Here is a 56,796-nt window from a genome sequence, read left to right on the forward strand (position 1 = left end):
CGACGAACTCGGGCCACTCGGTGAGCACGACGGTCACGTCCGCGCCGGTCACCGCCTCCTCGACCGAGTCGGCGTAACCGAGGGTCGGGAACATGCGCTGGGCGGTGGAACGCGCCTCCGGGTCGTAGACGACGACCTGCGCCCCGCGGAGGTGCAGGGCGGCGGCGACGTTGAGGGCCGGCGAGTCGCGCACGTCGTCCGTGTGCGGTTTGAAAGCGGCCCCGAGCACGCCGATCCTGCGGTTGAGCACCGACCCGCCGCAGGCGGCGATGGCGAGGTCGATGACCCGCTGGCGGCGGCCCATGTTGATCTCGTCCACCTGCTGCAGCAGCCCGACAGCCGCGTGCGCACCGAGCTCGCTCGACCGGTGCATCAGCGCTCGGATGTCCTTGGGCAGGCAGCCTCCGCCGAAGCCGAGACCGGCGTTCAGGAACTGGCGACCGATCCGCACATCGTGACCGAGCGCATCCGCCAGCAGCGAGACATCGGCGCCGGCAGCGTCGCACACCTCGGAGATGGCGTTGATGAACGAGATCTTGGTGGCGAGGAACGCGTTCGCGCTCACCTTCACCAGCTCGGCGGTCGGCAGGTCGGCCACGAGGACGGGTGTTCCTGCCGCGATCGGGGTGGCGTAGATGCGGCGCAGAACGGCCTCTGAGCGCTCCGACGTCCCTCCGAAGACGAGCCGGTCGGGAGACAGCGTGTCGTCGACAGCCTTGCCCTCGCGCAGGAACTCGGGGTTCCAGACCAGCTCGGCGCAGACCCCGTCCGGGAGCTCGGCAGCGACGATGGCGCGCAGCCTGGCGGCGGTGCCGACCGGGACGGTCGACTTGCCGACGATGACGCCGTCGTGCGTCATGTTCTGCGCGATCGACCGCGCCGCCGCCTCCACGTAGCTCAGGTTGGCGGCGAAGCTGCCGGACTGCTGCGGCGTGCCGACGCAGATGAAGTGCACGTCGGCGAGCGCTGTCGCCTCGGCGATGTCGGTGGTGAAGCTCAGCCGACCGGATGCGACGTGCTGGGTGATGAGCTCGGGCAGGCCCGGCTCGAAGAACGGCACGCGGCCGTCGCGGAGGGCGTCGACCTTGCTCTGGTCGGTGTCGACGCCGATCACGTCGAATCCGAGTTCGGCCATCGCCGCCGCGTGGGTGGCTCCGAGATATCCGGTGCCGATCACACTGATGCGCGGGGCCGGCTGTTCCTTGGTGGTCTTCTTGGTGGTCATGTCGCGTGGTCCTTTCGCTGGGATGTTCGCTGAGGTCATTGCGCCGGGGTGAGCGTGAAGTGGTCCTCCGGGCGGGTGATCCCGGAGATGAACGCCGAGAGCGTGTCGGCGCGGGAGTCGATGCGCCAGTCGTTCGTGGCTCTGACCCCCTCGACGTAGCTCGTCACAGCGAGGTTGAACCAGGAGAAGCCGATGATGTCGTCGTTCTCCGGTTTCGAGAAGGCGTTGAAGAAGTCGGTGACCCAGGCCGTCTTGTGACCGGCCGTCTCCGAGGCTCCCACCTCCGCCAGGACGATCGGCTTCTTCGTGATGGCCCTGAGCTGGTTCAGGCTCGGGGTGAACGTGTAATCGAACGTGAAGCTCTGGTCGGCCTTGTACGGCGGACGCAGGTAGCCGGACAGTCCCACCCAGTCGACGTAGTCGTCGCCGGGGTAGAGCGACGGAAGGTAGCCGTCGACCTTGTGCTGCGCCGGCAGGTTGTTGACGATGTTCGGCGCCCACACCCAGATCACCAGGTCGTTCGCGCCTTCCTGCTGGAAGACGTCGTGCACGTGCTTCCACATCTTCACGTAGTCGCCAGGGCTGTTCCCGTTGATCGAGTTGCCCTTGCCGTCCGTCTCCGCCCACGGGTACCAGACGCCGTTCATCTCGTGGTCGAGACGGATGGCCAGCGGCAGGCCGGTGGCGACGATGTCCTTGGCGTACTGGTGCAGGTAGGCGTCGAAGTCGCCTCCGATGATCTTCGGGAGCGAGTACTCCGGCGCATCCACCGAGTCGTTGCCCGCCGAGATGGGCCTGGACTCCCAGGTCATCATCGGCAGCCTGCCCTGCTGCCAGGCGCGGGTGACGGCGTTGGCGCGGAACGTCTCGTCCCAGCCGCTGAAATAGCCGACGAGGTTCGGCTGCACGCCGACCTTCGCGCTCGTCGCGTCGAACGTCGCCCAGTTGAACGGGGCCTGCTCGGTGTACATGCCGTAGTAGCGGCTGGCCGGCTGCAGCAGCTCGGCCTTGCTCGGCGCGGTGATCGGGGTCGGCTCCGGCGCGATGTTCCCACCGTTGCCGTTACCGCCGTTGCCGGTTCCTCCGGTGCTCGTGCCTCCTCCGGTGCCGGTCTTCCCTCCGGATGCGCCGCTCTTGGCTGCTGCGTTCGCCGAAAGGGCGCCGTTCGCGCTGGCGAGCTGCGCCTTCGCCTGGGCGAGCGCCCTCTCCGCCGTGACAGCGCGCTGCTGCGCGGCGGCGAGCTGCTTGGCGGTCGACGCCTGGGCGGCGAGCGACTGCTGCTGCAGCGAGGAGAGCTTGCCGTTCTGCGTCGCGATGGTCTTCTTGGCGCTGCTCAGGTTCTTCTGCAGGCTCGCGTTCTGCGCGGCGAGCGGGTTGACGGCGGTGGCCGCGGCGTCGACCACGGTGCGGACCGTGCTCGTCGGGGACGACCAGACGTAGTAGGAGATGCCGCCGAGCACGAGGCTCAGCACGACGAAGGCGGCGGTGGTCATGAGGGAGCGCGACTTGGTCTGCGCCCACCAGTGGGCTGCTTGGCTAGACAAGGAAGAGGGCCTCCAGGGTCAGGATCGCGATACCGATCAGGTACGGGATGGCGGCGTACGGGTTGAGCCGACGCCGCTCGGCGCGAGCGGTCTTGGGCTGGGTCTTGGATGTGGTCTTGGTGGCCGCGCGGGTCTCGGCGCGGGTGGCGAGGGCGGTGGTGGTGGTCAGGCCGCCGACGGAGTCGGGGAGCTGGTCGGTCCGGGTCTGCGGATCCAGTGCCTGGGCATCCAGCGCCTGGGCGTCCCTCGCCTGTGCCAGCGCGATCTCGTCGTCGCTGCTGATCTCGTTCGGTCCGCCCGAGTACGCGCCAGAGCGAGTGCCCCACCCGCTGGCGTGCGCCATGCGGAAGAACCCGAGGAGCCGGATCGGCATGAGGAAGAACGTGGAGACGATGATGAACACCGGCAGGCGGAAGAAGTCGGACGGCTTCTCGGAGAGGTGCCGGATCTGGCGGATCGACATGCTGATCACGGAGGACGCGACCATCAGCGCGACGACCGTCAGCACTCCGCCCTGCACGCCGTACGCCTTGAGGAACCCGGCGTAGAAGTTGTAGCCCTCACCCGTGATCGAGCGGTAGACCCAGCCGCCGAGGACTCCGGCGAGCACGAACGGCAGGATGATGTCGGTGATGAAGAAGAACGCCAGCAGCGGGGCGTGGCCGAGCATCCACGGCAGCATCCTGAGCGTGTTGTACTGGCTGCCGCGAGCCCAGCGGAGCTGCTGCTTGAAGAGCTTCTTCACCTTGAGCGGCGCATCCGTGTAGACCAGGCTGGTGTGCTGGTACACGGTGCGGTAACCCTCCTTGAGGGTGAGGTTCGTGAGCGTGCGGTCGTCCGAGACCTCGAGGAAGACGCCGAGGAACTTCTCGTTCATGAACTTGTCCATGACGCGCATCAGGATCGACCGGCGGAACGCGATGGTGCGGCCGGGAAGGCATCCGATCTGCCCGACGACGCTCTGCGCCGGCATCGAGTACAGCGCGCGCGAGTTCTCCAGCCAGTCCGCCCACCGGGTGATCCAACTGCGCTCCGGCTCCAGGATGCGCTGCTTGGTGGTGACGCCGCCGACGCGCTCGTCCTTGAACGGCTTCACCAGCTCGGAGAGCGTGTTGTCCGTCCAGACGGTGTCGGAGTCGACCAGCACGGTGATGTCGCCCGTGGACATCCTGGTGCCGATCATCACAGCGTTGCGCTTGCCGGGGATCGGCGTGTGCACCCAGCGCACCAGCGGTGCGAACTCCTCGCAGACCTCGACGAGGCCGGGGTTCGGGGCGCCGTTGATGACGACGATGATCTCGCCGGGCTTCTGCTCGACCATGCGGCCGATGACGTCGCGGAACAGATCGAGCGGCTCGTCCACCACGGGGACGACGACGCTGGTCGACGCCTGGAAGTCCTCGGTGTACGGCCGATAGCGGCGGGAGACGGCCACCTTGATGATCCAGATGACCCAGATGAAGGCGGAGTAGACGGCGAACAGATAGAACTCGGGATGCCCCTCCAGCATGTGCCGGATTTGCAGGATGAAGATGAACATGGACGGGACCTCGCAGAGATACAGGGGGGTGTCATCCACGTCACTGGGGATCTGGGCGGTCGGGTTGATCAAGTTCTAGCGGGGACGTTTCACGCGCCGCAAGTGACGTTTCCGGGCAGCGGACGACGGGGGACGGTGTGCCCCATCCGACCCCTGTCCGCCGACACGCGGACACGATCCGGCTGTCGGCAGAATGGCGGACACACCCCCGTTCGGGGGCGGCGGAATGGCAGGTCAACTGAGGAATCGTTCAGACAAGGGTCGCGCATCCCGAACGTGGGGGTGCGGAGGGGCGCCAGGGCCGCTTGTACCCCGGATGCGGGTAGAAAACGGGCGGGTTGAGGCTGGGGAGAATTAACACACCTGTAACAAACGGTTCATTTTGCGGGGCACGGAATACTCCCACGCTGAATGTGTTTGCATGTTTATAGCTTGGCAATGGAGCCATGCGCTTCCATGTCGTACGAACCATCAGGAGAGCCATGTCCATCGCCGAGCTGAACTCGCGCGCCGCCGTCACCGCTGCGCCCCTCATCCCCGCCCTCGCCGAGCGCTGGAGCCCCCGCGCATTCGACCCGAGCGCCGTCGTTCCCGAGACAGCGCTGACCGCGGCGCTTGAGGCAGCCCGCTGGTCGCCGTCCGCGAGCAACACGCAGCCGTGGCGCTTCGTCGTCGCCCGCCGTGGAACCACCGAGTTCGACGCCATCGCCTCCGCCCTGATGGGCTTCAACCAGGCGTGGGCAGGATCGGCGAGCGCGCTCATCGTGGCTTTCGCCGAGGTGAAGGACGCCGAGGGCAACGACCGCCGCTGGGCGACATACGACCTCGGTCAGGCAGTCGCCCACCTCAGCGTCCAGGCGCACCACGACGGCCTGCACGTGCACCAGATGGGCGGCTTCGACGGGGATGCGCTCCGCACCGCCTTCGGCATCGAGGACCGCTTCGTGCCCACCTCCGTCAGCGCCATCGGCGTGCTCGGCGACCCTGAGGCTCTGCCGGACCCGCTGCGCGAGCGCGAGCTGGCACCGCGCACCAGGGCCGCGCTGAACGACATCGTCGTCGTCAACGCCTAACGAGCAACGCCTAACGAGTAGGCAGGAGCGCGCAACGCGCTCCTTCTCCCGGCAGAGCGGGCGCGGTCGATCCTGCCCTGGATCGGCCGCGCCCGTCTCCGAGTTTGCCGCGCGCAGAATCTGTGGGAACATAGCCGAACTCAGACGGCCATAGCAGCGTCGCGGGTCGTTGCAGAGGCGCAGCGTCACCCGCCGAAGGAGAGACAGTGACGACTCCCATCGCCCCATCGATCGCATCCAGCGGCAAGCTCAAGCGGAACCTCGGCCTGTGGGCGATCGTGGGTCTCGGCCTCGGCTACATGACGCCGACCGTCGTGTTCGACACCTTCGGCATGGTCGCTCGCGACACGGACAACGTGGTGCCATCCGCCTATCTCGTGGCGCTCGTCGTCATGATGTTCACGGCGATCAGCTACGGCAAGATGGCGGGCGCCATCCCGAGCGCGGGTTCGGCGTACACCTACGTGCGCGAGTCCATCCACCCGAACGTCGGCTTCCTGGTGGGCTGGACGTCGCTGATCGACTATGTGCTGCTGCCGATGGTGAACTGCCTCATCATCCGCAGCTACCTCGAAGCGCTGTTCCCCGGCGTGCCCGGCTGGATCTGGGTGGTCATCTACTGCGCGGCCGTCACCTCGATCATCTACCTGACGATGCGCGGCACCTCCAACATCAACATGCTGCTGCTGGTGTTCTCGATCGTGGTCATGGTGGTGTTCGTGGTCATGGTGATCGCGCAGCTCGCACAGGGTCAGGGCGCAGGGACCATCGCATCCGTCCAGCCGTTCCTGCACGACGGCGTGACACTCGGCGCGGTGCTGACCGGCGCCACGATCGTCTGCTTCTCGTTCATCGGGTTCGACGCGGTCACGATGTACGCCGAAGAGGCCAAGACGCCCAAGATCATGCCGAAGGCGATCCTGTTCACGGTGGTCATCGGCGGCGCGATCTTCCTCATCACCTCCTACTTCACCCAGCTCCGCTTCCCGTCGTCCGAGGTCTTCCCCACCGCCGCGATCGAGGACAGCACACTGCCGGAGATCGGCCTCCAGGTCGGCGGTCAGACCCTGCAAGCCGTGCTCACCGCCGCGGGATTCTGCGCGACCCTGGCCTCCGGGCTCGCCTCGCACGCATCCGTCTCCCGGATGCTCCTGGTGATGGGCCGCAACAATGTGCTGCCGAACCGGTTCTTCGGTCACATCAACGCGAAGACGCACACCCCGACGTTCAACATCGTGCTGGTCGGCGTCATCAGCCTGCTGGCCGCGGCCTTCACGCTGGAGACGATCGCGGCATTCATCAACTTCGGCGCGCTCATCGCGTTCACCTTCGTGAACATCTCCGTGATCGCCTGGTTCGCCATCCGGAAGGGCCGCCGCCGCACGCCGCGCGACATCGTCACCTTCATCGTGCTCCCGGCCATCGGAATGCTGCTCACCGGCGTGCTCTGGGCCAACCTCCACGTGGATGCGCTGATCGGCGGCAGCATCTGGATGGGCCTCGGCATCGTCTACCTGCTGGTGCTCACCCGCGGGTTCCGCCGCAGCGTCCCCGGCTTCGACGAAGGCCAGCCGGTGACGGGGTTCAACAAGGCGGTGAAGTAGCGGTAGCGAGCCGACGCCCTGAAGAGCCGATTTCCTCTGGACCCAGGTGCCCGGCCACTGCGCTTAGTCATTGCTTAGAAAGGCCCGCCTAGCGTCGGCTCCGACCGAATACACCGATCGTCCGGAGAATCCTGCATGAGCGACGCGAACGCTACCCTGACCAGCCGCAGCCGCAACAAAGTCCCAGAGCCCACGGCCACGTTCTGGATCATCAAGATCCTCGCGACCACCGTCGGCGAGACGGCGGCCGACTTCCTCAACACGAACCTGGGCCTGGGCCTCGGAGGCACGACCGCCGTCATGACGGCGGTGTTCGCGATCGCGTTCATCGCCCAGTTCCGAAGCCGCGGCTACCGGCCATCGCTGTACTGGCTCACCGTGGTCCTGATCAGCGTGGTCGGAACACTCATCACCGACAATCTCACCGACAACCTTGGCATCAGCCTGGTGGTCACGACCACCGTCTTCGCCGTCGCACTCGGTGTCGTCTTCGCGGTCTGGTACGGCACAGAACGGACCCTGTCCATCCACCAGATCGACACCCGACGCCGCGAGGCGTTCTACTGGCTGGCGATTCTCTTCACGTTCGCCCTCGGAACTGCCGCAGGGGACCTCATCGCCGAACAGTTGAACCTCGGATACCTGCCGTCTGCCGCGATCTTCGCCGCCGCCATCGGACTGACCGCGTTCGCGCACTTCGTGCTGAAGCTCAACGCCGTGGTCGCATTCTGGATCGCATACGTCCTCACACGTCCGCTCGGCGCCTCGCTCGGTGATTTCCTCTCCCAGCCGCGAACCGACGGCGGTCTCGGGATGGGCACGGTCGGAACGAGCGCTCTCTTCCTTGCGCTCATCCTCGCGTTGGTCGTGTACCTGGCCGTTCGCGAACGACGGGAGGCTGCTGACGCGTACCTGCTCACGGTCGCTCAGGAGAAGCTGCACGACGACGACCGAATCGGTCGCTCAGCGGAATGAGGGTAGAGGCAGGTGTCAGATTGGACAGTCTTCCGCTGCTGAGCGTGAGCGAGGACGGGCACTTCGAGGCGGGCCAGCAGCTTGACGGCGCGATCGAATCGCTCGAAGACGACCTGTTCGATCCAAAACCCGGATGTGCCGTGGCTGTACCTGGCCTTCAAGGCGAAGGACAGGCTCTAGAGTCGCCGGAGGGCCGCCGTGCAGCAAGCGGGCCAGAGGTCGGGAGTGGAGGATTCAGGAAATCGAACCTGACAAGGCACCCCAATAGGCGCATCCCCCGGATGCTCACAACATAGCAGTTGCTCCGGGGAAGCATCCGAGCCGCTGGGAGGTTTCTTGGGATCGGCGCGCGACACTCTGGTATGCGAACAATCGTCGCGGTGCTGCTGGCCGGACTGGCCGCAGTCGTCGCGCTCGTGGCCTTCGAGTTGATCATCCAGGCGATCGACGTCCAAGCCGAACGCGACGGCGCCCCGGACGCGCGCAATGGATGTGCCAGCCCACGGGAGTCGTACGCCGCGGTCAGCGGGCGAACCCGCTGACCGCCTGTCACCGTGCGGATTCTCCGACCCTCCTATCATGGCGCTGTGAGCACAGCACAGGAATCGGGGCCGTTCTACCACGGCACCACCGCCGATCTCCGGGCCGAGGATCTCCTCTCCCCAGGGTTCCCGTCCAACTACCGGCCCGACGTCATCATGAACCACATCTACTTCACCGCGCTGCTGGACGGCGCCGGCCTTGCGGCAGAACTCGCATCAGAGCTCGCGCCCGACCATCGCGAGCCACGGGTCTACGCCGTCGAGCCGACGGGCGGCTTCGAGGACGACCCGAACGTCACGGACAAGAAGTTCCCGGGCAACCCCACGCGTTCGTACCGCAGCGACGAACCCATTCGGGTGGTCGCCGAGGTCGCCGAGTGGACCAGACTCACGCCCGAAGCGTTGCAGCAGTGGCGTGACCGGCTCACCGGACTCACACCGGAAGCTCGCGGAGAGATTCTCAACTGACCCGCGAACCGGGCGGGGCGCCGTGCGCTACGGGCGCAGGAGCACCTTGATCGCGCGGCGCTCATCCATCGCGGCGTACGCCTCCGCCGCCTCGGACAGCGGGAGCTCCAGGTCGAAGACGCGGCCGGGGTCGATGGCGCCAGACCAGACGTCCTGCAGCAGCTCCTCCACGTAGTTGCGCACGGGCGCGACGCCGCCGTTGACGCCGACATTGTTGTTGAACAGCGGACGCACGGGCAGCTCGGGGCCGCCGTTGGGCACGCCGACGTAGCCGACCATGCCGCCCGGGCGGGCCGAGCGGATCGCCTGGTCCATCGACTCCTTGGTGCCGACAGCCTCGAGCACGCAGTCGGCGCCGATCCCGTCGAGGAGTTCCTTCACGGCGGCGACGCCGGCGTCGCCGCGCTCGGCGACGATGTCGGTCGCACCGAATGCACGCGCCAGCTCCTGACGGGACTCGTGCCGCGACATGGCCACGATGCGCGACGCCCCGAGCCGGGCGGACGCGAGCACCGCGCACAGCCCGACCGCGCCGTCGCCGACGACGACGACCGTGCTGCCTTCCGTCACCCCGGCCGAGACGGCTGCGTGGTGACCGGTGCCCATCACATCCGACAGTGTCAGCAGGCTCGGGATGAGCTCGTCGCGCGGGTACTCGGGCGTCGCGACGAGCGAGCCGTCGGCGTGCGGCACGCGCACCTTCTGGCCCTGGCCGCCGTCGGCGAAGCCGCCGAGCTTGTCGTCGGAGCCCCACCATCCGCCGTGCAGGCAGGAGGTGCTGACCCCGTTCTTGCAGTTGACGCAGGTCATGTCGCAGTCGTAGAACGGCGCGATGACGAAGTCGCCGGGGGCGATCGTCGTCACCTCCGGCCCGACCTCCTCGACCACGCCGACGAACTCGTGGCCGATGCGGTGGGCGGCGTGCGTGGGGGTGACACCGCGGTACGGCCACAGGTCGGACCCGCAGACGCAGGCCGCGACGACGCGCACGATGGCGTCGCCGCCCGTCGACAGGACAGGGTCGGGGACCTCTTCGACGCGGACGTCCTTCTCACCGTGGATGACTGTTGCAAGCATGGAGGAAAGCCTACGCCGCGCCCACGGGCGCCGAGCACACGCGTCCCCCGTACGGGGCACGGGCGGTGACGGCCTGGTGAACAACGGGTGAAGCACGATCCAGGGGATGCGCGACCCTCCTAACATCGCTCCTGCCGGACTGCTCCGGCGCAGCCGTCCCCGCCATCACCATCCGCCAGGAGGCCGTGAGTCCATGTCGAAGCGCTCCCGACTCGCAGTGTTCTTCGCTGCGCTCGGTGCGCTGGTGGTGATCGCAGTCGTGGTCACGGTCGCGGTGAGGTCGCAGAGTGCTCAGGCCGGCGTGCATCCCGGGTCGTACGCGGTGGCGGCGGACGCCGACACCTGCGGCGCCGGCTGGGGCGGGCAGGACGCGCAGACGGACGCATCCGTCCCCGGCGGCGAGCAGACCTTCACGGTGACGAACCACACGGTCGCGGGGATCGAGGTGTACCTGCAGGCCGTCGACTCGAAGAAGGTCTTCCTCGACCTCGAGGGGCTCGGCGCGGGTGCGCACGCGACGGCGCGCGTGACGATCGGTGCTGGACGCTACCGGTTCGTCTGCCTCCCCGCCGACGCCGACCCCGTGCACGGGCCCACCGTCGCGGTCGGGCCGGCTCCGCCCTCCGCGCAGCTCACCCCCGGCATCGTCCCCGTGACCAGGAACGACCTCATCCCGGTGGCGAAGACGTACACGACGTGGGTGGCGTCGCGCATCCCCGTGCTTCAGCGTCAGGTGGCCGAACTCGGCGCCGACACAGCGGAGGGCGACTTAGCGGCGGCACGCCGCGACTGGCTCAGCGCCCACCTCACCTATGAGACGCTCGGCGCCGCGTACGACGCGTTCGGCGACACCGGCGACGCCATCGACGGCCTGCCTGCCCTTGGCACGACCGCGCTCACCGACGAGCACCTCACCGGGTTCCACCGCGTCGAGGCACTGCTGTGGTCCGGCGCTCCTGCCGCACAGACGACGGATGCGGTCTCCGCCCTGTCCGCGTCGGTCGCCGCGCTCGCATCCACGATCGCCGACGCCGAGATCGACCCGGGCGCCATCGGCCTGCGGGCTCACGAGATCGTCGAGAACGCGCTGCAGTTCGAGCTGACCGGCGACGCAGACGCCGCCTCCGGGACCGAGCTGGCGACGGTCGACGCCAACCTCAGCGGGGCGTCGGCGGCGCTGACACCGCTCACGAGCATCCTGAGCAGCCGCTACGACGGGCTGGCGGAGACGACAGCATCCCTCGCCGGGACGCAGAAGCTGATCGAGTCGTTCCGCGCGGGCGACGGCACCTGGCGTCCGCTCTCCTCGCTCAGCCGCGCGGAGCGGGAGCGGGTGGACGGCGCGGTGGACGGGACGCTCGAACTGCTCGCACCCGTCGCGGCGATCTGCGACATCCGGAGGGAAGCATGAGCGGGATCGGACGGCGGGATTTCCTTCAGGCCGCTGCGGGGGCTGCGGTGGGCGCGGGCACGGTCGCAGGGGTCGGCGCGGTCGGCGCAGCGCACGGCCACCCGCGCGCAGCCGAGGGTGCGCCGCTGAACGCGAACGCGGCACCCCGCACCGGCTACCCGTTCCACGGCGCGCACCAGCAGGGCATCCTCACCCCTCCGCAGCGGGCGGCGGCGTTCGTCGCACTCGACGCGACGGCCGCCAACCGGGCGGAACTCGCCGACCTGCTGAAGACGGTCACCGAGCGAGCCCGCTTCCTCACCACAGGAGGCACCCCGCCGGACCCTGGACTCACAGCGCCGCCGCGCGACTCCGGCATCCTCGGCCCGACCGTCGTGCCGGACAGCCTCACCGTGACCCTCTCTGTCGGGGCATCGCTCTTCGACGAGCGCTTCGGGCTGGCTCTCTCCAAACCGGCGCGCCTGCGCACGATGGAGGACTTCGCGAACGACGCACTCCGCCGCGAGGTCTGCGACGGCGACCTCCTGCTCCAGGTCTGCGCAGACGACCGGGATGCGGTCACCCACGCTGTGCGCGAGATCACGCGAGCAACCAGGGGCGGGATGCAGGTGCGCTGGCGACAGGACGGGTTCACCTCCCCTCCCCGTCCGTCCGGAACGCCGCGCAACCTCATGGGCTTCAAGGACGGCACGAGCAATCCGGCCACGACGGACGCGAAAAGCATGGCCGACCTCGTCTGGGCACGCGCCGGCGACTCGGAGCCCGGCTGGGTCGCGGGCGGCAGTTACCACGTCGTGCGACTCATCCGGATGCTCGTCGAGTTCTGGGACAGGGTCAACCTCCACGAGCAGGAGAACATGATCGGCCGACGCCGCGACACCGGGGCGCCGCTCACCGGGTCGTACGAGCACGACGACCCGCACTACGAACTCGACCCGACCGGCGACGTGATCCAGATGGATGCGCACATCCGCCTCGCCAACCCGCACACGCAGAGCACCGCGAATCAGCGCATGCTCCGCAGAGCATACAACTATGACGCCGGGCTCGACGCCAACGGCGACCTCGACATGGGACTCATCTTCACGGCGTTCAACCAGGACCTCGAACGCCAGTTCGTCACGGTGCAGAAGCGGCTCGCCGACGAGCCGCTGACCGACTACATCTCGCCGTTCGGCGGCGGCTACTACTTCGCGTTACCCGGCGCGCGGAACTCCGGCGACTGGCTGGGCAGCGGAATGCTCGCCTGACACCGGTGACAGGGCTCGGCGCATCCCGTGCCGACGATCAACACACAAAGGAAGAAGGAATCGTGTTCAGACCATCACGTCTGCACCGCTCCAGGACGGTGGGCCGCGCCGGTCTCGCCGTTGTCGGCGCCGTCGCTCTCGTCGGCGCCGGGCTCTTGACGATCGCGCCGGCGACCGCTGACACCTCGCACTCGTCGTTCACGCTCACGCCGATCAAGCACCTCGTCGTCATCTTCGACGAGAACGTGTCGTTCGACCACTACTTCGGCACGTACCCGTCCGCGGCCAACACCGACGGGACCACGTTCACCGCCGCGAAGGGAACGCCGAAGGTGAACAACCTCGTCACCTCTGGCACGCTCACCGACAACCCCAACCTCTACCCGCCGAAGCGTCTCGCCTCCACCCAGGCCGTGACCTGCGACCAGAACCACAGCTACGCGGCCGAGCAGCAGGCGGTCGACGCAGGGAAGATGGACCTCTTCGTGCAGAAGACGTCCACCGACACCTGCACCGGACAGTTCGGCGCGCCCGGTCTGGCGATGGACTACTACGACGGCAACACCGTCACCGGCCTGTGGAACTACGCCCAGAACTACGCCATGAGCGACAACAGCTGGGACACCACGTTCGGCCCGTCGACCCCCGGCGCGCTCAACCTCATCTCGGGCCAGACCCACGGCGGCACGGCGTACGACCCGAAGACCGGGGCGACGCTGACCGGATCCACCGCGGTGCAGTCGCCGAACGCATCCGGGGTCGGCACGGTGATCGGCGACCCCGACCCCGCATACGACGACTGCTCGGACAACGACCACGCGTCGACGTCGGCCGTGGTCGGGATGGCGGGCAAGAACATCGGCGACCTGCTCAACAACCGCGGGGTGACCTGGGGCTGGTTCCAGGGCGGCTTCACGCCCACGACGGCCTGGGACGGCACGGCCGGCCACTACGCGAAGTGCGACGCCGTGACCGCGAACATCGCCGGAGCGACGCCGAAGGACTACTCGCCCCACCACTCGCCGTTCCAGTACTACAAGTCCACGTCCAACCCGCACCACCTCCCGCCGACCTCGACGAAGGCGATCGGTCACACCGACCAGGCCAACCACCAGTACGACCTCACGTCGTTCAGCGCGGCGCTGACGTCGAACAACCTGCCGTCGGTGTCGTTCCTGAAGGCGCCGGAGGCGCAGGACGGGCACGCGTCGTACTCCGACCCGATCGACGAGCAGAAGTTCATCGTCAACGAGGTCAACGCCATCCAGAAGTCGAGCTCCTGGTCGAGCACGGCGGTCGTGCTCGCCTACGACGACTCGGACGGCTGGTACGACCATGTCGCGCCGAGAGTCACCAACGGCTCCGCTGATGCGGCGGTCGACTCCGCCGTGTGCACCTCGGTCTCGCACGAGGCCGGCGGCTACGCCGACCGCTGCGGCCCGAGCCAGCGCCTTCCGCTCGTCGTGATCTCGCCGTACGCGGCGCAGAACAAGGTCGACCACACGCCGACCGACCAGACCTCGGTGCTGCGCTTCATCGAGAACAACTGGCTCACCGGCCGGATCGGTGACGCGTCGTTCGACGCTCGCGCCGGATCGCTCGGCGGCCTGTTCGACTGGTTCCGGCCGCAGCAGCGCGAGGTGCTGCTCTCGCCGACGACCGGAGCCGTGACCGCCGTCGTGCCGACGCGCGGCCACTGGCCGACGCCGCCGCGGAACGGGTGGTCGACGCAGCCGTAAACCGAGCCGACCGCAGCAATCGAGCCCAGGCTTTTTCACCCGACACGCCGGAGCGTGCGGTGAGAAAGGCTGGGCTCGATTGCGGCGCGGGGGCCGTGCGTTCAGCGGGTGCCTGGGCGACGACGGCGGAGGGCGACGGCGGCCCCGGCTGCGAGCAGCAGCACGGCGAGGACCGCGAGGCCGGAGGCGTCGAGCCCTGTCGCGGCGAGGCCGGAGCCGGCACCCGTGCCGGTGCCGGGCGCTGCGGGAGTGGACGGGGTGCCGGGCGTTCCGGGTGTGCCAGGGGTGCCAGGGGTGCCGGGGTCGACAGGTGCGGCGGGGAGCACGATGTCGGTGCGCAGGTAGCGCACCGCTCCGTCCGGTCCGATGCCGCTCGCGACGAGCGAGTGGGCGCCGGTGAGACCCGCAGGGATGGTCACAGTCGCCGTCGCCGTTCCTGTCGCGTCCGCATTCACCACCGCGAGCACCTGCGGGCTGGAGTAGATGCCGAACGTCACGGGCGCATCCAGGGCGAACCCTGCGGCGGTGAGCGTGAGCTGCTGACCGGGCGTCACACTGCCGGGCACGCCGGCGACCGGGCCGCTCGCATTCGGCGGCAGCATGGGCAGCGGCACCGTGGATGCGTCGCTCACGACGAAGGCCAGGGTCTGCGTCACGTCCGGCTCGCCAGTGGCGGAAGCGGTGACGACGATCGACGCCGTGCCGGAGGCATCCGTGGTCGTGCCCCGGATGCTCGCGGTGCCGTCGCCGTTGTCGGTGAAGGTCAGCCCGCCGGGCAGCGCACCCGTGGCGGTCAGCGCTGCGACGGCCGGGTACGCCCTCCCCGTGGTGACGGTGGCGTCGACGGTCACACCGCGCGTGACGGCCAGGGTCGCGGAACTCGTGAAGACGGTCGCCTCTGTCACCGTGAGGGTGAGAGCCTGCACGGCGGTCGCCCCGTTCGACGCCGTCAGCCCGAGCGGGTACACACCGCCGCTTCCGGCCGCAGGGGTGCCGGAGATGGTCGCCGTGCCGTCGCCGTTGTCGATGAACGCGACACCGGCGGGGAGAGCGCCGGTCTGCGCGATCGTGGTCGTCGCCGGGGTGCCAGGCGCCGTCGTCACCGTGAACGACCCGGCGCTCCCTGCGCGCAGCCCCGCGGCGGTCGCCGAGGTGAACGCGGGCGGCTCGGTCACCGTGAGCACGAACGCCTGGCTCGCGTTCGGCGTGAAGCCGTTGGCCGCGGTGATCGTGAACGGGTACAGCCCACCGGATGCGGTCGGCGGGTCGGCGACGATGGTCGCGGTGCCGTCCCCGTTGTCGGTGAAGGTCAGCCACGACGGGATGGTGCCGGTCGCGGTCAGGGTCGCAGCGGGGAAACCGGACGTGGTCACCGCGATGGTGCGCGGTCCGCCCGCCGCAGCGACGGATGCGGCGGCTGGGCTGGAGATGCTGGGCGCGTCGCCGACCGTGAGTCGCGCATCCGTGTGGACGCTGCCTGCGCTGCTGGTGAAGACCGCTCGGAAGACGCTGCCGTCGTCGATGGTCCTCGCCGTGATGGACAGCGTGGTCGAAGTCGCTCCCTGGATCGGGGTGAACGACGCTCCGCCGTCACGGGAGACCTGCCACTGCACGGTCGGTGCGGGGAAGCCGCTCGCCCCCGCCGTGAAACTCGCGGTCGCGCCGACGTTCACCGTCTGGTCTGTCGCCGCGAGCGTGATGAACGGCGACTCGAGAACGACGATCCGGAGCGCCTGCGTCGCGTTCGGCAGCACCCCGTTGGATGCGGTGATCGTGGTGTTCGCGCTGCCGCCTGCTCCGGTCGGGGTGCCGGAGATCGTCGCGGTTCCGTCGCCGTTGTCGGCGAACAGGAGCCCCGCCGGCACTGCCGTGCTGCTGAGTGCCGGGTTCGCCGGATACGCGTCCGCGGTGGTGACGGTGAACGACGCAGGAACGCCGAGTGTGGCCGTCATCGTCGCCGCGCTGGTGATGCTGGGGGCCGCGTTCACCGTGATCGTGAACGACTGCGTCGCCGCGGTGCCGACGCCGTTGGCCGCCTGCAGCGTGACGGAGTAGACGCCTCCCGCCGCGGCGCTCGGCTTTCCGGCGATGGTGGCCGTTCCGTTGTGGTTGTCGGTGAAGGTCACACCGGACGGCAGCGTTCCCGCCAGCGTGATGGGGTCCGGCGCCGGGCGGCCGGTGGCGGTCACCGTGAACGACCCTGTGGTCCCCGCCAGGAACGCGGTGGCTCCCGCGCTGGTGAACGCGGGCGCCTGCTGAACGGAGACGGTCAGCGCCTGGGTGACCCCCGACGGTGCCGCCGAGTTGGCAGCCGTGACGGTGAGCGGGTAGTCGCCGCCCGTCCCCGCGCCCGGCGTGCCGGAGATGGTCGCCGTCCCGTTCCCGTTGTCGACGAAGCTCAGCCCAGCGGGCAGGGCTCCGGTGCGTGCGAGCGACGGGACCGGGTAGCCGGTGCTGCGGACGGTGAACGACAGCGCGGTGCCGACGACCGCTCCGACCGTGGCGGGCGACGTGAAGGCGGGCGGCGTGTACACGGAGACCGTCGCTGACACGGTGGCGTTGTCGAACAGTGCCGTCGCTCCGCCTGTGCCGCCCGACGAACTGGCGGCGAACGTGGTGTTCGCGGTGCCGGTGGAGAGTGCGCTCTGCGTCGGAGAGACGGTGGCACCAGCCGGCTGCGCTCCCGCCCAGGTGACAGGGAGCCCGGCGAAGGCGCCGAGGTCGGCGGGGTCGACGGCGGCGCCGACTGAGTTCTTCAGCAGGCTCGCGGTCAGGGTCGACGTGGTCGCAGGGGCGACGATCGTGTCCGGGCTCGCCGTCACCCCGAGCGTGAGGTACGGAGCGACCGCCTGGGTGGCGACGCCCGCCACAGTGTCGCAGCCCGTCCCGCCTGGGCCGGTCGCGCATCCCCACCAGTTCTCTGTCGCGGCCGCGCTCCCGCCCGTGACCACGAGCGCGGGAGAGGCGTTGCTCGCGATGCGGTTGAAGTGTGCGGTGAGCGTTCCGCCCGTCACGGCGAACGCCGACCCTGCCGGAGCCGTGTTGCCCGTGAAGGTGGAGCCTGTGACGGTCAGCGCGCCGCCGTTCAGCAGCACGGCCGCGCCGCGGAACGGCCCGCTCGTCGCGGTTCCCGTGTTGCCGGAGAACCTGCTGCCGGTGACGGTCATAGTCGCGGCTCCTGACAGGTCGGAGACGGCGATGGCGCCGCCGCCGTTGCCGCTGGCCGATGTCGCGGTGGCGCCGTTTCCGCTGAACGCGCTGCCGGTGATCGAAAGCGACTCCCCTCCCGCCACGCCCTGCGCCTGGTAGGCGATCGCGCCGCCGGCGCTGCCACCGGAGGTGTTTCCGGTGAAGGTCGAGTCGGCCACTGTGAGGCTGCCGCCGACGAACTGGACCGCGCCTCCCGGGTTCGAGGTCGCGCCGGTCGTGGTGTTCGCCGTGTTGCCGGAGAACGTCGAGTTGCGGATGGTCAGTGTGTCCGCTGTCGAGGCGCTCCCCGAGCCTCCGATGATCGCGCCGCCGCCGTAGACGTTGTCGACCCCTCCGCTCACGGTCAGGCCGTCGATGGTGACGTCGATGCCGCCGACAGGGCCGGAGCCGTCCGAGGGGCCGGGGTCGATCGTGAACACCTGGTGCTGGCCGTCGCCGAGCACCTTCGGCGACGCTCCAGGAGCGGCGGACACCGCGATGCTGGTTCCGGATGCGGTCCCCACGACCAGCGATCCGAGCGTCGAGGTGAGCTGGTATGTGCCGTCGGCCACCACGATGTCGCTGTGGCCGCCGCGGTTGTTGGCGACGCAGAGCGCGTTGCGGAGGGTGACAGGGGCGGCGAGCGTCGTCCCTCCTGCACAGGCGCCTGTCGCATCCGTGTCCGCCGTGCTCGTCACGGTGATCGTCGATGGAAGGGCCTCAGCGGGAAGGGATGCGGTGAGGACTCCGGCCGAAGCGAGAAGAGCGGCGGCGGCGATCGCGACAGCGCGCACGTGCACAGACGTCATGGGTGGTCGGGACTCCCTCTGCCAACCCGGGTCGCTGGCCGTGTACTGCAAGCTTGGCGTGGCGCGCGCTCCCCCGGCAACAGCTCACTGGCCCCTCTTCACGGGTCAGAACGCGACGGCGGCGATGGAATAGGCTCGCTGACGTATCCCGCTGGTGACCCGACTCCCGCGGTGCGCCCGCAGGAAGGACCCCCGTGAGCACAGGCGTGTCACGACGGACCGTCATGGTCTCAGCCCTGAGCGGCGTCGGCGTGGTGGCCGCGGCCGTCGCCGCCCCGGGCATCCCCGCGTTCGCGAGTGGCGCATCCCTGGCCGGCGTTGCCACGGCCGATGCCGCGCCCGCCGCAGCCGCCGCTGCCCTCACGCGCTCTCTGTTCCTGCCCGCCGTCGGCCGTCGCTTCATCGCGACCTCCGACGCCCGCAGCATCCACCTGAGCCTGACAGCGATCGAGGACCTCGCCGGAGACGCGACGGCGGACGACGAGCACCGGTTCAGCCTGCTCTTCTCCGCTGGCGGCTACGCCGCGAAGGACGACATCTACACGCTGAGCTGCGACGGCGTGCCGACCACGACACTGTTCCTCACCACGATCGGACCGCGCGCCCTCACCAGGTCGATGCAGGCGATCGTCAACCGGAACGCGTGATGCTGGCCGGAACGATCGAACTCCGCCCGGTCACGGACGCCGACACCGCCTTCCTCCGCACCGTGTTCGCCGACGCGCGCCGCGACGACTTCCCCGGCCTCGACGGTCCGGCCCTCGACCACCTGCTCGACCTGCAGTTCCGGGCACGAGCGACCGACCGGGCTGCGCACCACCCGGGCGCTGTCACCTCGGTCGTGCTGCTCGACGGAGCGGCAGCCGGAACGATCACGGTCGACCACTCCACCCCGGATGCGGTCGTTCACCTCGTCGACATCGCCATCCTCTCCGCGCATCGCGGACAGGGGATCGGCTCCCAGCTCCTCCACGGCCTGCTCGACTCCGCCGCACGCGTCACCCTCAGCGTGTGGTCGCTGAACGCCGGTGCCATCCGGCTCTACGAGCGCCATGGCTTCCTGGTCGTCTCCGAACGCTCCGGCTACCTCTGGATGAGCGCGGAGGGAAACGTATGACGCAGACGGCATATGCGCGATGGAGCGCGCTCGACGGAGCCGAGCTGGTGGCCGCCGACGCCCTCGGGACGCGGTACCGCATCCACCTTGCGGAGGTCGGGCCGTTGTCGGTGAGCGGAGAGTGGGCGTCGTTCGTGCTGCGCTTCCGGGCCGGTCTCGACCTGCCCGCCGAGCAGAACACCTACGAGATCATCGGGGACGGCATCGCCGAGCCTGTGTTCCTGGTCCCGGTGCGACGGGATGCGGACGGGCTCGACCTCGAAGCGGCATTCACCATCGGCAAGGAGAGCGAATGAGCCAGCCATACGTCGGCGAGATCAGGATGTTCGGCGGCAACTTCGCGCCGTACGGCTGGGCGTACTGCGACGGGTCCAGCCTCGCGATCTCGGAGTACGACACGCTGTTCCAGCTCATCGGCACGACCTACGGCGGGGACGGGCAGACGACGTTCGCCCTGCCGAACCTCGGCAGCCGCATCCCGCTGCACAGGAACTCGGCGCCGGGGGCGGCGCGGGCAGCGGTCGTCGGCGAGACCGGAGGCTCGGAGACCGTCACGCTCACGTCGCAGCAGCTCCCGCAGCACACGCATCCGATCTCCGCTGCCGCGTCGGCCACGACCACGGCCGCCGCTGGCAACGTGGTGGCCGGATGGGCGGATGCGCCATACAGCAGCGCCACCCCGACGGCCCAGCTCGCCCCGATGCTCGGCGCCGTCGGCGGTTCCCAGCCTCACGACAACCTCCAGCCATACCTGGCGGTCACCTTCATCATCTCCCTCTTCGGCGTCTTCCCGAGCCAGAACTGATCCCCTCCCTCCCGGGCCCGAACCAGAGACAAGGACACACACATGGGGACACCCTTCATGGGCGAGATCAGGCTCAGCTCGTTCAACTTCGCCCCGAAGAACTGGGCGTTCTGCGACGGTCAACTGCTTCCGATCAACCAGAACCAGGCGCTGTTCTCGCTGCTCGGCACCACGTACGGAGGCGACGGGGTCACCACGTTCGCACTCCCCGACCTGCGTGGCCGGGCGGCCATCAGCAGCGGGTCGGGCAACGGCGGGAACTACAACCTCGGCCAGAGGGGCGGCGAGTACTCGCACGCGCTGACCACCCAGGAAATGCCGGCGCACACCCACGGAGCATCCATCGGCGGCGCCGCGAACGTCGTGTCGCCAGCAGGGGCACGGCTGGCTCAGCCAGGCAAGGCGGCGTTCGCTCCTGCCGCGGACAGCACGATGGCCCCGATCGGCGTCACCCCGGTCGGCGGCGGCCAGCCGCACGAGAACACGGCGCCGTACCTCACCCTCACGTACATCATCGCCCTGCAGGGCATCTTCCCATCCCGAAACTGAGGCAACGATGACTGACCAGTTCCTCGGCGAGATCCGGCTCGTCCCATACAACTTCGCCCCGTCCGGCTGGGCGTTCTGCGCGGGGCAGCTCCTGCCCATCTCCCAGAACACCGCGCTGTTCTCGCTGCTCGGCACGACGTACGGCGGCGACGGCAGGTCGACGTTCGCCCTCCCCGACCTGCAGGGTCGTGTCGCGGTCGGCTGGGCAGGATCGGGCGTCGGCGGCCTGTCCCAGTACTTCCAGGGCGAAAGCGGCGGATCGCCGGAGGTCGCCATCCTGGCCTCGGAGATGCCGAACCACACCCACAACGTGCTCGCGGTCAACGGACCTGGCACGACGAGCGTTCCGGCCAACGCCTCCCTCGCTATCCCGCGCATCGGGCGGGTCACCGAGGCCGCGTACACCGGCGGGCAGGCGGCCGCGGACCTCAATCCGGCCGCGTTCGCCGTCACCGGCGGATCGACGCCGCACAACAACCTGCAGCCATACCTGACGCTGAACTACATCATCGCGATGCAGGGCATCTTCCCGCCCCGAAGCTGACCGCAGCAATCGAGCCCAGGCTTTTTCACCCGACACGCCGGAGCGTGCGGTGAGAAAGGCTGGGCTCGATTGCGGCGCGGCGCTAGTCGCGGACGGGGGCGACGGTGAGGTGGTCGCCGGCGGGGGCGATGTCGACCCGCACGAGGTCACCATCGCGGATCTCGCCGGAGAGCAGCTCGGTGGCCAGGCGGTCGTCGATCTCGCGCTGCATCAGCCGACGCAGCGGCCGGGCGCCGTAGATCGGGTCGTAGCCGCGCTCGGCGAGCCAGCGCCGCGCATCCGGGGTCACCGCCAGTTCGAGGCGGCGCTCCTGGAGCCTGCGCATGAGCCGGTCGATGTTGAGCTCCACGATCTCGCCGAGCTCCTCCTTGTCGAGCGCCGAGAACACCACGATGTCGTCGAGGCGGTTCACGAACTCGGGCTTGAAGGCCTGGCGGACCATCTGCAGCACCGCCTCCTCCTTCTCGGTGTCGTTCAGGGTCGGGTCGACCAGGAACTGGCTGCCGAGGTTGGAGGTGAGGATGAGGATGGCGTTGCGGAAGTCGACCGTTCGGCCCTGGCCGTCGGTGAGCCGGCCGTCGTCGAGCACCTGCAGCAGCACGTCGAAGACCTCGGGATGCGCCTTCTCCACCTCGTCCAGCAGGATCACCGAGTACGGGCGACGGCGCACGGCCTCCGTCAACTGGCCGCCCTGCTCGTAGCCGACGTAGCCGGGAGGTGCGCCGACGAGCCTGGACACGGAGAACTTCTCCCCGTACTCGCTCATGTCGATGCGCACCATCGACTTCTCGTCGTCGAACAGGAACGCAGCGAGTGCCTTGGCCAGCTCCGTCTTGCCGACGCCGGTCGGCCCGAGGAACAGGAACGAGCCGGTGGGCCGGTCAGGGTCGGAGATCCCCGCCCTGGTGCGACGGACAGCATCCGCCACAGCCGCGACGGCCTTCTTCTGACCGATGATGCGGCGGCCGAGCTCCCCTTCGAGGTGCAGCAGCTTCTCCGTCTCGCCCTGGGTGAGCCTGTCGACGGGGATGCCCGTCCACGCGGCCACCACGGCGGCGATGTCGTCGGCCGTGACCTGCTCGTTGACCATGCGCGGCTGGTCGGGGTGCTGCTCGGCGCTCTCCGCCTCCGCCAGCTCCCGCTCGATGCCGGGGATGGTCTCGTACTCGATCCGCGACGCCTCCTGGTATCGGCCGTCCCGCAGCGCGAGGTCGCGCTTGGTCTTGGCCTCCTCCAACTGGGAGCGCAGTTCGCCGACGCGGTTCAGTGACGCCTTCTCGGCGCGCCACCGCTCCTGCAGCGCCGCCAGCTCGGACTCCTGCTGCCGCAGCCGCTCGCGCAACTGCTCCAGCCGCTCCTTGCTCGCTTCGTCCTTCTCCTTCTTGAGCGCGAACTCTTCGAGCTTCATCCGCTCGACCACGCGCTGGAGGGTGTCGATCTCGACGGGAGCGGAGTCGATCTCCATCTTGAGCCTGCTCGCAGCCTCGTCGATGAGGTCGATCGCCTTGTCGGGCAACTGCCTGGCGGTGATGTACCTGTTCGAAAGGGATGCGGCCGCGACCAGCGCGGAGTCCTCGATCGTGACCCCGTGGTGCGCCTCGTAGCGCCCCTTGAGCCCGCGGAGGATCGCGATGGTGTCTTCGACGCTCGGCTCGCCGACGTAGACCTGCTGGAAGCGGCGCTCCAGCGCGGCGTCCTTCTCGATGAACTCGCGGTACTCGTTGAGCGTCGTGGCGCCGATCAGGCGCAGCTCACCGCGGGCGAGCATCGGCTTGAGCATGTTGGAGGCGGCGACGGAGCCCTCTCCGCCGCCGGCGCCCATCAGGATGTGCAGCTCGTCGACGAAGGTGATGATCTCGCCGTCGGCGTCGTTGATCTCCTTGAGCACGGCCTTCAGCCGCTCCTCGAACTGCCCGCGATACATGGCGCCGGCCACGAGCGCGGAGAGGTCGAGCGAGACGAGCTGCTTGCCCTTGAGCGAGTCGGCGACGTCGCCCGCGACGATGCGCTGGGCCAGTCCTTCGACCACGGCCGTCTTGCCGACGCCGGGCTCGCCGATGAGCACAGGGTTGTTCTTGGTGCGCCGCGTGAGCACCTGGCTGACGCGACGAATCTCGGCGTCGCGCCCGATGACCGGGTCGAGCTTGCCGCTCTTGGCGATCTCCGTGAGGTTGACGCCGTACTGTTCGAGCGCGCTCTTCTGCTCCTCCTGAGTGGAGGGCGCGCCTTGCATGTTCGCCATTCGTGTCCTTTCCTCGGTCGGGCAAACTTGAGTCTACTAGGCTCAACTTTGTTTCGCACCCCTGTATTCCGGAAAGTGCGTGACTTTCAAGGAGCGCCCGGGGCGAGTTCGGCCAGCGGATGCGCTCCTACCGCCCGTTCATTCGCAGCACGGACACCGCGTTCGCCGTGACGTAGCCGCGCCAGTCGAGCGCAGCGGCAGGCGAGTAGCTTGCATAGTCGACGTCCCATCCGCCGTCCGCCGATTGAGCGCCCTCCAGCCGGTCCAGGTCGCGGGAGACCGCATCCGGGTCGAGCAGGTCGCGGACCGGACGACCTGGCTCCGGCGCATAGTCGAGCAGGTGCAGCGTCTCGCCTTCCGATCCGCCGTCGACAGGCACGGCGCCGTCGCCAGGAACGAACCGGGCGAGGTGGGCGAGCAGGTCGCGCGCCTCCGGCCGGGAGTCCGAGGCCGCATCCAGGAGTTGCAGCGAGAACGAGAGCACATACGCGAACGGCGCGGAGTCGATGCGCCCGATCGCGTCGAAGCAGTAGCGCGTCGCGGCCAGAAGCCACGGATGGTCGAGCACGGTCGCGTCCTGTCTGGCCACCCGGTGCGCCCGCGCCGCGATGGCGGCGGTGAGCTGCAGTGACGATTCCCCAGGGTCCGCCTGCACCCAGAACGGCGCGCAGGCGGTGGGGTCCTCGATCGGCAGCGCGAACGGGAGCCCGCCGTCCGGCAGGGTCACCGCATCCAGCCAGTCGAGGAGGCTCCCGAGCTGCGCCGTCGCGACCGGCGCGGCGTCCGCGATCACCTCGAGCGCGTGCTGTGCGCCTCCCGGCTGGCTCTCCGCCGCCCGCAGATCGGGCTCCAGCCCCCAGCCGAATCCGCCGTCGGCGTTGCGATACCCATCGAGGGCCGCGGCGAGCGCGCGCTTGGCGGCGTCGCCGCCACCTGCCGCCACCTCGAAACGCCGGCGGTCGAGGACGCGGGCGTGCGCGGCCATGAACGATGCGGCGCTGGCCAGGTCGATGCTCATGCCTCGACACTGCCACGCCGTCGGCCGAAAAGGAATCCACTATTCAGTCTTGCTATCTACCGGTACTCGGCGTTACTATCTACCAGTACCAAGCACCACTGAGTAGCAAGGAGGAGTGCCGTGGGCAAACAAGCGACAGAGATGCTCAAGGGAACACTCGAGGGCATCGTCCTGGCCATCCTGGCCGGGAGGTCGGCATACGGCTACGAGATCACCGCGTGGCTGAGAGACCAGGGCTTCTCCGACATCGCCGAGGGCACCATCTACGCCCTGCTCGTCCGCATCGAGCAGCGCGGCCTCGTGGATGTGGAGAAGGTCCCGTCCGAGAAGGGACCGCCCCGAAAGGTGTACTCCCTCAACGATCAGGGCCGGGACTACCTCGACGAGTTCTGGACCACCTGGAGCTTCCTGGCCGAACGGCTGGAACGCCTCAGGAACACCGGCCGGACACCCGGCCAGACCGACGAACAGACACACGAACAGACCGAGACAGAAGGACAGTAGCAATGGTTGCCAAGTGGATCGAAGCCCTCACCGGCTCTCTCGAACAGAAGAAGCAGTACAAGCAGGCCGTCGCCCGCGTCGACGCCCTCCCCGAGCCGTACCGCAGCTCGGCCAAGGCGGTCAACCGGTACTTCATGTACTACGGCGGCATCACGGACGGGGACACGCTGGTCACGATGATCAGCGACCACACCGACCTCTGGGAGCGCGCATCCATCGACGGCACGCCGGTCCGCGACATCGTCGGCGACGACCCGGTGGAGTTCGCCGAGACGTTCGCGGCGTCGTACTCCGGCACCCAGTGGATCGACAAGGAGCGCGCCCGCCTCACCAAGGCGATCGACGCGGCCATCAGCGGAACGGCAGTTCCCGACGACAAGGAGACAGACGAATGAGCACGACGGCCATCCCCGCTCCCGCCATCCGGGTGCAGGGCATCGAGAAGTCCTTCAAGGATGTGAGCGTGCTGCGCGGCGTCGACTTCGACGTGGCAGCGGGCAGCATCTTCGCCCTGCTCGGCTCGAACGGCGCGGGCAAGACCACACTGGTGCGCATCCTGTCGACCCTGCTCAAGGCCGACGGCGGCACCGCGACAGTCTCCGGCTTCGACGTGGCCGCCAAGCCGGGGGAGGTGCGAGAGTCCATCAGCCTCACCGGCCAGTTCGCGGCAGTGGATGAGATCCTCACCGGCAGGGAGAACCTCATCCTGGTCGCCCGGTTGCGCCACCTGAAGAACCCGGGAGGCATCGCAGACGACCTGCTCGCCCGCTTCTCGCTCACCGACGCAGGCAACCGCAAAGCGTCGACGTACTCCGGCGGGATGCGTCGTCGACTGGACATCGCGATGAGCCTGATCGGCAACCCGCCCGTCATCTTCCTCGACGAACCGACGACAGGGCTCGACCCGCAGGCGCGCATCGAGGTGTGGCAGACGGTCAAGCAGCTCGCGGGCCAGGGCACCACGGTGCTCCTCACCACGCAGTACCTCGACGAGGCCGAGCAGCTCGCCGACCGCATCGCGATCCTGCACAAGGGCACGATCATCCAGAACGGAACGCTCGCCGAGCTCAAACAGCTCCTCCCGGCCGCGAAGGTCGAGTACGTGGAGAAGCAGCCGTCGCTCGAGGACGTGTTCCTCGCTCTCGTCGGCGAGACCGGCGAGACCGGCGAGACCGAAACCGCACGAAAGGAAAACCGATGACCACCCACGTCCTCAGCGACACCGGCGTCCTGACCGGTCGTTCGCTGCGCCACATCCTCCGCAGCCCGGACACGATCATCACAACGGTGGTCACTCCCATCGCGCTGATGCTGCTCTTCGTCTACGTGCTCGGCGGCGCCATCCACACCGGCTCCGACGAGTCGTACGTCAACTACATGCTCCCCGGCATCCTGCTGATCACCATCGCGTCCGGGGTCGCTTACACCGCGTACCGGCTGTTCCTCGATCTGCAGGGCGGCATCTTCGAGCGGTTCCAGTCCATGCCGATCTCACGGTCGAGCGTGCTCTGGGGGCACGTGCTCACCTCGCTCGCGGCGAACCTGGTCTCCGTGGCCGTCGTCATCGGCGTCGCTCTGATCATGGGCTTCCGCACCGGAGCATCGTTCGGCGCGTGGCTCGCGGTCGCCGGCATCCTGATCCTGTTCACGCTCGCGCTGACCTGGATCGCAGTGATCGCCGGACTGTCGGCGAAGACAGTGGATGGGGCGAGCGGCTTCAGCTACCCGCTCATCTTCCTGCCGTTCATCAGCTCGGCGTTCGTCCCCACCGAGACGATGCCCGCCCCCGTCGCCTGGTTCGCGGAGAACCAGCCTGTCACATCCATCGTCAACACCATCCGGGCGCTGTTCGCGCAGCAGCCGGTCGGCGGGGACATCTGGATCGCCCTGGCCTGGCTCGTCGGCATCCTCGTGGTCGCGTACGGCTTCGCCATCGTGATCTACCGACGCAAGATCAGCTAGCGACAAGACAAGACGCCCTTAAACAAATAGTGTGTACCTGAATCAAACATGGAGCATCTGAACCACGCTCCCGGGATCGCCGCCCTGCGGCGATTCCGTCGTTACGCACGACGCTGTGATCGGTGGTCACGGCAGGTTGGGGCACTTCGTGACTGTCGCAGACCTTGGGCGAATCCTGCGCCGCCCCGCAGTGATCGTGGCCGCCTTGTTCGGACTGAGCGGCGTGCTCGCCCTCGCCGCGGTCCAGGTCACCTCCGCGTCGTTCACGGATGCGTCGGCCATCCGCCTCGGCACGGGCGGCGCGATCGGCGGAAGCTATGACATCGCCCTCCTCGACCAGGACGGCACGCTCGACCAGGGCGACCCCGTCCCGCTCATTCTCGACACCTCGTCCACCGGAGCCATCGCCGTCACCACGACACCGACGGCCGCCGTGGAGACCAGGGTGGTGACGACCACAGCGGCCTCCGGCCCTGTGCAGCTCACGCTCTACAACGCGTACCCAGGCACCAGACCGGCAGACCCCCGGAGGAACAGGACCGGGCGCCGAACCGTACGACTCCGCGCTGTACACGATCACGGTCGACGGCGTCGTCGTGGCGAACCGCGTCCCGGCTGCGACCGTCAACGCGACGCCCCCGGCCCTCACCGGGTGGACGCAATCGGTTCCCAAAACGGTCGAGATCCGGATGTCCCTCCCGCACGCGCTCGGCAATCCGTACCTCTTCAACCGGTCCCTCGTCCTCGGCGTCCGGTTCGACGGAGCGACGTCGTGAGGGCGGCCGCCACCGCATCCGGGCTGGCCGTCGTGTTCGCCGCACTGCTCGCCTCCGGCGGGCTCCCTGCCACCTCCGCGGCGTACACCGACACCGCTCGCGCCGAGACCTCGCCGACCGCGACGCCGCTGCTCACCCAGTCCACGGCAATGACGCCGACCAACACTTATCTGGCGAACACGGCCTCCGCGCTGCAAGACGACGGCACGCTGTGGGTGTGGGGCTTCCGCGGCAACGGACTCGCCGGAAACGGCACCCTGACCGTCGCATCCACAGCGCCGCCGACCCCGGTGATGCTCCCGAACGACGGCTACGCAGGGGCGGACCGCCGCTACATCGTGAAGGTCGCGGGCACCAGCCTCGACAACTTCTACCCCACCGATATCAACTACACCGGCATGGCGGCGCTCTCGGACGATGGCCAGGTGTACACCTGGGGCGGCAACGCCACGCGCAACGTGATGGGACGGCCGAGCACGCCGACGCCGTACACGCAGCCGGGACTCGTCTCCATCCCCGGAACCGTCGTGGACCTGCGCTCGAGTTCCGGCGTCTTCATGGCGCTCACCAGCACGGGCGATCTCTACACCTGGGGCTACGCCCAGGCCCGCGGCATCACCGGCCAGGGCACCCCGACGGCCTCCTCGGCCACTCCGTCCGTCATCATGTCCGGCGTGCACAGCATCGGCGCCGGGACGTGGAACGGCTGGGCCGTGCGCGGGAATTTCGACGCAAGCGACCCGAACACCGGCGTGTTCTGGTGGGGCTGGGCCAATGCGGGGGCCGCGTACGCCTCCGACCCGTCCGGCGACAACCTCGGCACCAACCGCAACGCCCCGTACCGGTCCACGATGCTGTCTCCGTTCGCCCAGTCGGGATGCGACACCGTTGGCGTGGTCATGGGTTCTGCCGATGACCAGTGCACGATCCAGTCGTTGACAGGCCACTACTACGGCAACCAGCTCCTGATCGACGGCGGCACCCTGCTCACCTGGGGTGACGCCACCAACTTCGGCACCGGCCGACCGTACGTCTCCGGTCCGCTCAGCGCGCAGCCGCTCACACTCGACCTGGGCGGAGAGACAGCGGTCGCGATCGCGCCCACCCAGGACTACGTGCTGGTGCGCTGCTTGAGCGGACGCGTCTACGTCTACGGCCGGTACTCGTACGGGCGCGGACCGAATCCCGTCACGGGCGCGGCGTCCACGACCGATGTGGTCACCCCTGCCCCGATCGTGCCGCTCGGATCGGACATCGTCGCGATCGGCTCGTTCGGCTACTCGGGCACCAGCCTGAGCGGCGACCACACCTTCACGTCCTGGGGCGGCGGAACAGGCGGCGGCAACAACAACACGTACTCGTCGATCCGCAACGACTGGGTGAACAACACCGTCCCGACCGTGCCCGTGCAGGGACTCACGACGATGCCGACACCCGGGTCCTGACCGCTACTCGGCCGGCGACGGGTCCGGGAGCTCGTGCGGACGGTACCGGGGGAGGCGCGCCGCGGGGATAATCGCCACGGCGCTCACCCCCGCGAGCAGCAGGAGGCCCAGCCGGAGGGCGTTGAGGCGGGCGTCCTCGTTGATCTGGACTGCCGCATCCACTTGGGCCGGGGTGGCGTCGGTCTTCGCGAGCACGTCGCGGAGCCGGTCGTTGCTGACGAAGTTGACGCTGTCGAGGTCGACCTGCGACGTCAGCGACTTCGGCAGCTCGGGATGCGCGATCACAGCCTGCCCGACGTTCAGCCCCAGGATGGTGACGAGCAGCGCACCGGCGAACGCGGTGCCGACCGCCGACGCGAGGTTCTGCGTCGTGCCGCGCACCGAGCCGACATCGCCGGCGAGCTCTTTCGGAGACGCGGTGACCAGCACATTGAACACCAGCGTGACCAGCGCCCCCTGCCCGATGCCGAACACGATGAGCCCCAGGATGGTCGGGAACGTCTCCCAGTTGTTGGTCACGACGAACGACAGCCACAGCAGCGCCGCCGTGGTCAGCACGAACGAGAAGATGCCGATCGCGCGCGGGCTGTACCGCTTGTAGAACCGCACCACGAGGGTCGCGGTGACGAAGACAGTGAGGTTGAACGGGATCATCGCCAGCGACGTATCGAACGGTGTGCGCCCCTGCACGATCTGCGTGTAGAGCGGGATGGTGAAGTTGATGGCTGCTTCGAGCAGCACGATGATGAACATCGCGTACACCGCCGAGCGTTCCCGCGACGAGCGCAGGACGCTCAGTGCGATCAGCGGGACCTTCCCCGTCTTGGTGCGGCGGCGGGTCCACAGGAAGAACGCCTGGCCGAGCACGATGCCGACGACGATGAACACGATCGCCGGAGACAGCCCGAGAATGTCGAACGGCGCATCCGGCCGCGCTTCGATGACGCCCCAGGCGTTCAGGTTGTTGAAGCCCAGCGTGAGCAGCACGATGCCGAGACCGATCAGGACGGCGCCCACGATGTCGATCTTGATGCTGCTGTCGCCGCGATCCGACCGCAGTGAGAAGCTGAGGATGAACACCACAACGGCCAGCACCACCAGGATGGCGAACACCGGGCGCCAGCCCACCAGGGTTCCGAGCGCGCCGCCGATGAAGAACGCACTGAAGCCGGAGATCGCCCTGGCCGATCCGAGAGAGCCGATCGCCGTGGCCTGCTGCGTGCCCCGGTAGTTCTCGGCGATCAGGGCGACGAGCGCCGGCACGATGATCGCGGCTGACGCACCGGCGAGCGCCTGCGCGCCGATCACCCAGCCGACGGTCGGCGCGAAGATCATCATCACCTCTGCGAGGGCGAACAGGCCGATCACGATGCGGAAGATCAGCACCCAGCCGATGCGCTGCCCGAGCTTGGCACCGACCATCACGAGTGCGGCGACCGCGATGCCGTACATGACGATCGCCGTGCTGACAGTGGTGGGCGGCACTCCGAAGTCGTCCACCATGCCGCCGAGCGACACGGGGAGGGCGGCGACGTTGAACGACATCAGGATCTGCGCGCAGAACAGCGCGATCATCGGCCGCCAGGACGCCTTCTCGATCGCCGGAGCGTTCGTCTCTGCTGTGCTCATCTGTTGTGTCCTTCTGCTGAGTGGTGCACGTCCGACGAGAAGAGGTTCAATCCGAGGCTGCGGGAGAGGAACGCCGTCGCGCGCTGGCCCCTGACACTGTTGCCCGCCGCATCCAATGGGGGAGAGAACGTGCCGATTCCCGCCTTGCCGGGCGCGATGGCGACCAGGCCGCCCGCGACGCCGGACTTGCCCGGCATCCCGATCTCGAACAGCCACTCCCCCGAACGCTCGTACAGCCCGCTCGCGGCGAGCACCGAGAGCGTGTCGCGGCAGACGTGCGCCGAGACCACGCGCTCCCCCGTGACGGGATTGACACCGCCGTCCGCGAGGGTGGCGCCCATCACGGCGAGGTCGCGCGCCGTCACCAGCAGCGAGCACTGACGGGTGTAGACGTCGACCACCTCGTCGGGGTCGGCGGTGATCCTGCCGTAACTCTCCAGCAACCGCGCGATGGCCCGGTTGCGCTGGTTGGTGGCGGTCTCCGAGTCGTAGACGGCGGTGTCCAGCTCCAGCTTGCGCCCGGCGAAGCGTGACAGCCCGTCCTGGATGAACGCCCAGCGCTCCTCCGCCGTCCCTCCTGGGACGAGGGCGGTCGTGGCCAGCGCGCCGGCGTTGACCATCGGGTTCATCGGATGCCCCTCGTTGAGCTCGATGGCCATCACCGAGTTGAAGGCGAGACCGGTGTTGTTCACTCCGACGCGTTCGAGCGCCAGCTCGTGCCCGAGTTCGTCGCAGACCAGCGCGTACACGAATGCCTTCGAGATGGACTGGATCGAAAACGCGTGATCGACGTCGCCCGCTCCGTGCATCGCGCCGTCGACCTCGGCGACGCAGACGCCGAAGAGCCCAGGGTCGGCGTCGGCCAGCGCTGGGATGTAGTCGGCGACCGTTCCCGCGGTCACGCCCGCGTTGCGCTGGTGGGCCTTCTGCACCAGCGCTTCCACGTCGTCCCACCCCGGCAGCGTGCCGGTGGAGACCCGCTCGTCGACGCCGTCCACATCCAGTTCCACGTGGGTTCCCCTCCCCGCGATGCCGGCACGGTCGGTGCGGCGGCATCGGCCTGTCGCGCTCATCCTTTCGCCATTCGGTGCCGGGCGCAACAAACGTCGCGCCGTGTGTCGGGCGCGCTGGTGCAGCGCTGGTGGTCACGCAGGCGGTCGTGCAGGCGGTCGCGCTGACGGCCTGCGGAGGGTAACCTATATGAAAGTCGCGTTCACCTACGAAAGTTGATCTCATGTCCGACCTCGCCGCCCGCGGTGCATCCCGCACTGCCTGGATCCGCTCCCGGATGCCTCTCCTCGCCGCCGCGCGGACGGAGTTCGCCGCATCCCGGCCGTTCGCCGGACACCGCATCGGGATGTCGCTGCACCTGGAGCCGAAGACCGCCGTCCTGCTCGAAGTGCTCGCTGCGGGCGGGGCCGAGATCGTGGCCACGGGCAACCACGGCTCGACGCAGGACGACGTCGTCGCGTTCCTCCGAGAGCAGGGAATGACCGTGCACGGCCGCCGAGACGACACCATCGACGAGCATCACGCCAACGTCGCCGCCGTGATCGCGGCGCAGCCCACCATCCTGCTCGACAACGGAGCCGACCTCGCCGCCGGCATCGTGGAGGCCGGACGGGCCGGAACAGTCGTCGGCGGCACGGAGGAGACGACGAGCGGCGGGGTGCGGCTGCGGCGCGAGCTGGCCGGTTCGGTGCCGTTCCCGATCATCGTGATCAACGACAGCATGCTCAAGGCGGTCGGCGAGAACCGGCACGGCGTGGGCCAGTCGGTGGTGGAGAGCATCATGCGGATCACGAACCTGATGATCCCCGGCCGCCGCTTCGTGGTCGCGGGCTACGGCTGGTGCGGGCGCGGGATCGCGCAATACCTGCGGGCATTCGGCGGCAAGGTCGCCGTGGCCGAGATCGACGAGCTGAAGATGTTCGAAGCGGCGCTCGACGGCTACCGGGTGGCCCCGCTCGCCGACCTCGCCGACTGGGGCGAGGTGTTCGTCACGGCGACCGGCTTCCCCGACATCGTGACGCCGGAGATCATCGACCGCCTCCCCGACGGCGCGGTGCTCGCCAACGCCGGGCACTTTCCCTGGGAGATCGACACCGCCTCCCTCTACGCCGCGGCGAGCGCCGTGACGACCCTGGATGCGGCGATCGAGCAGGTGACCATGCCGGACGGCCGGCAGATCGTGCTGCTGGCGGAGGGCCGCATGGTGAACCTCGCCGGCCGCGAGCCGAAGGGCAACTCGCTGGAGGCGATGGACCTCGGGTTCCTGCTGCAGTCACTGTCGCTGGAGCGCGTGGCGACGGCGGCAACGACACTGGATGCGGGCGCGCAGCCGGTCCCGGACGACATCGAGCGCACGATCGCCCGGCGCTTCCTCCGTGCGGTCGGGGCGGATCGCTGAGGGGAGGGGTGGGCGTCGGGGTGCGCGGTGCGACGGGCGGTGGGGCGCGCGGTTCGGCGGGCGGCCGGGTGCGCGGAAGCGTGCGCGGCGCCGAGTGCGGCGGGGTGCGCATCCCGAATCGGCCATACTGACGTTCATGGCGCCGTCTCCTTCTTCGCAGCCCGAATACGCGGTCCCCGCCCTCGACAAGGCTCTGGACATCCTGGAGTACCTGGCGGCGGAGCCCGGCGAACGCTCGCAGACCGAGATCGCGGACGCTGTCGGGCGCAGTGTGAGCCAGATCTTCCGGGTGCTGACCACGCTGGAACGGCGCGGCTACCTCTACCGGGATCGCGCATCCGGTCTGTACGGAGTCTCGCTCGCGCTGTTCGACCTCGCGCACCGGCAGCCGCCCCTGCGCGGACTGATCCGTCTGGCGATGGGACCGATGCGCGACCTCGCGGACGCGGTGGCCCAGTCCTGCAACCTCGGTGTGCGCGACGGCGACGCCGTCCGGGTGATCGCCCAGGCGGAGTCCCCGGCGAACTTCGGGTACCTGGTGCGAGTCGGCGCCCTGTTCCCGCTCGACACGGCGGCGGGTCTCGTGCTCACCGGCGCCGCCGACGAGAACGACGAGAACGACGACGTGATCACGCGTCCCGACCCGGTGCAGGATGCGGTTACCGACGTGGTCGCCGCGATCCGGGATGCGTCCGGCGCGACAGTCGCGACGCTGACCGTGCCGTACATCGGCACCTCGTACAGCGCGCATCCCCTGGCCGACGTGGTCGCTGCCGCACGCGAGGCGGCCGCCGTGATCTCGGGGCGGGTGCAGGGGGCTGACCGCGGGTGACCGCGGGTGACCGCGGCTCCGCTCGGACGGAGAACAGCGACGACACGCCGCCGGAAGCTCCGTTCGGAAGGAGATCCCGGGCGGGCGGGGGCGTTTCTCCGTTCGGAAGGAGATCAGGGGAGGAGACCGGCGTCGATGCGCGACGCGGGTGATTCTCCGTTCGGAAGGAGAATTCGGGCGGGCGGAGGCGAGACTCCGTTCGGAAGGAGAATTCGGGCGGGGGCGCGGACGATTCTCCTTCCGGACGGAACGGGTTGTCGACCGGAGGGCGCGCGCGGGTGCACGATAGGGACGTGGTCGACCCGATGGATGTGCGTATCGTGCTGATGGACAGCGCGTCGGCGGCCGCGCTCGCGCAGATCCTGCCCCTGCTGCTGCTGACGCTCATGGTGGAGCTGCGGAGGCTGGAACTCCACCGGCGCGGCAAGTCCATCCGGCGCACGCGGGTGCTGCTCGGGCTGTTCTTCCTCGTCTTCGGCGTCATCGAGTGCGCACTGGTGCTGTCGATCGACGGTGCGCTCGTGCCGTTCCAGTGGGGCGACCTGCTGGCGTCGCTGGCGATCTTCGGGCTGCTCGCGATCCTGTTCTGGCTGTCGCTGCAGGAGTCGCCCTCCCGGTCGAAGCGCTCCCGCGACGACGTCCTCTGACCGGCGCTGGTCGCCTCCCCGACCCGACCCGACCCGACCTGACCCGACCCGACCGACCCGCGCCGGTCGCCTCCCCGACCCGACCCGACCCGACCGACTCGCACCGGTCGCCGACCCGCCCCGTCCCGCCCAGCCCCGCCCCAACACTGGTAGTACCGCTACCGGTAGTGCTACTATCACCACATGCTCATCACCGAACTCGCCGAGACCACCGGCACCCCCTCCGCCACGATCAAGTACTACGTGCGCGAGGGTCTCCTGCCGGCCGGGGAGCGCCTCAACGGCAACCGCACCGAGTACGGCGATGCGCACATCCACCGGCTGCGCCTCATCCGCTCCATGCTCGAGGTCGGCCACCTGTCCGTCAGCTCCGTCGCGCAGGTGCTCGCCGCTCTCGACGACCCGGATGCACCCATCGCGCACACCTTCGACGTCGCGCAGCAGGCACTCTCCCGCGCGGCCGTGCCCGACGTCTCCGAGCCGACCGCCGCATCCATCGCCCGCATCGACGCCCTGATCGGGCGCGCGGGGTGGGCGGGATGCGAGGACAACATCGGCACGGAGATCGCCGCCCGCGTGCTCGACGCGTTCGTGCACGCCGGCTATCCGCTCCCCGACAGCTATCTCGACGCCTACGCGGCGGCAGCCCGTCTGGCAGCCGACGCCGATCTCGGCGCGGTCGCGGCTCTGCCCGACCCGTCGCGGATGGCCGAGCTCATGGTGATCGGCACCGTGCTCGGCGATTCCCTCGCCCTCGGCCTGCGGCGCATCGCCCAGGCCGCCGCAACCTCGGAGAGAAGGCTCTCATGAAGTCCGTCTTCGCCTGGCACCGTCCGCTCATGACGGTCGCCGCCCTCATGGTCGTGAGCACCATCGTGTGCGTCGTCGGCCTGCTCGTGGACCAGAGGCAGGTCCTCGGCGCCGACACCTGGCTCAAGCCGCTCAAGTTCTCGCTGTCGATCCTGCTCTACAGCGTGACCTGGGCGTGGCTGATCGCGCACCTCCCCCGCTTCCGCCGCCTGGCGCACGGCGCAGGCACGGTCGTCGCGGTCGCCCTGATCGTGGAGCAGGTGGCGATCGTCGGCGCCGCAGCGGTCGGCACGACCAGCCACTTCAACGTGTCGAACGGCGTCTCCGCTGCGGTGTGGGGCATCATGGCGGTCTCGATCACCGTGCTCTACGTCGGCACGTTCCTCACCACGATCGCGGTGTTCTTCCTGCGCCTGCCCACCGCATCCACCACCGTCGCTGTTCGGGCCGGCGCGGCCGTCGCCCTCGTCGGCATGGGCCTCGCCTACCTGATGACAGGCCCGACGGCCGCCCAACTGCACGACTTCCAGGGCATCGCCGGCGCCCACACCGTCGGGCTCGCCGACGGAGGACCCGGCCTCCCCCTGCTCGGCTGGAGCACGGTGGGCGGCGACCTCCGCATCCCGCACTTCGTCGGGATGCACGCGCTGCAGGTGCTGCCGCTGTTCGCCATCGCGCTCGGCTGGCTCGGGCGGCACTGGCGCGTGCTCTCCGACGACCGGGTGCGGCTGCGCCTCGTGGTGGTGGCGACGGTGGTCTACGCGGCGGTCGTGACACTCGTGACGTTCCAGGCTCTCGCCGGACAGTCGATCGTGCACCCGGACGGCGTCTTCCTCGCCGGAGGCTGGGCGATCCTCGCGGGCGGGATGCTCGCCGCGGCTGTGGTGCTGGCACTCGGGATGCGATCGAGCACGCATCCGACGCTGCACGCGGGAGCGACGGCATGACCCGCGGCGGTTGGATCGGCGCTGGCTGGAACGGGAGGGCCGCGTTCTTCCTGGTGCTGGCGATCGTGGGGCTCGTCGGCGCGTGGACGTTCAACGTCGCCGCCATCGCCGGCCGGCGCGACTTCGTTGGTGACTGGCTGCAGAGCGGCCCGGCCGTCCTCTCGCTGACGGTGGATGTGCTGATCACCGCCATCGCAGCGGTCGCGTTCATGCTGTTCGAGAGCAGGAGGCTCGGGATGCGGCTGGTGTGGGTGTACGTGGTGCTCATCCCGCTGGTGGCGCTGGCGTTCGCACTGCCGCTGTTCTTGGCGATGCGGGAGCGGGCGCTGGTGGCGCGGCGGAGTGCGGGTGGCGCGGGTGCGGGTGGCGCGGGCGGCGCGGGCGACGCGGGCGACGCGGGCGACGCGGGCGACGCGGGCGAAGCCACCGCGGGCGGCGCGGGTGGCGCTGGCGACGCCACCGCGGGCGGTACCACCGCGGGCGGCCCGGCCGCAGACGGCACCGCAGACGGCGCGAACCCAGGCGGCGCTGCGTGATCGCGGCGGGCCGCGCCGCCGACCGGGATGCGTGCATCCGGTTGTGGCTCGATGCCGTCGCCGAGCGCGACGGTCGGCCTGCCCCCACCGGCACCGCGGAGCGCTGCGCGGCGAAGTTTGCCAGAGCCACGGTGTCCTTTCTGGTCGCCCGCGACGGCGCCCGCGACGACGACGGCGACGTCACCGGGTTCGCCCTGGTGACCGAGCCTGGCAGCGGAGCCGCGACCGACCCGCCAGACGCCGCATACCTCGCCATGCTGGCCGTCGCCCCCGGTGCACAGGGTGCCGGGCTGGGCGCGCAGCTCCTCGACGCCGCCACCGGGGATGCGCGTGCCGCCGGGCACACCGCCCTGGTCTTGCACGTGCTCGCCTCCAACGCCGCCGCCGTGCGGCTGTACGCCTCGCGCGGGTGGGCGCAGCGCGGGCCGGGGCACGCGCATCCACTGAGCGGGGAGCTGTCGCAGACGGTCACCGTTGCGCTCTGACAGTCGCGGAGGCGCGTCGTCGGTGCCACGAGCCCGACCGTTTGATGCTTGCACTCAGCTAATGGGTACGGCGTTCGCCGGTCTGTTTCTAGTCGGCGTCGCCAACTCTATACAGCCTCGCAATCGCACGATTGTGTCGGGGTCAGCGGGTAACACCCCGCCGAGATCGCATTCAGCGCCCCGATCGGCGACCATAATCGCAAATCTTCGCTCTTAACCGACGAGAGTTGCACTAGACGCACGAACTTCCGTCCAAGTGGACACAAGATTGATACCGCGGGTCGTCACCAATGGGTGTCGCGACCGATCTGCCATATGTGCTTGTGGTCCTCGTTAGCATGTGCTCATGTTGCACAATCAACGTCGTGAGCAGCGAGAGCGCAAAGAAGCAGAGGCTGCTGGTGCGAGCTTTTGGACGGAGGAGTTTTCCGCTGAGTTCCGCATTCAGCTTGAGCGGTACGTCCGCGGAACCTTCGGTGGGTCGACTGGCGGTCACATCCTCATCCGGACGCGGGAGTTGATTCTCGACGACGAGGGCCTTCGGACTCTCACCGGCCTGAGCGCGGATATGGACACTAGCCGGTATATCGACACCTGCTACGACTACATGATGCCGACTGTCGTCGAGGCGATTGGGGAAGCGATCGGCGGCTATCTTCTCGCGCTTTACCAGCACGACCCGGCCGGGCCTCGGGTTCGTCGCGCGGGAGAGGAGCACTACGAAACGTTCGTCAACGAACGCCTCGAGCGACACCGCATCAGCTATGAGTACATCGGCGGTGAGATGGTTGAGAAGAACTCTCTTGAGCTCCACGCCGAAGTCGTCGCGCCAGCACTCCGGTTGCTTGGAGGTCGTGAAGGGTGGGACAAGGTCGAGGCGGCCTATCAGGATGCCCTCGGCGAGTTGCACGGCGGATCTCCGGCCGACGCGATCACCGATGCTGGCACCGCGATGCAGGAAGCGCTAGAAGCACTCGGATGCAAGGGCAATGCACTCGGCCCGCTCATCGTCGACGGGCGAAAGAAGGGTCTTTTCGCGTCACACGACGAACGGCTCACCCACGCGCTCGACGACATGATGCAGTGGGTTTCCGCCGACCGCAGTTCAATGGGCGATGCTCATCACTCCACCTCGCCACTCCCAGAAGATGCCTGGCTTACCGTCCACATCGTTGGCGCTCTCATCGTTCGCCTCGCCAATAGCACCAAGCGCGCCTGAGCCCGGGCTAACGCCTGCGGTAGTCTGCGCGCGCCCGAGAACCGGCTACGCACTCACACGCCGAAGATGCCGTATACGCCAGCGATCTTGTTCCCCTCGGCCAGCCGCCGCTGTTGGGTTTGCTTGAGCGAGCGGGATTCGCTCTGGCCCGCCGTGCGCGTGACGCCGTGGATGACAATCGCCACGGGCAGTTCGTCGTGCGCGACCAACTGCTCACTGAGCGCTGGCCGTCGTAGTGTGCAGGAAGTGATCGCAATCGGTCACCGACACGCGGGTGTACTTGTTTGCGTCGAGATCGGTGATCGAGATACCGATGTCGGCGGCGTTCACGCGATCACATGACTCGGCGCCGTGCGGCTCCCGCGCGACGAAGACGTTCCCATCGGGACAGTCGATCGACTCACATGTGGATTGTTGCGAGCCTGGCGGCAGATGAGGGCGTAATTGCCAGTCAGTCACAGAAGCCGCCTCCGCCGTTGACGCTCCAGTACCGCGCGATGAGTGCTTCCGATGAAGGCACGCGCGGCAGACACCCAGGCAACAAGGAGGTCGCTATATGATCCACCCTCAAAACCTGCGCACGGCCGCAACGACAAGATGAGAGCGTCGGGGTTTCACGATGTCAGCAACGACCAGCCGCTGCTGCGTCACCACCCTGGCGGTCTTAATCAGCTTCGATTTACTCGAACAAATGTTCGAAAGTTAATGGTTCAATAGGAGCATCCCTGAACCCTTTGGAGGCTGTCATGAGCATGACGCACGCGACCGACATCGTCTCTGTCTGGACCGACAATGGCAGGCCCACCCGCCTTGTCTGGCGAGGCACCCGCTACGTCGTCACCGATCAGCCCACGCCGCTGCAGGAGGTCGCCTGGCATGACGCGCTCACGCATCCGGCGGGGAGACTCGCGGGCTGGCGGTTCCAAGGCTGCTCGGTCGCCGACGGCGACGTGCGGATGTTCGACGTCCGGCCCACAGGCGACGGCCGCTGGGAATTGCTGCGAACGTACGCCTGATCGCGGGCACGGCCCTAGGATCGTCGCATGTCGCTGCTCACGATCCTCGCGTTCGCCGGGCTGTGCGCGGTGCTCGCGCTCACGCCGGGGCCGGACACGTTCCTCGTGCTCCGCTACAGCATGGGCCGCGCTCGCGACGGATTCGCCGCCGCGGTCGGCTGCTCGCTCGGGTCGCTGGTGTGGGCCGCGCTCGTCGCCATCGGGCTGGCGACGCTGCTCGAACAGTCGGCCGAAGTGTTCCGCATCGTGAAGATCGTGGGCGGGCTGTACCTGATCTACCTCGGCGTGATGGCGTTCGTGGCGACGCGCAGGAGCGCCAGGGCGGCAGCGGCAGCGGAGGCAGCAGCGGAGGCAGCAGCGGCGGCAGCGGCAGCGGAGGCAGCAGCGGCGGCGGAGACGGCGGCGGCCGAGACCGCAGCGACCTCAGGCACAGCGGGCGACGCGGGTTCCACCGCAGCGACCTCAGACGCAGCGGGCGGCGCCCGTCCCACCGCCCCGATCGCAGGAACCGGCCGCGGCTGGTCCGTCCGCAGCCTGCTGGCCGGGATGCTCTCCACCCTGCTGAACCCGAAGGTCGGCCTGTTCTTCCTCGCCGTCGTGCCGCAGTTCGTTCCCGCGCACGCCGGCCTCGGCGAGACGATGCTGCTCGGCGCCGTCGACGCGCTCGTCTCCGTGGCCTACCTGGGTGTCGTGGTGCTGCTGGCGTCCCGGATGGTCGCCTGGCTGAAGCGGCCCAGGGTCACCCGCGTGCTCGAACGCGTTTCGGCGGCCATCCTCGCCGCACTCGGAATCGGCACGGTCGCCGCTGGCGCCGAGGGCTGACCGCGCCGCTCGCGCGCGTGTCCAATACGCTCGTACGGTGACGATTCGAGCGGCACAGACCACGGACATCCGGGCCATCCAGGGCATCGAGCGCGCGGCGGGCGAGGCGTTCCGCAGCATCGGGCTCGCCGACATCGCCGACGACGACCCGCCCTCCGCCGACGAACTGGCGGCGCACATCCGGGGCGGCGGAGCACTGGTCGCGGTCGACGGGACGGACACGCCCGTCGCCTACCTGCTGGTCGAAGCGCTCGGAGGACGCGCCCACATCGAGCAGGTGTCCGTGCATCCGTCGCACGCGCGCCAGGGGCTCGGCGCGCGGCTGATCGAGGTCGCCGACGAATGGGCCAGCTCGCGCGGCCTCGCCGGGCTCACGCTGACCACCTTCGCCGATGTGCCATGGAACGCGCCGTACTACGCACGGCTGGGCTTCCAGGTGCTGCCCGACGACGCCGTGGGCGACGAACTGCGCGAACGGGTGCGCGAGGAGGAGGCGCACGGACTCGGGCTCGCGGAGTGGCCGCGCGTGGTGATGGCGCGCACCCCCGGACGGATGGTCGCCCACCGCGGACGCAGAGTCACGTGCGCGCCGTCCTCGTCCGCCAGAGTGGAACGGTGACGACAGACACCTCTCCCATCCGGGCCACTTCCCCCGCACCGACCGCCCCCGCCCACGCGCGCACGCACTGGGTGGCGCTCATCGTCATGCTGCTGACTAGTTTCGTGCTGGTCACCGCCGAGTTCCTGCCGTCCGGTGTGCTGACCGCTATGGCCGCGGAGCTCGGGGTGACGCCCGGGCAGGCGGGGCAGACCGTGACCGTCACCGCGTTCGTCGGGTTCCTCGCGGCGCCCACCATCGGCATCCTCATCCCGCGGATGGATCGGCGCACGCTGCTCGTGCTCGTCGCCGTGCTCGCCGCGGTCTCCAACCTGGCGGTCGCCGTCGCGCCGTCGCTGTGGGTGCTGCTCGTGGCGCGCCTGCTCATCGGGGTGGCCATCAGCGGGTTCTGGTCGATGTCGCTGACCGTCGCGGCGCAGCTCGCCAGCCCCGACCGGCTCGGCCGAGCGATGACCATCGTGAGCGCGGGGATGACGCTCGCGGTCGTCGCCGGCGTGCCGGTGGGTGTGTTCCTCACCGAGATCATCGATTGGCGCGGCGTCTTCTTCGGCGCTGCTGCACTGACCGCCATCGTCGCCGTCGCCCTGCGCCTGTCGCTCCCGCCGATCGCTCCGGCAGCGGCGTCGAGCCTGCGGATCCTCGGCGACACCCTGCGGCGGCCCGGCGTGCGGCAGGGGCTCGCCGGTCACATCCTGATCGTGTTCGGTCACTTCATGGCGTACACGTTCATCCGGCTCGCCCTCGACCAGGTGCCTGGGCTGGACACGGGCCTGGCCGCCGGGCTGCTGGTGCTGTTCGGCATCGGCGGCGTGGTCGGCAACCTCGTGGTCGGCGCGCTCGCCGACCGGTTCCTCGGCCTGCTGCGCTACCTGCAGCCCGCCTTCATCGCCTTCGCGATCCTGCTCTCGGTGGTCGGGCAGGGCTCCGTCATCGTCGTCGCCATCGCGGTGGCGGTGTGGGGGTTCGGCTTCGGGGCGTGGCCTGCGGTCATCAACACCTGGGCCGGCCGCTACATCCCGGACCGGCTGGAAGCAGCGGGCGGCCTGGTGGTCGCCGGGTTCCAGCTCGCGATCACGCTGGGGGCCGGCATCGGCGGCATCCTGGTCGACAGCGTGGATGTGCGCACCACGTACGTCGTGGCGGTGATCGTCGTCGCGGTGGGCGTGGTGCTGTTCGGCAGTGCGGGGCGACGCCGGGCCGTGCAGGGCTGAGCGCCGGGCGGGCCGGGCTGAGCGCCGGGCTCCGCAGCGTGGACGAGGCGGCGGCTCAGCTCGCCCGCTGCCGCCACACCGACGGGACGGAGCCGGTGTGCCTCCGGAAGGCGCGGCTGAACCCCGCGTCCGACTCGTACCCGAGCATCCTGGCCGTCTCGCTCACGGTCAGCTCGTCGTTGGACAGGTAGGACATCGCCGCGTCCATCCGCACCTGCGCGAGGTAGCTCGCGGGCGACTGGCCGACCTGCTGGCGGAAGCGCTCGGCGAAGGTCGTCCGCGACATCGCCCCGACGGCCGCGAGGTCGCCCACCGTCCAGGGATGCCCGGGGTCGCCGTGCATCGCGTCGAGCACGCGGGCGACGAAGGGGTCCTCGACGGGCGCCGGCCAGTTCGCCGGAGCGCAGTCGCCCTCCGCCCAGGCGCGGATCGCCACGGAGACGATGGTCGTCGCCATTCGCCCGCAGATCACACTGTCGCCCGCCCGCCCCGGCTGCGCAGGGCAGCCCATCCGGGAGGCGAGGAGAGCGATGGCGGGATCGAGGTCCGCCAGCCTGTTCACGCCGATCAGCTCCGGCAGCAGGTCGAGCGCACGGGAGCCGCCGACGGGCCGCAGCTCGGAGACGACGACCTGCGCCGCCGACTCGGCAGACAGCTCGACGGGGTGGCGGCCGGGCGTGAAGACCACGTCGCCGGTCGCGAAGGTGAGCGACACGGCCTGCGGACCGGTCGAGCGCACGCGCGCGGCCCCGTCGACGACATAGAGGAACGTCGGCTTGGCGAAGCGGATGCCCGCGCCAGCGGCGAGCGCGTCACGGCGCGACTCGTCCACGTGCCATTCGAGCGTCGAGAGCAGCTCGTCGAGTGTGGCGGGGGAGGTCAGCGCGGTGATCGTCACTCTGGCGAAAACAGTGCCGCGGACGTCGCTATTCCGCAGACACCCACCGGTAGAGCTGGCCGTCCCGGAGCTCGACGGACGCGGGCTCCGGCAGTTCGGCCAGCGCGGACAGCGCCGCCAGCACGTGGATGCGCCCCCGCAGCGTCGTGCCGTCCGGGAACGTCCAGTGCAGGTACGGGTGCAGGTTCAGCCGCGCGGCAGAGGGGTCGCCCGCTGCGACGGCCGCCCGGACGGCGGCGATCTGGGCATCCGGTGCGCTGTCGTGACTCATGCAGACGAGCCTCGCGTCTTCCCGCGCGGAAGGCAACAGGTCAGCCGCGGCGGGAGGCGGTCACCGTGAATTTCGCGTTGCGGGCGATCTGCCTGGTCGGCCCGACCGTGCGCTCCAGCGCGGCGCGGTAGCCGAGGTGCGAGTTCCACACGGTCCACAGTTCGCCGCCGGGGGCGAGCACGCGCGCGGCGTCCGCGAACATCCGGTGCGCGACGCCGGTGTGCACGGCGCTGCCGATGTGGAACGGCGGGTTGAGCACGATCAGGTCGGCGCTGCCGTCCGGCTGCCCCGAGAGCCCGTCGTCGCGGACGACCGCGACCCGGTCGGCGACGCCGTTGGCGGCGACGGTCGCCGTGGCGGAGGCGACGGCCGCGGCCGACTGGTCGGTCGCGATCACGCGCAGGCCCGGCCTGCGCAGAGCGAGCGTCGTGGCGAGGACTCCGGTGCCGCAGCCGAGGTCGACAGCCGTGCGAGCATGCGGGGCAGCGTCGTCGACCACGCTCAGCAGGAACCGGGTGCCGATGTCGATCGACGTGCCGGCGAAGGCGGCGCCGTGCGCGCACACCCACACGCCGAGCTCGTCGTCGTACGCGCGCTCCGGCCACCGCTCCCTGGCCGACGCGGCAACGGGAGCGACGGGATGCGGACGCTCCGCGGTCAGGACCCGCGCCTTCTGCCTGGCCAGCGACGCCGTGACGGAGCCGAACGCCGCTCCGAGCACACCGTTCATCGCCATGCTCATGTGTTTCAGCATCCCCCCGGCGTAGACCACGACCTCCGGATGCGCGTGCTCTGCCACCAGGGTCGCGATCTCGTCGAGCGCATCCAGGCTCCGCGGCAGCCGCAGCAGCACGACCCGCGCGTCACGGACGAGACCGGCGTCGAGCGGGTGCTGCGTGTATGCGTCGGCCAGGCCGAGCGCAGCGGCGTTGGCGGCGAGCGCCTGCTCGCCGGTCAGCGGGTCCTGGTGCACGCGGATGCCGCGCGCACCGCCGGCGGCCGCCGCGAGCGTGAGGGCGCCGTAGGTGTCGCCGACGACCACGAGACTGCCGGAGCTGTCGTGTAGCGCGGCGAGCGCATCCCGCGCCACCTCCGCGATCAGCCGGTCGGCCGCGTCCGACGCGAACAGGTTCTCGCCTTCCACGTCCGGCCACCGCCGCAACTCCGCATACTCGAACACGCGGTCAATTCTCGCAGCACGAGTCGTGCCGAAGGTGCGGTCGCCACCGTGCGCACCGCACGCTCGGCACGAGTCGTGCGCCGGTCAGAGCCAGTTGTTGCGGCGGAAGGCCCAGTAGAGGCCCACGCCGGTGGCGAGCATGAGCGCGAGCGCGAACGGGTAGCCGAACAGCCAGTGCAGCTCCGGCATGTGGTCGAAGTTCATCCCGTAGATCGTGCCGACCAGGGTCGGGGTGAACAGGATCGCCGCCCACGAGGAGATCTTCTTGACCTCGTCGTTCTGCGCCTGCCCCACCAGAGTCGTGTGCACCAGCAGCGCGTTCTGCAGGATCTGCCGGAAGCCGTCTGCCCGCTCCACGATGCGGATGACGTGGTCGTGCACATCCCGGAACCGGTCGCGCAGCGTCTCGTCGGCGCCGGACGCGGCCAGTGCATCCCGCAGGCTCTGCAGCACGGCGCCGAGCGGGTTGACCGCCCTCTGGAACGTCATGACCTCGGTGGACAGCTCGTAGATGCGGCGGGAGACGGTGCGATCACCGTTGAAGAGCTGGTCCTCGATCTCGTCGATGTCGTTCTCGAGTCCGGCGATCACCGGCGCGTAGTCGTCGACGATCTGGTCCAGGATGCCGTAAAGCACGGCGATCGGGCCGAGAGCAAGCAGGCGCTGCTCACGCTCCATCCTGTGCCGCACCACGGCGAGGTCCGGCCACTCGAAGTGGCGGACGGTGATGACGAACTGTTCGCCGAGGAACACGTGCACCTCGCCGAACTCGACCTTCTCCGTCTCGTCGATGTAGTGCGCAGGCCGCAGCGCCACGAACGTCGTCGCGCCGTACTTCTCCAGCTTCGCTCTCTGGTGGCCGCTCAGCGCATCCTCGACGGCGAGGTCGGGCAGCTCGAACTCGGCGGCGACCTCGCCCAGCTCGGTCTCGGTTGGTCGGTAGAGGCCGATCCAGGCGAAGCCGTTGCGCTCGTGCACGGTCTCGAACGTCTGCTCGAGCGAACTCGGGTCCGCGGTGCGCCGACCGTCCACGTACACGGCGTTGTCGACGATCATGGCGGGGGTTTCCTTCCGACGGGCTGCCGCAACGTTACCCGCTCGAACGGCGACGAGCGGTTCCGAACTGCCGCGGGCGCGCCTGCGTGGCGGTTCGGAACCACTCCTCGGGATGCGCCTCGGTCAGACCGTGAACTCGACGGCCTCGGACAGCTCGGCCACCGAGACGCCCACCCGCACCGCGTACACACCGGCCTCCGTGCGCCAGGCGTGGTCCTCCACCGACCAGTACTGCAGCGAGCGCGGCTCGACGGAGATGGATGCGACCGTCGCCTCTCCCGCATCCGCCCGCACCACCGCGTACCCGGCCAGCCAGAGCACGGGGCGCTCCACCTCCGAGCCGGATACGCGCGACAGGTACACCTGCACCACCTGCTTGCCTCCACGGTCGCCCACGTTCGTCACCGGCACACTCACCGTGAGCGCGCCCGCAGCGTCGTCGATGCCCGGCGTTCCGAGCTCCCACACGGTGTATCCGAGGCCGTGCCCGAACGGGATGGCGGGGGCGGGGCCGCCTGCCGCCTGACGGCGCAGCCACTCGCGGTAGCCGACGTTCAGCTTCTCGTCGTAGTAGAGCTGCCCGTCGACCGGCTCGACCTGCCAGACCGGCACGTCGTCCTCCGTCGCGGCCCAGGTGGTCGGGATGCGCCCGCCGGGCTCCACCGCGCCGGTGAGCACGTCGGCAAGGGCGTGCCCCAGCTCCTGACCGGGGAACCAGGTGAGGAGCACGGCCGGCGCCTCGTCGAGCCAGGGCAGGATGACCGGGCCGCCGGAGTTGACGACGACGACCGTCCTCTGGTTCGCCGCGACCACGCGCCGCACCAGTTCGTCCTGGCCGTCCGGCAGCCGGAGGCCGGTGCGGTCGAACCCTTCGGATTCGAGCTGCTCCGTGGTGCCGACGATTACGACGGCGACATCCGATGCCGCGGCCAGTTCGTCCGCGCGCTCCAGCTCGTCCTCCGCCGTGCCGAACGGCTCCTCGTAGCCGAGGGTGAACATCACTGCGGCGAGGCCGAGCTGCTGCTGCGGGCGGTGCTCCAGCCGCAGCGACACCGACTGCCCTGCCGTGAGCTGGAGCGGGAACGACTGCTTGGGCGGGTTCAGGAACGCCATGAACGGGTCCGTGCCCTCCGGGAAGAACAGGCCGTCGCTCTTCAGTTCGCCGTCCACCTCGAACCGGAACAGTCCGAGCCCGGCGAAACCGACCGCGTACTCGCCGTCCTCCGGCGCGGTGAACGTGGTGGTCGCCTCGACGACCGCGGTGTCTGCGAGCACGGGGTCGCCCAGCCAGGTCAGCCGCCCGCTGCCCCTGTGCTCGTCCAGCACGACGCCGCCGTCCGCGTCGAGGAAGCGCACGTGCACGCCCGTCTCACCGGTCGCGGGGTCGACGGCGACCGTCGCATCCACCGGCAGCAGCGAATCGGATGCGCGCACACCGGGCGCGAACGACACCCGGTCGCCCCCGAACGCCTCAGCGATGCCGTCCAGCGGACTCACGACGTGGTCGGGGAAGACCGTCGCCGATCCGCCACCCTGGCTGCGGGCGATGCGAGCGTGCTGTCCGATCACGGCGATCGTGCCCGGCGTCGTTCCGAGCGGCAGCACAGCAGTGGATGCGTCTCCCCCACCGTTCTTCACCAGCACCATGCCGTCCGCGGCGGCTTCGCGCAACAGCGCATCCACCCGCTCGGCCGGCCACGGCTCGGCGAGCGGGGTCGCAGCGGGCACGCCGTCGAGGGCGCCGAGGCGTCCGGCGAGGCGCAGGATGCGCAGCACCTTCTCGTCGATGTCCGTCTCGGAGACCTGGCCGGAGCGCACGGCCTCGACCAGCGCATCCCCCCAGACGCCTTCCGGGCCCGGCATGGCCAGATCCTGCGCCGAGGCTCCCGCAGCGACCGTGTCGCGCACGCCCATCCAGTCGGAGACGACGACGCCGTCGAAGCCCCACTCGTCCTTCAGCGGCGAGCGCAGCAGGTCGTTCTCGCTCATGGTCACGCCGTTGACCGAGTTGTACGACGACATCACCAGCCACGCCCCGCCCTCGGTGACCATGCGCTCGAACGGCGCGAGGTAGACCTCGCGGAGGGTGCGCTCATCCACGTTGATGTTGACCGTCATGCGGTCGGTCTCGCTGTCGTTGGCCACGAAGTGCTTGGGGGTCGCGCCGACGCCGCAGGACTGCACGCCCTTCACGAAGGCCGTGCCGACGATGCCGGAGAGCCACGGGTCCTCGCTGTATGCCTCGAAGTGGCGTCCGCCGCGCGGCGACCGCTGGATGTTCACGGTCGGGCCGAGCGCGACGCCGACGCCCTTGCGGCGCGCCTCCGCCGCGATGAGCTGCCCGAGCGCGTGGACGCGCTCCACATCCCAGGATGCGGCGAGCGCGGTCGGCGACGGAAGGTTCGCCGAGCTGTCCCGTTCGTCCCAGAGCTGCCCGCGCACACCGGCAGGGCCATCGGAGACGACGATGGTGTCGAGCCCGATCTGCGGTTCGCTGTTCAGCGTCCAGAACGATGCGCCGGTGAGCAGGCGCACCTTCTGCTCCAGGCTGAGGCTGGAGACGAGCCCGGCGACGAAGGCGTCGGTGTCGGTGGTGGTGTCGGTGGTGTCGGTGTCGGTGGTGGTGTCGGTCATCGCTGGTACGTCTTTCGGTTCTGTGGCGCTCTGGGTCAGCGCACGGACTTGATCGGGAGGACGGCGAACGCTCCGACGAGCGCGAGCACGATCCCGACCGGGAAGAGGGGTGTGTATGAGCTGAAGGCGAAGACGAGGAGTCCTGCCACACCCGGCGCGAGCGTCTGCGGAAGCGTCGCCGCGATGTTGAGCACGCCCAGGTCTTTGGCGAAGTCCTCCTTGGACGGCAGGACCTCGCTCATCAGCGCGGTGTCGACGGCCTGGTATGCGCCGAAGCCCAGGCCGGACACGAAGGCGAACAGCAGCATTCCGGTCACGTTCGGCAGGATGAGGGGGAACACCAGGGAGACGGCCATCACGGTGCCGGCGATGATCACGACGATCTTCCTGCGGCCGATCCTGTCGGATACGGGACCGCCGATGAGGGTCGTGATGATGATGCCGACGAGGCTGGTCAGACTCAGCACGGGCACCAGGCCGACGGCCTTGTCCCCCAGCCCGATGTAGTGCTGCAGGATGTAGAGCTGGAACCCGGTGACCATGAAGTAGCCCGCGTACAGCAGCAGGCGTCCGGTGAAGCCCCAGAAGAAGTCGGGGTGCTTGCGCGGGCTGACCCAGAACGTCTGCAGGAACGCGGTGAAGCTGAACGGGGGCTTCGGCTCCGCCTTGTTCGACGCATCCGGGTTGAAGAGGACGAACAGGACGATCACGATGAGCGCGATGCCGGCGAAGGTCAGGTATCCCGCAGGGATGGCCTTGGCGAACTGGGCTCCGGCGATCGAGCCGCCGAGGGAGCCGAGCATCAGGCCGAGGCCGGACAGCGAGGAGAACGTGCCGCGCGCTCCGCTCGGGACGCGGTCGGGCAGGATCGCGCTCAGCGGCCCCTGTGCGAAGTTGAAGGTGATCTGGACCATGACCCACCCGACGGTGAGCTGCACGATTCCGTTGGCCGCACCCATGAAGAGGAGGGAGAGCCCGCCGAGCAGGACGCCGAGGACCATCCAGGGCGCACGGCGGCCGAACCGGCTGCGCGTGCGGTCGGAGACGAGACCTGCGAGCGGCTGGGCGACCATCGCGGCGAACGCTCCGATGGTCGCCACGAGTCCGAAGACCGGCCCGCTCGCCTGATCGCCGACGATGCCCTGCACCTGGAGCGGGAGCAGCACGCCGGGCACGGCGCCCCAGATGGCGAAGATCGCGATGTTGCCGACCATCATCGACAGCATCAGCTTGAGCAGCTTGCCGCGGACCTTGACCTTGGCGGGGGTCTGCGCCGAGACGGCGGAGGTGGGAGCCGCGCTGAACGGGCTGCCTGCGGTGGTGATGGTGGAGGCGAGGGATGCGCTCTCCGGCACGCCGGAGAGGTTCGAGGGGATCGTGGGCCGCACCGGTCGTGCGGGGGTGGGATCGGTGGCTTCTTCCGACGGCGTTGTCACTGGGGGTGTCCTTTCGAGCAGGCGACGTTGCGTGCTAACACGCGTAACCATAGGACAATGAATTCATTAATACAAGCCATTGCTCGGTTTCTGCTTACCCGTGTAACCATCAGCGCACCTCCGGCCTAGACTGAGACCAGGATGTTCACCCCTCACGTCGTCAAAGCCCCGACGAGCGCCGACGTCGCCCTCGCGGCCGGCGTCTCGCGCGCGACGGTCTCGTTCGTGCTCAACGACAAACCCAACTCGCGCGTCTCCGACGACACGAGACACCGCGTCCTCGAAGCCGCCCGGCTGCTCGGCTACACGCCCAACACGGCGGCCAGGTCGCTGGCCAGCGGGGAGGCCGTCTCCGGGTTGCTGCTCGCCGCATTCAGCCACGACAGCGGCGCCACCCTGGAACGCGCGTTCGCCTCCCTCCTCACCCGCACCATCGACGACGGAGTGGATGCGCTCAGCCACGCCGAGACCGACCTCGTCGGCGCCGAGGCGGGCCAGCTCTGGGCCAGGCTCCGCCCGGAGGCCGTGCTCGCCGAGGCGGCGCGCTGCGACGCGGAGGCCACCGCGCTGCTGCGCCTCGCCGGTGTGCGCGCGCTGATCGTGCACGGCCAGGAGCCCGTCGGATACGCGCCGACCCTCGTCGTGCCGCAGGAGCCGTTCGGCGAGGCCGCCGTCAGCCACCTGACGTCGCTCGGTCACGACCGGATCGTGTTCCTCGCGCCGACGGCAAACGCGGCCGCGGCGACAGCGAGCGCCAGGCTCGCCGGTGCGCAGGCGGCGGCGGAACGCTCCGGCGCGACGCTGACGGTGACTCACGCGGGCACGTCGGCCGCTTCCCTCCGCGACTGGGCGCGCAACTGGCGCTACGACCCCGCGCGGCCGACCGCCGTCGCCGCCTACGACGACCGCCTCGCGATGGCGGTCATCCGCGCTCTCGCCGATGCGCGCATCCACGTGCCGGGCGACGTCTCGGTGATCGGCGCGGACGACCACCCCGCCGGAGCCGAGTTCGTCCCCCGCCTGAGCACGGTCGCGTTCGACGCCGACGCCCTCGCCGCCACCCTGCACGACGCATACAGCAGGATGCGCGCCGGCGAGCGCGTCGAGCGCGTCGACGCTCCCCCCGTGCGCGCCATCCCACGCGAGTCGACCGCGCCGCGCTAGCCCCGCCGCCGCCCGCCGCCCGTCTCCCGCCCGACGCAATCGAGCCCAGGCTTTTTCACCGCAAACGCGCGTCTTGCGGTGAAAAACCCTGGGCTCGATTGCTGCGGCGGCCGGGATTCAGGCGATTCCCGGCGACGAAGGCGACGATGAAGCCCGGCACCGAGAGGATGACATGTCCACGAACTCCAAGAACGAGCGCTCCCGCGAGGCGAAGGCGGCAGCGCGCGCCAGGTCAGCGGAGCTGATCCGCCAGCAGAAGCTGCGCGACCGGCGACGCCGCGTGCTGGTCTGGGGCGGCGGGGGCCTGGCCGTCGTGCTCGTCGGCGCGATCGTGACGTCGGTGATCGTGGCGAACGCCGGACCCAAAGCGGCAGACGCTGCGGCCGTCCCTTCGGTCGCGCCGACTGTCGCGGCCGGAGCCGAATCCGCGCCGCCGTGGAACGCCCCCTCCGACCCGACCGCCCGCGCCAAGGCCGCCGGACTCACCATGCTGAGCAGCGAGGGCACGGTGGAGCACATCCACTCGCACCTCAGCGTCACGGTCGATGGTGAGCACGTCCAGGTGCCTGCGCTCCTCGGGATCGACGAGAAGGCCGCATCCATCTCGCCGCTGCACACGCACGACACGTCGGGCATCGTGCACGTCGAGTCGCCGGTCAAGACCACGTTCACGCTCGGTCAGGTGTTTACCGAGTGGGATGTGGCGCTCGCGTCCGGCCGGATCGGCTCGTTCTCAGCGGCGGCGGGAGACACGGTCACGACCTTCGTCGACGGCAAGCCCGCCACCGGCGACCCCGCCGCGATCGCCCTCGCCGACCACGAAGACATCGACATCGTCGTCACCGCATCCGGCACCCCCACCACCCCGCCTGCACCCTTCACCTGGCCGTCCGGCTACTGACCCCACACCATCGAGCCCAGGCTTTTTCACCTTAAGCGCGCGTCTTACGGTGAAAAAGCCTGGGCTCGATTGCTAGGCGACGGCGTCGCGGGCGGCGGTGAAGGCGGTGACGCAGCGACGGATCTCCTCGTCGGTGTGCGCCGCCGAGAGTTGCACGCGAATGCGGGCGCGGCCGCGCGGCACCACGGGGAAGGAGAACGCCGTCACGTAGACGCCGAGCCGTTGCATCTCGTCGGCGATGCGCGCGGTGAGCGCCGCGTCGCCGAACATGACGGGCACGATCGGATGCTCGCCCGGCAGCAGGTCGAAGCCCGCCTCCGTCATCAGCGAACGGAACAGCGCCGCGTTGGCGACGAGCTGCGCACGCAGGTGGTCGGACTGCTCCAACAGGTCGAGCGCGGCGATGGTGCCCGCGACGATCGACGGCGCGAGCGTGTTCGAGAACAGATACGGCCGTGCGCGCTGGCGCAGCAGGTCCACGATCTCGCGGTGCGACGACACGTAGCCTCCGGATGCGCCGCCCAGCGCCTTCCCGAACGTTCCGGTGTAGATGTCCACCCGGTCCGCGACCCCGCAGAACTCCGGCGTGCCACGCCCGTGCTCCCCGACGAACCCGACAGCGTGCGAGTCGTCCACGAACACGAGCGCGCCGAACTCGTCTGCCAGGTCGCAGATCTCCCGCAGCGGAGCGATGTAGCCGTCCATCGAGAACACGCCATCGGTGACGATCACGGTGTGGCGGGCGCCCGCATCCCGTGCTGCGGCGAGCTGACTGCGCAGGTCGGCCAGGTCGCGGTTCTTGTACCGGTAGCGCTGTGCCTTGGAGAGCCGGATGCCGTCGATGATGGATGCGTGGTTCAGCTCGTCGGAGACGATCGCGTCCTCCGCGGTGAACAGCGTCTCGAACACCCCGCCGTTCGCGTCGAAGCACGAAGAGAACAGGATGGTCGCCTCCGTGCCGAGGAACTGCGACACGCGTCGCTCCAGTTCGAGGTGCTGCTCCTGCGTTCCGCAGATGAACCGCACGCTCGCGAGGCCGTAGCCCCACTCGTCGAGCGCCCGCTTGGCCGCATCCACCAGCGCAGGGTGGTCAGCGAGGCCGAGGTAGTTGTTGGCGCAGAAGTTCAGCACCTCGGCGCCGTCCGCCGTGATCAGAGCCGACTGGGGACCGTGGATGCTGCGCTCGCGCTTGGTGAGCCCCGCCTCCTCGATCTCGTCGAGCTGCGTCGCGACCGTGTCCCGAAACGTTCCGTACATCAGAGCTCCGTCCAATCCAGGATGACCTTGCCGCCGTCGGCCGCCGCTGCGGCGGCGAACCCCTTCTCCCAGTCCCGTGCGGGGAACCGGTCGGAGACGACGGAGGCGATGGCGTCGCGCAGCGTCGCGGAGGTCTGCAGCATCGCGCCCATCGCGTTCCAGGTCTCGAACATCTCGCGGCCGTAGATGCCTTTGAGGGTGAGCATGTGGGTGACGACGTTGCCCCAGTCGATCGCGATCGGGGCGGACGGCAGGCCGAGCATCGCGATGCGGCCGCCGTGGTTCATGTTCTCGATCATCCCCGGCAGCGCGGTCGGCGCACCGCTCATCTCGAATCCGACGTCGAAGCCTTCGCGCATCCCGAGCGCCTGCTGCGCCGACCGGATGGGCGCCCGCGAGACGTCGACCGTGTAGTCGGCTCCCATGCCCTCGGCGAGCGCGAGCCTGGCCGCGCTGATGTCCGTGCCGACGATGAAGCGCGCTCCGACGTGCCTGGCGACCGCGATGGCCATGAGGCCGATGGGACCGCATCCCGTGACCAGCACGTCCTCGCCCACGACAGGGAAGGCGAGCGCCGTGTGCACGGCGTTGCCGAGCGGGTCGAACAGGGCGCCGACCTCGGGTTCGATGGTGCTGTGGTGCACCCACACATTGGTGGCCGGCAGGGTGAGGTATTCGGCGAACGCACCGTTGCGCTGCACGCCGAGACCTTTGGTGCGGATGCACATCTGGCGGCGGCCGGCGCGGCAGTTGCGGCAGGTTCCGCAGACGATGTGCCCTTCGCCGGAGACCAGGTCGCCCACGGCGACATCGTGCACCAGCGGCCCGACTTCGACCACCTCGCCGAAGAACTCGTGGCCGGGGATCAGCGGCGTGACCACGGCGGACGCCGCCCAGTCGTCCCAGCGCTGGATGTGCAGATCGGTTCCGCAGATGCCTGTTCGGAGCACGCGGATCTTGACGTCCTCCTGCCCGATCTCGGGTTCCGGTACGTCGACCAGTTCGAGACCCGGTCCGGCCTCGCTCTTGAAGAGAGCCTTCATCGCCACCTTCCTTGTGGACAGCCCCTCGTGGGGGTTCGTGAAGCAGTTCGGGATGCGCGGCCCTCGTGGGGCGGCGCATCTCGCCGCTGACAGCCTAGACGCTCTGCCGCTTCTGGCACCCGGGTGTGACGGAGCCGTCTGCAACATGTAGATAAAACATGTTACGTTTCAACGTCGACTATCAAAGGAGGACGTTGTGCCATGGACAGGACGACCCGCCGTCCACCGCCAGCGACTGATCGACCGGCTCGACCGGGGCGCCAACCTGACGGTCGTCACTGCGCCGGCCGGCGCGGGGAAGTCAGTGCTGCTCGCGCAGTGGAAACAGTGGCTGCACGACCGCGGCCGCACCGTGCTGTCCACCAGCATCGACGCATCCCATCCCTCTGAGCAGCTCCTCTGGGAGCAGGCGGTGCACCAGCTCGCCGCCACCGGCGCGGTCAGCGACCCGGACGAGCTTGACCACGATGCGCGCGGCTTCTGGAGCCTGCGCGACCTCGACGCCGCGATGATCCGCGTGTTCGGCAACCTCACCGACGAGTGCGTGCTCATCATCGACCGTGCCGAGCGCGTCGACCCCGACTCGCTGATGGGCAGAGTGCACCGCATCCTCGACCGCGCGCCGCTGCTGCGCGTCGTCGTCTCGACCAGGCGCCCGATCTGTCCGACGCACCTCCCGATGTTCCTCGGTGGGGCAGCGAGCTTCCTCGACGGGACCGACCTGGCGCTCACCCCGGCGGAGAGCGCAGAGATTCTCGACGGCGTGACGACGCAGCCGGTCGCCGCCGAGGTCGCGGCCGCGGCCACGACGCCGATGTCGGCGCGCATCCTCGGAATGGCGTTGCGGCTGGGGCACCTCCAGCCGGATGACGGCGCTGCCGCTCCCCGACTCGTCGCCGACGCGACCATCGACACGTTCGCGTTCGCCGACTCCCCGGAAGCGCAGCGCCGGTTCCTGCTCGAGACGGCGATTCCGAGCATTGCGAACTGCGACGTCGCGGAACGACTCGGCTGGGGCGACGACGCCCGCACCTTCTTCGACAGGGCGCAGGAGGCCGGGCTCGGGCACTGGGAGACCAGGCTCGGGCAGGAGTGGTTCAGCTACACGCCGCTGTTCCGGGTGGCGCTGCTCGGCCGCCTGGCAGAACGTCCGGTCGAGGAGGTCAGGCGCGTCCGTCGCATCGTCGCGCTCTGGGCGGCCGATCACAGGCTGCCGATCGAGGCGGTCGAGAACGCACTCGGCAGCCACGACTTCGATCTCGCGTCTCGGCTGTGCAGGCGGTTCTGGTTCCCTATCGCCCAGACGGCGCCGGAGGCGGCGATCCGCATGATGCGTCGAGTGCCGGGCTCCGAACTGGCCAGGCACTCGACGCTGTCGGTGTTCTGCGCGCTCATGTTCACCGCGGTCGGCCAGCGCCTGCGCGCGCTCCCGCACTTCCGCAGGGGCACGGCCGTGACGAGGTCGTCTCGCAGCGAGCCGGACGACAGGGTGGAGCTGGTCTGGGTGCTCGCGATCCGGGCGCTCGCCGAACGGTTCACTTTCCGCTATCGGGAGTCCGGTGCCACCGCCCGCAGAGTCGTCGATCTCGTCGGCGGCCTCACGGAGCGGGAGCTGACGGAGGTGGAGAACTCCGTCTCCCTGTTCCTGTCGGACTCCGGGTGGAGCCTGTTCTACGACGCCGCGTTCGGCGAGGCGGCGAACGCGCTCCACCTCGGCCTCGAGTTCCGCGTCGAGGACGACAACGCCGGCTGGTATCACTGCGCCTCCCTGCTCGCCGCGCTCCGCGCGCTCCAGGGACGCATCGCCGACGCTCGCTCGGCGCTCGCGCTCATCGAGGCGGCGAACGTGCCTGAGCACTGGAGGGTCGACATCTTCGGCGTGCCCGAGCAGATCGCGCAGGCGATCGTCGCGTGCGCCGAGCTGGACGTCGAACGTGCCCAGGCCCACCTCGACTCCATCGCCTTCCACAACACCAGCACCGACCACTGGCCGTTCCTGGTGGGAGTGCAGGCCACCGTCCTCGCGATGACCGGACAGAGAAGGGAGGCGCTGATCCACGTCGAAGCCGCACTGCAGCCGGGAGCCCACCAGAAGACGTCTGCGTTCGCTGAGCAGTTCGTGCTCACGCTTGGCGGGATCATCAGCGTCAGCAACGGGCATCCCCTGCCGAAGTCGAAGCTGTCCCGCGGCTTCGGCGTCGCTCCCCGGATGCTCGGCGCGATGCAGGCGCACCTGCGCGGCGCGCACGACGAAGTGCTGGTGATCGCCGGCGCGATCGCCGACGGGCGCTCCCCGGAGGACAACCGGTTCGCCCGCGTCACCACGAAGCTGCTGTGCGCCATCGCCGCCGCGGCCCTCGACCGG

The 56,796-nt window shown here is 69.3% G+C and carries 53 protein-coding genes (2 of these 53 running past the window's edge); 34 read left to right on the plus strand and 19 right to left on the minus strand.

The window, feature by feature from the left end; genetic code table 11:
- The 3 genes in view from ACYVGI_RS03845 to ACYVGI_RS03855 are tightly spaced (at most 35 nt apart) and all read right to left on the minus strand, a layout consistent with a single transcriptional unit that may run on beyond the window.
- A protein-coding gene (locus ACYVGI_RS03845; protein ID WP_460631328.1) for a UDP-glucose dehydrogenase family protein crosses the window boundary here: on the minus strand, positions 1 to 1,225 show its 5' portion. 176 nt of this gene lie to the left of the window's left edge; the window shows 1,225 of its 1,401 coding nt (coding positions 1-1,225); the start codon lies at positions 1,223 to 1,225; the stop codon falls past the left edge of the window.
- Between the two features lie 35 nt (positions 1,226 to 1,260).
- Positions 1,261 to 2,769 (minus strand): glycosyl hydrolase, encoded by a 1,509-nt coding sequence (locus ACYVGI_RS03850; protein ID WP_460631329.1) that lies wholly within the window; start codon positions 2,767 to 2,769, stop codon positions 1,261 to 1,263.
- Positions 2,762 to 4,309: a glycosyltransferase family 2 protein gene (locus ACYVGI_RS03855; protein WP_460631483.1), complete on the minus strand. Its 1,548-nt coding sequence runs from the start codon at positions 4,307 to 4,309 to the stop codon at positions 2,762 to 2,764. Before ACYVGI_RS03855 ends, ACYVGI_RS03850 begins: the two co-directional genes overlap by 8 nt.
- A 482-nt stretch (positions 4,310 to 4,791) precedes the next feature.
- Between ACYVGI_RS03855 and ACYVGI_RS03860 the strand changes: the two genes are divergently transcribed.
- The 5 genes from ACYVGI_RS03860 (at position 4,792) to arr (ending at position 8,971) form a co-directional block, all read left to right on the plus strand.
- Positions 4,792 to 5,382, plus strand: coding sequence for a nitroreductase family protein (locus ACYVGI_RS03860; protein WP_460631330.1), 591 nt, complete (start codon positions 4,792 to 4,794; stop codon positions 5,380 to 5,382).
- A 266-nt stretch (positions 5,383 to 5,648) separates the two neighbouring features.
- Positions 5,649 to 6,986 carry an APC family permease gene (locus tag ACYVGI_RS03865; RefSeq protein WP_460631484.1) on the plus strand — a complete coding sequence of 446 codons (1,338 nt, stop codon included), beginning with the start codon at positions 5,649 to 5,651 and terminating at the stop codon, positions 6,984 to 6,986.
- A gap of 135 nt (positions 6,987 to 7,121) precedes the next feature.
- The gene (locus ACYVGI_RS03870) at positions 7,122 to 7,961 is read left to right on the plus strand and encodes a COG4705 family protein (protein WP_460631331.1); all 840 of its coding nucleotides are present in this window, start codon (positions 7,122 to 7,124) and stop codon (positions 7,959 to 7,961) included.
- Positions 7,962 to 8,323: 362 nt separating this feature from the next.
- On the plus strand, positions 8,324 to 8,503 hold the full coding sequence (locus tag ACYVGI_RS03875; RefSeq protein ID WP_460631332.1) for a hypothetical protein: 180 nt from the start codon (positions 8,324 to 8,326) through the stop codon (positions 8,501 to 8,503).
- 18 nt (positions 8,504 to 8,521) lie between these two features.
- A complete protein-coding gene (gene arr / locus ACYVGI_RS03880; RefSeq protein WP_460631485.1) occupies positions 8,522 to 8,971 on the plus strand; it encodes an NAD(+)--rifampin ADP-ribosyltransferase in 450 nt (149 codons plus the stop codon).
- A 27-nt stretch (positions 8,972 to 8,998) separates the two neighbouring features.
- Here the strand turns inward: arr and ACYVGI_RS03885 are convergent, their stop codons facing one another.
- Positions 8,999 to 10,048: a zinc-dependent alcohol dehydrogenase family protein gene (locus ACYVGI_RS03885; RefSeq protein ID WP_460631333.1), complete on the minus strand. Its 1,050-nt coding sequence runs from the start codon at positions 10,046 to 10,048 to the stop codon at positions 8,999 to 9,001.
- Between the two features lie 193 nt (positions 10,049 to 10,241).
- Here ACYVGI_RS03885 and ACYVGI_RS03890 point away from each other — a divergent pair, with 193 nt between their 5' ends.
- The 3 genes from ACYVGI_RS03890 (at position 10,242) to ACYVGI_RS03900 (ending at position 14,448) form a co-directional block, all read left to right on the plus strand.
- On the plus strand, positions 10,242 to 11,459 hold the full coding sequence (locus ACYVGI_RS03890) for an imelysin family protein (protein ID WP_460631334.1): 1,218 nt from the start codon (positions 10,242 to 10,244) through the stop codon (positions 11,457 to 11,459).
- Positions 11,456 to 12,709 carry an iron uptake transporter deferrochelatase/peroxidase subunit gene (gene efeB / locus ACYVGI_RS03895; protein ID WP_460631335.1) on the plus strand — a complete coding sequence of 418 codons (1,254 nt, stop codon included), beginning with the start codon at positions 11,456 to 11,458 and terminating at the stop codon, positions 12,707 to 12,709. Before ACYVGI_RS03890 ends, efeB begins: the two co-directional genes overlap by 4 nt.
- A 62-nt stretch (positions 12,710 to 12,771) precedes the next feature.
- A complete protein-coding gene (locus ACYVGI_RS03900; RefSeq protein WP_460631336.1) occupies positions 12,772 to 14,448 on the plus strand; it encodes a phospholipase C in 1,677 nt (558 codons plus the stop codon).
- Between the two features lie 101 nt (positions 14,449 to 14,549).
- On the opposite strand, the gene ACYVGI_RS03905 is transcribed toward ACYVGI_RS03900, so the two are convergent.
- Positions 14,550 to 18,446 carry a beta strand repeat-containing protein gene (locus tag ACYVGI_RS03905; RefSeq protein WP_460631337.1) on the minus strand — a complete coding sequence of 1,299 codons (3,897 nt, stop codon included), beginning with the start codon at positions 18,444 to 18,446 and terminating at the stop codon, positions 14,550 to 14,552.
- A gap of 194 nt (positions 18,447 to 18,640) precedes the next feature.
- On the opposite strand from ACYVGI_RS03905, the gene ACYVGI_RS03910 reads away from it, so the two are divergent.
- The 6 genes from ACYVGI_RS03910 to ACYVGI_RS03935 are packed head-to-tail and all read left to right on the plus strand — an operon-like array spanning position 18,641 to position 21,461.
- On the plus strand, positions 18,641 to 19,093 hold the full coding sequence (locus ACYVGI_RS03910) for a DUF6916 family protein (protein ID WP_460631338.1): 453 nt from the start codon (positions 18,641 to 18,643) through the stop codon (positions 19,091 to 19,093).
- Positions 19,093 to 19,563, plus strand: coding sequence for a GNAT family N-acetyltransferase (locus tag ACYVGI_RS03915; RefSeq protein ID WP_460631339.1), 471 nt, complete (start codon positions 19,093 to 19,095; stop codon positions 19,561 to 19,563). The genes ACYVGI_RS03910 and ACYVGI_RS03915 overlap by 1 nt, the downstream gene beginning before the upstream one ends.
- Positions 19,560 to 19,859: a DUF6916 family protein gene (locus tag ACYVGI_RS03920; protein WP_460631340.1), complete on the plus strand. Its 300-nt coding sequence runs from the start codon at positions 19,560 to 19,562 to the stop codon at positions 19,857 to 19,859. Before ACYVGI_RS03915 ends, ACYVGI_RS03920 begins: the two co-directional genes overlap by 4 nt.
- Positions 19,856 to 20,368: a phage tail protein gene (locus ACYVGI_RS03925; protein WP_460631341.1), complete on the plus strand. Its 513-nt coding sequence runs from the start codon at positions 19,856 to 19,858 to the stop codon at positions 20,366 to 20,368. The genes ACYVGI_RS03920 and ACYVGI_RS03925 overlap by 4 nt, the downstream gene beginning before the upstream one ends.
- Before the next feature lie 42 nt (positions 20,369 to 20,410).
- Complete coding sequence (locus ACYVGI_RS03930) at positions 20,411 to 20,917, plus strand: phage tail protein (RefSeq protein WP_460631342.1); 507 nt, start codon at positions 20,411 to 20,413, stop codon at positions 20,915 to 20,917.
- A 7-nt stretch (positions 20,918 to 20,924) separates the two neighbouring features.
- A complete protein-coding gene (locus tag ACYVGI_RS03935) occupies positions 20,925 to 21,461 on the plus strand; it encodes a phage tail protein (RefSeq protein ID WP_460631343.1) in 537 nt (178 codons plus the stop codon).
- Positions 21,462 to 21,543: 82 nt separating this feature from the next.
- On the opposite strand, the gene ACYVGI_RS03940 is transcribed toward ACYVGI_RS03935, so the two are convergent.
- On the minus strand, positions 21,544 to 23,703 hold the full coding sequence (locus ACYVGI_RS03940; protein WP_460631344.1) for an ATP-dependent Clp protease ATP-binding subunit: 2,160 nt from the start codon (positions 23,701 to 23,703) through the stop codon (positions 21,544 to 21,546).
- Positions 23,704 to 23,830: 127 nt separating this feature from the next.
- Positions 23,831 to 24,721: a hypothetical protein gene (locus ACYVGI_RS03945; RefSeq protein WP_460631345.1), complete on the minus strand. Its 891-nt coding sequence runs from the start codon at positions 24,719 to 24,721 to the stop codon at positions 23,831 to 23,833.
- A 120-nt stretch (positions 24,722 to 24,841) separates the two neighbouring features.
- Between ACYVGI_RS03945 and ACYVGI_RS03950 the strand changes: the two genes are divergently transcribed.
- From ACYVGI_RS03950 to ACYVGI_RS03970, 5 genes are all read left to right on the plus strand, one after another.
- The gene (locus ACYVGI_RS03950) at positions 24,842 to 25,225 is read left to right on the plus strand and encodes a PadR family transcriptional regulator (protein ID WP_460631346.1); all 384 of its coding nucleotides are present in this window, start codon (positions 24,842 to 24,844) and stop codon (positions 25,223 to 25,225) included.
- Between the two features lie 2 nt (positions 25,226 to 25,227).
- Complete coding sequence (locus ACYVGI_RS03955; protein ID WP_460631347.1) at positions 25,228 to 25,620, plus strand: DUF1048 domain-containing protein; 393 nt, start codon at positions 25,228 to 25,230, stop codon at positions 25,618 to 25,620.
- The gene (locus ACYVGI_RS03960) at positions 25,617 to 26,426 is read left to right on the plus strand and encodes an ABC transporter ATP-binding protein (RefSeq protein ID WP_460631348.1); all 810 of its coding nucleotides are present in this window, start codon (positions 25,617 to 25,619) and stop codon (positions 26,424 to 26,426) included. Before ACYVGI_RS03955 ends, ACYVGI_RS03960 begins: the two co-directional genes overlap by 4 nt.
- Positions 26,423 to 27,187: an ABC transporter permease gene (locus tag ACYVGI_RS03965; RefSeq protein WP_460631349.1), complete on the plus strand. Its 765-nt coding sequence runs from the start codon at positions 26,423 to 26,425 to the stop codon at positions 27,185 to 27,187. The genes ACYVGI_RS03960 and ACYVGI_RS03965 overlap by 4 nt, the downstream gene beginning before the upstream one ends.
- Positions 27,188 to 27,335: 148 nt before the next feature.
- Entirely contained in the window at positions 27,336 to 29,408 is a 2,073-nt protein-coding gene (locus tag ACYVGI_RS03970; protein WP_460631350.1) for an RCC1 domain-containing protein, read from the plus strand.
- A 3-nt stretch (positions 29,409 to 29,411) separates the two neighbouring features.
- On the opposite strand, the gene ACYVGI_RS03975 is transcribed toward ACYVGI_RS03970, so the two are convergent.
- The gene (locus ACYVGI_RS03975; RefSeq protein WP_460631351.1) at positions 29,412 to 31,037 is read right to left on the minus strand and encodes an MFS transporter; all 1,626 of its coding nucleotides are present in this window, start codon (positions 31,035 to 31,037) and stop codon (positions 29,412 to 29,414) included.
- On the minus strand, positions 31,034 to 32,110 hold the full coding sequence (gene glsA, locus ACYVGI_RS03980) for a glutaminase A (protein ID WP_460631352.1): 1,077 nt from the start codon (positions 32,108 to 32,110) through the stop codon (positions 31,034 to 31,036). Before glsA ends, ACYVGI_RS03975 begins: the two co-directional genes overlap by 4 nt.
- A 161-nt stretch (positions 32,111 to 32,271) precedes the next feature.
- Between glsA and ACYVGI_RS03985 the strand changes: the two genes are divergently transcribed.
- The 8 genes from ACYVGI_RS03985 (at position 32,272) to ACYVGI_RS04020 (ending at position 38,923) form a co-directional block, all read left to right on the plus strand.
- Entirely contained in the window at positions 32,272 to 33,447 is a 1,176-nt protein-coding gene (locus ACYVGI_RS03985; protein WP_460631353.1) for an adenosylhomocysteinase, read from the plus strand.
- Between the two features lie 136 nt (positions 33,448 to 33,583).
- A complete protein-coding gene (locus tag ACYVGI_RS03990; RefSeq protein ID WP_460631354.1) occupies positions 33,584 to 34,279 on the plus strand; it encodes an IclR family transcriptional regulator in 696 nt (231 codons plus the stop codon).
- A 278-nt stretch (positions 34,280 to 34,557) separates the two neighbouring features.
- Positions 34,558 to 34,926 (plus strand): hypothetical protein, encoded by a 369-nt coding sequence (locus ACYVGI_RS03995; RefSeq protein WP_460631355.1) that lies wholly within the window; start codon positions 34,558 to 34,560, stop codon positions 34,924 to 34,926.
- A 183-nt stretch (positions 34,927 to 35,109) separates the two neighbouring features.
- Entirely contained in the window at positions 35,110 to 35,736 is a 627-nt protein-coding gene (locus ACYVGI_RS04000; RefSeq protein WP_460631356.1) for a MerR family transcriptional regulator, read from the plus strand.
- On the plus strand, positions 35,733 to 36,683 hold the full coding sequence (locus tag ACYVGI_RS04005; protein ID WP_460631357.1) for a hypothetical protein: 951 nt from the start codon (positions 35,733 to 35,735) through the stop codon (positions 36,681 to 36,683). The genes ACYVGI_RS04000 and ACYVGI_RS04005 overlap by 4 nt, the downstream gene beginning before the upstream one ends.
- Positions 36,680 to 37,219 carry a DUF2834 domain-containing protein gene (locus tag ACYVGI_RS04010; protein ID WP_460631358.1) on the plus strand — a complete coding sequence of 180 codons (540 nt, stop codon included), beginning with the start codon at positions 36,680 to 36,682 and terminating at the stop codon, positions 37,217 to 37,219. The genes ACYVGI_RS04005 and ACYVGI_RS04010 overlap by 4 nt, the downstream gene beginning before the upstream one ends.
- Positions 37,216 to 37,704, plus strand: coding sequence for a GNAT family N-acetyltransferase (locus ACYVGI_RS04015; protein ID WP_460631359.1), 489 nt, complete (start codon positions 37,216 to 37,218; stop codon positions 37,702 to 37,704). Before ACYVGI_RS04010 ends, ACYVGI_RS04015 begins: the two co-directional genes overlap by 4 nt.
- Before the next feature lie 346 nt (positions 37,705 to 38,050).
- Entirely contained in the window at positions 38,051 to 38,923 is an 873-nt protein-coding gene (locus tag ACYVGI_RS04020) for a hypothetical protein (RefSeq protein ID WP_460631360.1), read from the plus strand.
- 53 nt (positions 38,924 to 38,976) lie between these two features.
- On the opposite strand, the gene ACYVGI_RS04025 is transcribed toward ACYVGI_RS04020, so the two are convergent.
- Both ACYVGI_RS04025 and ACYVGI_RS04030 read right to left on the minus strand, forming a co-directional pair.
- The gene (locus ACYVGI_RS04025) at positions 38,977 to 39,132 is read right to left on the minus strand and encodes a hypothetical protein (protein WP_460631361.1); all 156 of its coding nucleotides are present in this window, start codon (positions 39,130 to 39,132) and stop codon (positions 38,977 to 38,979) included.
- A gap of 4 nt (positions 39,133 to 39,136) precedes the next feature.
- Positions 39,137 to 39,382, minus strand: coding sequence for a hypothetical protein (locus ACYVGI_RS04030; protein WP_460631362.1), 246 nt, complete (start codon positions 39,380 to 39,382; stop codon positions 39,137 to 39,139).
- A gap of 287 nt (positions 39,383 to 39,669) precedes the next feature.
- On the opposite strand from ACYVGI_RS04030, the gene ACYVGI_RS04035 reads away from it, so the two are divergent.
- From ACYVGI_RS04035 to ACYVGI_RS04050, 4 genes are read left to right on the plus strand one after another with little or no spacing between them, the layout of a single operon-like run.
- Positions 39,670 to 39,939, plus strand: coding sequence for a DUF6504 family protein (locus ACYVGI_RS04035; protein WP_460631363.1), 270 nt, complete (start codon positions 39,670 to 39,672; stop codon positions 39,937 to 39,939).
- A gap of 27 nt (positions 39,940 to 39,966) precedes the next feature.
- Positions 39,967 to 40,761: a LysE family translocator gene (locus ACYVGI_RS04040; protein WP_460631364.1), complete on the plus strand. Its 795-nt coding sequence runs from the start codon at positions 39,967 to 39,969 to the stop codon at positions 40,759 to 40,761.
- Between the two features lie 37 nt (positions 40,762 to 40,798).
- Positions 40,799 to 41,380, plus strand: coding sequence for a GNAT family N-acetyltransferase (locus tag ACYVGI_RS04045; protein WP_460631365.1), 582 nt, complete (start codon positions 40,799 to 40,801; stop codon positions 41,378 to 41,380).
- Positions 41,377 to 42,591: an MFS transporter gene (locus ACYVGI_RS04050; RefSeq protein ID WP_460631366.1), complete on the plus strand. Its 1,215-nt coding sequence runs from the start codon at positions 41,377 to 41,379 to the stop codon at positions 42,589 to 42,591. The genes ACYVGI_RS04045 and ACYVGI_RS04050 overlap by 4 nt, the downstream gene beginning before the upstream one ends.
- Before the next feature lie 55 nt (positions 42,592 to 42,646).
- Here the strand turns inward: ACYVGI_RS04050 and ACYVGI_RS04055 are convergent, their stop codons facing one another.
- From ACYVGI_RS04055 to ACYVGI_RS04080, 6 genes are all read right to left on the minus strand, one after another.
- Positions 42,647 to 43,489 carry an AraC family transcriptional regulator gene (locus ACYVGI_RS04055; protein WP_460631367.1) on the minus strand — a complete coding sequence of 281 codons (843 nt, stop codon included), beginning with the start codon at positions 43,487 to 43,489 and terminating at the stop codon, positions 42,647 to 42,649.
- Positions 43,490 to 43,517: 28 nt separating this feature from the next.
- Positions 43,518 to 43,760, minus strand: a complete 243-nt coding sequence (locus tag ACYVGI_RS04060; RefSeq protein WP_460631368.1) for a hypothetical protein — start codon at positions 43,758 to 43,760, stop codon at positions 43,518 to 43,520.
- A gap of 40 nt (positions 43,761 to 43,800) precedes the next feature.
- Entirely contained in the window at positions 43,801 to 44,940 is a 1,140-nt protein-coding gene (locus ACYVGI_RS04065; protein ID WP_460631369.1) for a class I SAM-dependent methyltransferase, read from the minus strand.
- A gap of 84 nt (positions 44,941 to 45,024) precedes the next feature.
- Positions 45,025 to 45,996: a magnesium/cobalt transporter CorA gene (gene corA / locus ACYVGI_RS04070; protein WP_460631370.1), complete on the minus strand. Its 972-nt coding sequence runs from the start codon at positions 45,994 to 45,996 to the stop codon at positions 45,025 to 45,027.
- A 123-nt stretch (positions 45,997 to 46,119) separates the two neighbouring features.
- Positions 46,120 to 48,630 (minus strand): beta-glucosidase H, encoded by a 2,511-nt coding sequence (locus tag ACYVGI_RS04075; RefSeq protein ID WP_460631371.1) that lies wholly within the window; start codon positions 48,628 to 48,630, stop codon positions 46,120 to 46,122.
- Positions 48,631 to 48,665: 35 nt separating this feature from the next.
- Complete coding sequence (locus ACYVGI_RS04080; RefSeq protein ID WP_460631372.1) at positions 48,666 to 50,066, minus strand: MFS transporter; 1,401 nt, start codon at positions 50,064 to 50,066, stop codon at positions 48,666 to 48,668.
- Positions 50,067 to 50,207: 141 nt separating this feature from the next.
- Between ACYVGI_RS04080 and ACYVGI_RS04085 the strand changes: the two genes are divergently transcribed.
- The gene (locus tag ACYVGI_RS04085) at positions 50,208 to 51,230 is read left to right on the plus strand and encodes a LacI family DNA-binding transcriptional regulator (protein WP_460631373.1); all 1,023 of its coding nucleotides are present in this window, start codon (positions 50,208 to 50,210) and stop codon (positions 51,228 to 51,230) included.
- A gap of 172 nt (positions 51,231 to 51,402) precedes the next feature.
- Positions 51,403 to 52,131 (plus strand): hypothetical protein, encoded by a 729-nt coding sequence (locus tag ACYVGI_RS04090; RefSeq protein WP_460631374.1) that lies wholly within the window; start codon positions 51,403 to 51,405, stop codon positions 52,129 to 52,131.
- Positions 52,132 to 52,203: 72 nt separating this feature from the next.
- Here the strand turns inward: ACYVGI_RS04090 and ACYVGI_RS04095 are convergent, their stop codons facing one another.
- On the minus strand, positions 52,204 to 53,388 hold the full coding sequence (locus tag ACYVGI_RS04095; protein ID WP_460631375.1) for a glycine C-acetyltransferase: 1,185 nt from the start codon (positions 53,386 to 53,388) through the stop codon (positions 52,204 to 52,206).
- On the minus strand, positions 53,388 to 54,431 hold the full coding sequence (gene tdh / locus ACYVGI_RS04100; RefSeq protein WP_460631376.1) for an L-threonine 3-dehydrogenase: 1,044 nt from the start codon (positions 54,429 to 54,431) through the stop codon (positions 53,388 to 53,390). The genes ACYVGI_RS04095 and tdh overlap by 1 nt, the downstream gene beginning before the upstream one ends.
- Before the next feature lie 196 nt (positions 54,432 to 54,627).
- On the opposite strand from tdh, the gene ACYVGI_RS04105 reads away from it, so the two are divergent.
- On the plus strand, positions 54,628 to 56,796 hold the 5' portion of the coding sequence (locus ACYVGI_RS04105; RefSeq protein WP_460631377.1) for a LuxR C-terminal-related transcriptional regulator. 402 nt of this gene lie beyond the right edge of the window; only the first 2,169 of its 2,571 coding nucleotides appear in the window; its start codon is at positions 54,628 to 54,630; its stop codon lies off the right edge, out of view.

The organism is Leifsonia lichenia, assembly GCF_054780215.1.

What these genes read in the sequence shown, in the direction of transcription:
- ACYVGI_RS03855 (WP_460631483.1), bottom strand. Translation starts at nt 4,309, where the DNA reads ATGTTCATCTTCATCCTGCAAATCCGGCACATGCTGGAGGGGCATCCC.
- ACYVGI_RS03860 (WP_460631330.1), top strand. Translation starts at nt 4,792, where the DNA reads ATGTCCATCGCCGAGCTGAACTCGCGCGCCGCCGTCACCGCTGCGCCC.
- ACYVGI_RS03870 (WP_460631331.1), top strand. Translation starts at nt 7,122, where the DNA reads ATGAGCGACGCGAACGCTACCCTGACCAGCCGCAGCCGCAACAAAGTC.
- ACYVGI_RS03875 (WP_460631332.1), top strand. Translation starts at nt 8,324, where the DNA reads ATGCGAACAATCGTCGCGGTGCTGCTGGCCGGACTGGCCGCAGTCGTC.
- ACYVGI_RS03885 (WP_460631333.1), bottom strand. Translation starts at nt 10,048, where the DNA reads ATGCTTGCAACAGTCATCCACGGTGAGAAGGACGTCCGCGTCGAAGAG.
- ACYVGI_RS03890 (WP_460631334.1), top strand. Translation starts at nt 10,242, where the DNA reads ATGTCGAAGCGCTCCCGACTCGCAGTGTTCTTCGCTGCGCTCGGTGCG.
- efeB (WP_460631335.1), top strand. Translation starts at nt 11,456, where the DNA reads ATGAGCGGGATCGGACGGCGGGATTTCCTTCAGGCCGCTGCGGGGGCT.
- ACYVGI_RS03905 (WP_460631337.1), bottom strand. Translation starts at nt 18,446, where the DNA reads ATGACGTCTGTGCACGTGCGCGCTGTCGCGATCGCCGCCGCCGCTCTT.
- ACYVGI_RS03915 (WP_460631339.1), top strand. Translation starts at nt 19,093, where the DNA reads ATGCTGGCCGGAACGATCGAACTCCGCCCGGTCACGGACGCCGACACC.
- ACYVGI_RS03920 (WP_460631340.1), top strand. Translation starts at nt 19,560, where the DNA reads ATGACGCAGACGGCATATGCGCGATGGAGCGCGCTCGACGGAGCCGAG.
- ACYVGI_RS03925 (WP_460631341.1), top strand. Translation starts at nt 19,856, where the DNA reads ATGAGCCAGCCATACGTCGGCGAGATCAGGATGTTCGGCGGCAACTTC.
- ACYVGI_RS03930 (WP_460631342.1), top strand. Translation starts at nt 20,411, where the DNA reads ATGGGGACACCCTTCATGGGCGAGATCAGGCTCAGCTCGTTCAACTTC.
- ACYVGI_RS03935 (WP_460631343.1), top strand. Translation starts at nt 20,925, where the DNA reads ATGACTGACCAGTTCCTCGGCGAGATCCGGCTCGTCCCATACAACTTC.
- ACYVGI_RS03940 (WP_460631344.1), bottom strand. Translation starts at nt 23,703, where the DNA reads ATGGCGAACATGCAAGGCGCGCCCTCCACTCAGGAGGAGCAGAAGAGC.
- ACYVGI_RS03945 (WP_460631345.1), bottom strand. Translation starts at nt 24,721, where the DNA reads ATGAGCATCGACCTGGCCAGCGCCGCATCGTTCATGGCCGCGCACGCC.
- ACYVGI_RS03955 (WP_460631347.1), top strand. Translation starts at nt 25,228, where the DNA reads ATGGTTGCCAAGTGGATCGAAGCCCTCACCGGCTCTCTCGAACAGAAG.
- ACYVGI_RS03960 (WP_460631348.1), top strand. Translation starts at nt 25,617, where the DNA reads ATGAGCACGACGGCCATCCCCGCTCCCGCCATCCGGGTGCAGGGCATC.
- ACYVGI_RS03965 (WP_460631349.1), top strand. Translation starts at nt 26,423, where the DNA reads ATGACCACCCACGTCCTCAGCGACACCGGCGTCCTGACCGGTCGTTCG.
- ACYVGI_RS03975 (WP_460631351.1), bottom strand. Translation starts at nt 31,037, where the DNA reads ATGAGCACAGCAGAGACGAACGCTCCGGCGATCGAGAAGGCGTCCTGG.
- glsA (WP_460631352.1), bottom strand. Translation starts at nt 32,110, where the DNA reads ATGAGCGCGACAGGCCGATGCCGCCGCACCGACCGTGCCGGCATCGCG.
- ACYVGI_RS03985 (WP_460631353.1), top strand. Translation starts at nt 32,272, where the DNA reads ATGTCCGACCTCGCCGCCCGCGGTGCATCCCGCACTGCCTGGATCCGC.
- ACYVGI_RS03990 (WP_460631354.1), top strand. Translation starts at nt 33,584, where the DNA reads ATGGCGCCGTCTCCTTCTTCGCAGCCCGAATACGCGGTCCCCGCCCTC.
- ACYVGI_RS04000 (WP_460631356.1), top strand. Translation starts at nt 35,110, where the DNA reads ATGCTCATCACCGAACTCGCCGAGACCACCGGCACCCCCTCCGCCACG.
- ACYVGI_RS04005 (WP_460631357.1), top strand. Translation starts at nt 35,733, where the DNA reads ATGAAGTCCGTCTTCGCCTGGCACCGTCCGCTCATGACGGTCGCCGCC.
- ACYVGI_RS04010 (WP_460631358.1), top strand. Translation starts at nt 36,680, where the DNA reads ATGACCCGCGGCGGTTGGATCGGCGCTGGCTGGAACGGGAGGGCCGCG.
- ACYVGI_RS04020 (WP_460631360.1), top strand. Translation starts at nt 38,051, where the DNA reads ATGTTGCACAATCAACGTCGTGAGCAGCGAGAGCGCAAAGAAGCAGAG.
- ACYVGI_RS04035 (WP_460631363.1), top strand. Translation starts at nt 39,670, where the DNA reads ATGAGCATGACGCACGCGACCGACATCGTCTCTGTCTGGACCGACAAT.
- ACYVGI_RS04040 (WP_460631364.1), top strand. Translation starts at nt 39,967, where the DNA reads ATGTCGCTGCTCACGATCCTCGCGTTCGCCGGGCTGTGCGCGGTGCTC.
- ACYVGI_RS04060 (WP_460631368.1), bottom strand. Translation starts at nt 43,760, where the DNA reads ATGAGTCACGACAGCGCACCGGATGCCCAGATCGCCGCCGTCCGGGCG.
- corA (WP_460631370.1), bottom strand. Translation starts at nt 45,996, where the DNA reads ATGATCGTCGACAACGCCGTGTACGTGGACGGTCGGCGCACCGCGGAC.
- ACYVGI_RS04075 (WP_460631371.1), bottom strand. Translation starts at nt 48,630, where the DNA reads ATGACCGACACCACCACCGACACCGACACCACCGACACCACCACCGAC.
- ACYVGI_RS04085 (WP_460631373.1), top strand. Translation starts at nt 50,208, where the DNA reads ATGTTCACCCCTCACGTCGTCAAAGCCCCGACGAGCGCCGACGTCGCC.
- ACYVGI_RS04090 (WP_460631374.1), top strand. Translation starts at nt 51,403, where the DNA reads ATGTCCACGAACTCCAAGAACGAGCGCTCCCGCGAGGCGAAGGCGGCA.
- ACYVGI_RS04095 (WP_460631375.1), bottom strand. Translation starts at nt 53,388, where the DNA reads ATGTACGGAACGTTTCGGGACACGGTCGCGACGCAGCTCGACGAGATC.
- tdh (WP_460631376.1), bottom strand. Translation starts at nt 54,431, where the DNA reads ATGAAGGCTCTCTTCAAGAGCGAGGCCGGACCGGGTCTCGAACTGGTC.